55 protein-coding genes are annotated in these 56453 nt (G+C 68.1%); 27 read left to right on the forward strand and 28 right to left on the reverse strand.

The window, feature by feature from the left end:
* On the reverse strand, positions 1 to 828 hold an 828-nt coding region (gene tssI / locus U5809_RS17270; protein WP_322087420.1), incomplete at its 3' end, for a type VI secretion system tip protein TssI/VgrG.
* Between the two features lie 569 nt (positions 829 to 1397).
* Here tssI and U5809_RS17275 point away from each other — a divergent pair.
* The gene (locus U5809_RS17275; RefSeq protein WP_322087421.1) at positions 1398 to 1898 is read left to right on the forward strand and encodes a hypothetical protein; all 501 of its coding nucleotides are present in this window, start codon (positions 1398 to 1400) and stop codon (positions 1896 to 1898) included.
* Between the two features lie 143 nt (positions 1899 to 2041).
* Here U5809_RS17275 and U5809_RS17280 read toward each other — a convergent pair whose 3' ends face one another.
* Together U5809_RS17280 and U5809_RS17285 are read right to left on the reverse strand one after the other, a co-directional pair.
* Positions 2042 to 2236: a hypothetical protein gene (locus U5809_RS17280; protein WP_322087422.1), complete on the reverse strand. Its 195-nt coding sequence runs from the start codon at positions 2234 to 2236 to the stop codon at positions 2042 to 2044.
* 262 nt (positions 2237 to 2498) lie between these two features.
* Complete coding sequence (locus U5809_RS17285) at positions 2499 to 3134, reverse strand: response regulator transcription factor (RefSeq protein ID WP_322087423.1); 636 nt, start codon at positions 3132 to 3134, stop codon at positions 2499 to 2501.
* Positions 3135 to 3486: 352 nt separating this feature from the next.
* On the opposite strand from U5809_RS17285, the gene hpaC reads away from it, so the two are divergent.
* On the forward strand, positions 3487 to 4032 hold the full coding sequence (hpaC, locus tag U5809_RS17290) for a 4-hydroxyphenylacetate 3-monooxygenase, reductase component (protein WP_282507661.1): 546 nt from the start codon (positions 3487 to 3489) through the stop codon (positions 4030 to 4032).
* Positions 4033 to 4043: 11 nt separating this feature from the next.
* On the opposite strand, the gene U5809_RS17295 is transcribed toward hpaC, so the two are convergent.
* Both U5809_RS17295 and U5809_RS17300 read right to left on the reverse strand, forming a co-directional pair.
* Positions 4044 to 5294: a YbfB/YjiJ family MFS transporter gene (locus tag U5809_RS17295; protein ID WP_322087424.1), complete on the reverse strand. Its 1251-nt coding sequence runs from the start codon at positions 5292 to 5294 to the stop codon at positions 4044 to 4046.
* Positions 5295 to 5470: 176 nt separating this feature from the next.
* Entirely contained in the window at positions 5471 to 6016 is a 546-nt protein-coding gene (locus U5809_RS17300) for an RBBP9/YdeN family alpha/beta hydrolase (RefSeq protein ID WP_322087425.1), read from the reverse strand.
* 115 nt (positions 6017 to 6131) lie between these two features.
* Between U5809_RS17300 and U5809_RS17305 the strand changes: the two genes are divergently transcribed.
* From U5809_RS17305 to U5809_RS17315, 3 genes are all read left to right on the forward strand, one after another.
* On the forward strand, positions 6132 to 6587 hold the full coding sequence (locus U5809_RS17305) for an Lrp/AsnC family transcriptional regulator (RefSeq protein ID WP_282507664.1): 456 nt from the start codon (positions 6132 to 6134) through the stop codon (positions 6585 to 6587).
* A 361-nt stretch (positions 6588 to 6948) separates the two neighbouring features.
* Entirely contained in the window at positions 6949 to 7071 is a 123-nt protein-coding gene (locus U5809_RS17310) for a hypothetical protein (RefSeq protein ID WP_006766865.1), read from the forward strand.
* Positions 7072 to 7129: 58 nt separating this feature from the next.
* On the forward strand, positions 7130 to 8083 hold the full coding sequence (locus tag U5809_RS17315; protein ID WP_322087426.1) for a leucyl aminopeptidase: 954 nt from the start codon (positions 7130 to 7132) through the stop codon (positions 8081 to 8083).
* A 20-nt stretch (positions 8084 to 8103) separates the two neighbouring features.
* Here the strand turns inward: U5809_RS17315 and U5809_RS17320 are convergent, their stop codons facing one another.
* Both U5809_RS17320 and U5809_RS17325 read right to left on the reverse strand, forming a co-directional pair.
* A complete protein-coding gene (locus tag U5809_RS17320) occupies positions 8104 to 8613 on the reverse strand; it encodes an N-acetyltransferase (RefSeq protein ID WP_322087427.1) in 510 nt (169 codons plus the stop codon).
* Positions 8614 to 8668: 55 nt separating this feature from the next.
* On the reverse strand, positions 8669 to 9700 hold the full coding sequence (locus U5809_RS17325; protein WP_322087428.1) for an AraC family transcriptional regulator: 1032 nt from the start codon (positions 9698 to 9700) through the stop codon (positions 8669 to 8671).
* 273 nt (positions 9701 to 9973) lie between these two features.
* On the opposite strand from U5809_RS17325, the gene U5809_RS17330 reads away from it, so the two are divergent.
* The 4 genes from U5809_RS17330 to U5809_RS17345 all read left to right on the forward strand — a co-directional run bounded on the left by U5809_RS17330 (position 9974) and on the right by U5809_RS17345 (position 15342).
* The gene (locus U5809_RS17330) at positions 9974 to 11689 is read left to right on the forward strand and encodes a choline dehydrogenase (protein WP_322087429.1); all 1716 of its coding nucleotides are present in this window, start codon (positions 9974 to 9976) and stop codon (positions 11687 to 11689) included.
* Positions 11676 to 14126 (forward strand): flavin-containing monooxygenase, encoded by a 2451-nt coding sequence (locus tag U5809_RS17335; RefSeq protein ID WP_322087430.1) that lies wholly within the window; start codon positions 11676 to 11678, stop codon positions 14124 to 14126. The genes U5809_RS17330 and U5809_RS17335 overlap by 14 nt, the downstream gene beginning before the upstream one ends.
* A gap of 183 nt (positions 14127 to 14309) precedes the next feature.
* On the forward strand, positions 14310 to 14864 hold the full coding sequence (locus U5809_RS17340) for a protein tyrosine phosphatase (RefSeq protein WP_322087431.1): 555 nt from the start codon (positions 14310 to 14312) through the stop codon (positions 14862 to 14864).
* A 148-nt stretch (positions 14865 to 15012) separates the two neighbouring features.
* On the forward strand, positions 15013 to 15342 hold the full coding sequence (locus U5809_RS17345) for a DNA-binding protein (RefSeq protein WP_011356110.1): 330 nt from the start codon (positions 15013 to 15015) through the stop codon (positions 15340 to 15342).
* Between the two features lie 15 nt (positions 15343 to 15357).
* Here U5809_RS17345 and U5809_RS17350 read toward each other — a convergent pair whose 3' ends face one another.
* Together U5809_RS17350 and U5809_RS17355 are read right to left on the reverse strand one after the other, a co-directional pair.
* The gene (locus tag U5809_RS17350) at positions 15358 to 17376 is read right to left on the reverse strand and encodes an LssY C-terminal domain-containing protein (RefSeq protein WP_322087432.1); all 2019 of its coding nucleotides are present in this window, start codon (positions 17374 to 17376) and stop codon (positions 15358 to 15360) included.
* 102 nt (positions 17377 to 17478) lie between these two features.
* Entirely contained in the window at positions 17479 to 17931 is a 453-nt protein-coding gene (locus tag U5809_RS17355; protein WP_322087433.1) for a hypothetical protein, read from the reverse strand.
* 322 nt (positions 17932 to 18253) lie between these two features.
* Between U5809_RS17355 and U5809_RS17360 the strand changes: the two genes are divergently transcribed.
* Entirely contained in the window at positions 18254 to 18901 is a 648-nt protein-coding gene (locus U5809_RS17360; protein WP_322087434.1) for a response regulator transcription factor, read from the forward strand.
* Positions 18898 to 20685 (forward strand): sensor histidine kinase, encoded by a 1788-nt coding sequence (locus tag U5809_RS17365; RefSeq protein WP_322087435.1) that lies wholly within the window; start codon positions 18898 to 18900, stop codon positions 20683 to 20685. Before U5809_RS17360 ends, U5809_RS17365 begins: the two co-directional genes overlap by 4 nt.
* A 26-nt stretch (positions 20686 to 20711) precedes the next feature.
* Here U5809_RS17365 and U5809_RS17370 read toward each other — a convergent pair whose 3' ends face one another.
* Entirely contained in the window at positions 20712 to 20897 is a 186-nt protein-coding gene (locus U5809_RS17370) for a hypothetical protein (protein ID WP_322087436.1), read from the reverse strand.
* 222 nt (positions 20898 to 21119) lie between these two features.
* On the opposite strand from U5809_RS17370, the gene U5809_RS17375 reads away from it, so the two are divergent.
* Positions 21120 to 21797, forward strand: a complete 678-nt coding sequence (locus U5809_RS17375) for a hypothetical protein (RefSeq protein ID WP_322087437.1) — start codon at positions 21120 to 21122, stop codon at positions 21795 to 21797.
* 12 nt (positions 21798 to 21809) lie between these two features.
* Here the strand turns inward: U5809_RS17375 and U5809_RS17380 are convergent, their stop codons facing one another.
* The gene (locus U5809_RS17380) at positions 21810 to 23120 is read right to left on the reverse strand and encodes an MFS transporter (protein WP_322087438.1); all 1311 of its coding nucleotides are present in this window, start codon (positions 23118 to 23120) and stop codon (positions 21810 to 21812) included.
* A 112-nt stretch (positions 23121 to 23232) separates the two neighbouring features.
* Positions 23233 to 24249, reverse strand: a complete 1017-nt coding sequence (locus U5809_RS17385) for an ABC transporter substrate-binding protein (RefSeq protein ID WP_322087439.1) — start codon at positions 24247 to 24249, stop codon at positions 23233 to 23235.
* Between the two features lie 238 nt (positions 24250 to 24487).
* Here U5809_RS17385 and U5809_RS17390 point away from each other — a divergent pair, with 238 nt between their 5' ends.
* The gene (locus tag U5809_RS17390) at positions 24488 to 25153 is read left to right on the forward strand and encodes a response regulator transcription factor (RefSeq protein WP_322087440.1); all 666 of its coding nucleotides are present in this window, start codon (positions 24488 to 24490) and stop codon (positions 25151 to 25153) included.
* On the forward strand, positions 25140 to 26561 hold the full coding sequence (locus U5809_RS17395) for a sensor histidine kinase (RefSeq protein ID WP_322087441.1): 1422 nt from the start codon (positions 25140 to 25142) through the stop codon (positions 26559 to 26561). The genes U5809_RS17390 and U5809_RS17395 overlap by 14 nt, the downstream gene beginning before the upstream one ends.
* 34 nt (positions 26562 to 26595) lie before the next feature.
* Here U5809_RS17395 and U5809_RS17400 read toward each other — a convergent pair whose 3' ends face one another.
* The 6 genes from U5809_RS17400 to U5809_RS17425 form a co-directional block, all read right to left on the reverse strand.
* Positions 26596 to 27042: a hypothetical protein gene (locus tag U5809_RS17400; protein ID WP_322087442.1), complete on the reverse strand. Its 447-nt coding sequence runs from the start codon at positions 27040 to 27042 to the stop codon at positions 26596 to 26598.
* A gap of 115 nt (positions 27043 to 27157) precedes the next feature.
* Positions 27158 to 27922 (reverse strand): ABC transporter ATP-binding protein, encoded by a 765-nt coding sequence (locus tag U5809_RS17405; protein ID WP_322087443.1) that lies wholly within the window; start codon positions 27920 to 27922, stop codon positions 27158 to 27160.
* Entirely contained in the window at positions 27919 to 28776 is an 858-nt protein-coding gene (locus U5809_RS17410; protein ID WP_322087444.1) for an ABC transporter ATP-binding protein, read from the reverse strand. The genes U5809_RS17405 and U5809_RS17410 overlap by 4 nt, the downstream gene beginning before the upstream one ends.
* A 13-nt stretch (positions 28777 to 28789) precedes the next feature.
* On the reverse strand, positions 28790 to 30601 hold the full coding sequence (locus U5809_RS17415; protein WP_322087445.1) for an ABC transporter permease: 1812 nt from the start codon (positions 30599 to 30601) through the stop codon (positions 28790 to 28792).
* A 38-nt stretch (positions 30602 to 30639) separates the two neighbouring features.
* Positions 30640 to 31833 carry an ABC transporter substrate-binding protein gene (locus tag U5809_RS17420; protein WP_322087446.1) on the reverse strand — a complete coding sequence of 398 codons (1194 nt, stop codon included), beginning with the start codon at positions 31831 to 31833 and terminating at the stop codon, positions 30640 to 30642.
* 13 nt (positions 31834 to 31846) lie between these two features.
* Positions 31847 to 32128 (reverse strand): hypothetical protein, encoded by a 282-nt coding sequence (locus tag U5809_RS17425; protein WP_322087447.1) that lies wholly within the window; start codon positions 32126 to 32128, stop codon positions 31847 to 31849.
* 60 nt (positions 32129 to 32188) lie between these two features.
* Here U5809_RS17425 and U5809_RS17430 point away from each other — a divergent pair, with 60 nt between their 5' ends.
* The 4 genes from U5809_RS17430 to U5809_RS17445 are packed head-to-tail and all read left to right on the forward strand — an operon-like array spanning position 32189 to position 35789.
* Positions 32189 to 33202, forward strand: a complete 1014-nt coding sequence (locus U5809_RS17430) for a LysR family transcriptional regulator (protein WP_322087448.1) — start codon at positions 32189 to 32191, stop codon at positions 33200 to 33202.
* Positions 33199 to 34623, forward strand: a complete 1425-nt coding sequence (locus U5809_RS17435; protein ID WP_322087449.1) for an NAD(P)/FAD-dependent oxidoreductase — start codon at positions 33199 to 33201, stop codon at positions 34621 to 34623. Before U5809_RS17430 ends, U5809_RS17435 begins: the two co-directional genes overlap by 4 nt.
* 45 nt (positions 34624 to 34668) lie before the next feature.
* Complete coding sequence (locus U5809_RS17440) at positions 34669 to 35199, forward strand: hypothetical protein (RefSeq protein WP_322087450.1); 531 nt, start codon at positions 34669 to 34671, stop codon at positions 35197 to 35199.
* Positions 35196 to 35789, forward strand: a complete 594-nt coding sequence (locus U5809_RS17445) for a peroxidase-related enzyme (protein WP_322087451.1) — start codon at positions 35196 to 35198, stop codon at positions 35787 to 35789. The genes U5809_RS17440 and U5809_RS17445 overlap by 4 nt, the downstream gene beginning before the upstream one ends.
* Before the next feature lie 37 nt (positions 35790 to 35826).
* Here the strand turns inward: U5809_RS17445 and U5809_RS17450 are convergent, their stop codons facing one another.
* The gene (locus U5809_RS17450; RefSeq protein WP_059237585.1) at positions 35827 to 36258 is read right to left on the reverse strand and encodes an Lrp/AsnC family transcriptional regulator; all 432 of its coding nucleotides are present in this window, start codon (positions 36256 to 36258) and stop codon (positions 35827 to 35829) included.
* A 295-nt stretch (positions 36259 to 36553) separates the two neighbouring features.
* On the opposite strand from U5809_RS17450, the gene U5809_RS17455 reads away from it, so the two are divergent.
* Together U5809_RS17455 and ctlX are read left to right on the forward strand one after the other, a co-directional pair.
* On the forward strand, positions 36554 to 37633 hold the full coding sequence (locus tag U5809_RS17455; RefSeq protein ID WP_322087452.1) for an ornithine cyclodeaminase: 1080 nt from the start codon (positions 36554 to 36556) through the stop codon (positions 37631 to 37633).
* Between the two features lie 59 nt (positions 37634 to 37692).
* On the forward strand, positions 37693 to 38694 hold the full coding sequence (ctlX, locus tag U5809_RS17460; protein ID WP_322087453.1) for a citrulline utilization hydrolase CtlX: 1002 nt from the start codon (positions 37693 to 37695) through the stop codon (positions 38692 to 38694).
* 137 nt (positions 38695 to 38831) lie between these two features.
* Here the strand turns inward: ctlX and U5809_RS17465 are convergent, their stop codons facing one another.
* From U5809_RS17465 to U5809_RS17480, 4 genes are all read right to left on the reverse strand, one after another.
* Entirely contained in the window at positions 38832 to 41633 is a 2802-nt protein-coding gene (locus U5809_RS17465; protein ID WP_322087454.1) for an Hsp70 family protein, read from the reverse strand.
* Between the two features lie 5 nt (positions 41634 to 41638).
* Entirely contained in the window at positions 41639 to 43480 is a 1842-nt protein-coding gene (locus U5809_RS17470; RefSeq protein WP_322087455.1) for an Hsp70 family protein, read from the reverse strand.
* Positions 43477 to 44067: a DUF2760 domain-containing protein gene (locus tag U5809_RS17475; protein WP_322087456.1), complete on the reverse strand. Its 591-nt coding sequence runs from the start codon at positions 44065 to 44067 to the stop codon at positions 43477 to 43479. Before U5809_RS17475 ends, U5809_RS17470 begins: the two co-directional genes overlap by 4 nt.
* A gap of 260 nt (positions 44068 to 44327) precedes the next feature.
* Positions 44328 to 44768, reverse strand: coding sequence for an Rrf2 family transcriptional regulator (locus U5809_RS17480; RefSeq protein ID WP_176046300.1), 441 nt, complete (start codon positions 44766 to 44768; stop codon positions 44328 to 44330).
* Between the two features lie 140 nt (positions 44769 to 44908).
* Here U5809_RS17480 and U5809_RS17485 point away from each other — a divergent pair, with 140 nt between their 5' ends.
* Positions 44909 to 45823: an NAD(P)/FAD-dependent oxidoreductase gene (locus tag U5809_RS17485; RefSeq protein WP_322087457.1), complete on the forward strand. Its 915-nt coding sequence runs from the start codon at positions 44909 to 44911 to the stop codon at positions 45821 to 45823.
* A gap of 25 nt (positions 45824 to 45848) precedes the next feature.
* Here the strand turns inward: U5809_RS17485 and U5809_RS17490 are convergent, their stop codons facing one another.
* The 3 genes from U5809_RS17490 to U5809_RS17500 all read right to left on the reverse strand — a co-directional run bounded on the left by U5809_RS17490 (position 45849) and on the right by U5809_RS17500 (position 49565).
* On the reverse strand, positions 45849 to 47294 hold the full coding sequence (locus U5809_RS17490; protein WP_322087458.1) for an MFS transporter: 1446 nt from the start codon (positions 47292 to 47294) through the stop codon (positions 45849 to 45851).
* Between the two features lie 16 nt (positions 47295 to 47310).
* Positions 47311 to 48447: an iron-containing alcohol dehydrogenase PsrA gene (gene psrA, locus U5809_RS17495; protein ID WP_322087459.1), complete on the reverse strand. Its 1137-nt coding sequence runs from the start codon at positions 48445 to 48447 to the stop codon at positions 47311 to 47313.
* A 242-nt stretch (positions 48448 to 48689) separates the two neighbouring features.
* Positions 48690 to 49565 carry a LysR substrate-binding domain-containing protein gene (locus tag U5809_RS17500; protein ID WP_322087460.1) on the reverse strand — a complete coding sequence of 292 codons (876 nt, stop codon included), beginning with the start codon at positions 49563 to 49565 and terminating at the stop codon, positions 48690 to 48692.
* Between the two features lie 129 nt (positions 49566 to 49694).
* Here U5809_RS17500 and U5809_RS17505 point away from each other — a divergent pair, with 129 nt between their 5' ends.
* The 4 genes from U5809_RS17505 (at position 49695) to U5809_RS17520 (ending at position 53738) form a co-directional block, all read left to right on the forward strand.
* Positions 49695 to 50654, forward strand: coding sequence for a LysR substrate-binding domain-containing protein (locus tag U5809_RS17505; RefSeq protein ID WP_322087461.1), 960 nt, complete (start codon positions 49695 to 49697; stop codon positions 50652 to 50654).
* A 128-nt stretch (positions 50655 to 50782) separates the two neighbouring features.
* The gene (locus U5809_RS17510; RefSeq protein ID WP_322087462.1) at positions 50783 to 51913 is read left to right on the forward strand and encodes a DSD1 family PLP-dependent enzyme; all 1131 of its coding nucleotides are present in this window, start codon (positions 50783 to 50785) and stop codon (positions 51911 to 51913) included.
* Positions 51914 to 52020: 107 nt separating this feature from the next.
* Positions 52021 to 52992: an ornithine cyclodeaminase family protein gene (locus U5809_RS17515; RefSeq protein ID WP_322087463.1), complete on the forward strand. Its 972-nt coding sequence runs from the start codon at positions 52021 to 52023 to the stop codon at positions 52990 to 52992.
* Positions 52993 to 53015: 23 nt separating this feature from the next.
* On the forward strand, positions 53016 to 53738 hold the full coding sequence (locus U5809_RS17520; protein WP_322087464.1) for an HAD-IA family hydrolase: 723 nt from the start codon (positions 53016 to 53018) through the stop codon (positions 53736 to 53738).
* 133 nt (positions 53739 to 53871) lie between these two features.
* Here U5809_RS17520 and U5809_RS17525 read toward each other — a convergent pair whose 3' ends face one another.
* Entirely contained in the window at positions 53872 to 54489 is a 618-nt protein-coding gene (locus tag U5809_RS17525; protein WP_282507704.1) for a glutathione S-transferase family protein, read from the reverse strand.
* Between the two features lie 82 nt (positions 54490 to 54571).
* Complete coding sequence (locus U5809_RS17530) at positions 54572 to 54940, reverse strand: hypothetical protein (RefSeq protein ID WP_282507705.1); 369 nt, start codon at positions 54938 to 54940, stop codon at positions 54572 to 54574.
* Between the two features lie 81 nt (positions 54941 to 55021).
* Between U5809_RS17530 and U5809_RS17535 the strand changes: the two genes are divergently transcribed.
* Entirely contained in the window at positions 55022 to 55489 is a 468-nt protein-coding gene (locus tag U5809_RS17535) for a MarR family winged helix-turn-helix transcriptional regulator (protein ID WP_176046311.1), read from the forward strand.
* A 134-nt stretch (positions 55490 to 55623) separates the two neighbouring features.
* Complete coding sequence (locus U5809_RS17540; RefSeq protein ID WP_322087465.1) at positions 55624 to 56385, forward strand: isocitrate lyase/phosphoenolpyruvate mutase family protein; 762 nt, start codon at positions 55624 to 55626, stop codon at positions 56383 to 56385.
* Positions 56386 to 56453 lie beyond the last annotated feature (68 nt).

The raw sequence follows: 56453 nt of genomic DNA on the forward strand, positions 1-56453 counted from the left end.
CCGGTCTTGCGTGAAAGCCTTGCCGCTGGCTTCGTGCTTGTAACGCCCCGGATAGTCGTAGCGTGCGTAGCCGCGGCCCTGGTGATCCAGGTCCGCGCCCTCGCGCGGGTATTCGTGCGGATAGCGTGGGCTCTTGAACGTGTAGTCGCGCTGCACCTGGCGAGCGGTGCGCACGTTCTCGGTATAGGCGAACGTGCTTAGGCTCGGCTGCGGCTGGTCGCCGCCGGGCGTCGAGTTGTACAGCACCGGCTCGCCCTGCTGGCGGCCGAAGATAAACAGTCGATCGCAGTGGATCAGGCGGTGTCCATCGACCTTGTGCTGGAACGCGTAGAAAAAGCCCTCCTCGCGCAAAATGCGTTCGATGAAATCGTAGTCGGTGTCGCCGGCCTGCACGCAATACTCGCGCGCCAGATGCTCGTTGGTGACACGCTGCTCGTAGTCCAGCGTTTGATGGTGTGCCTTGAGCACGGCCGTGGCGATCTCGGGCACGCTCAGGGTCTGAAAGATGCGCCAGTCGGACGACAGCTTCAGGCGCGCCAGACGCGGCTCGACCACCGCTGAATAACGGGTACGTCGAAAGCCCGTGTCGCCTTGCACGAAACTTGACACCGCGCCGTGCACGTAACGCACGGGCACGCCGCCCTGCCAGATCGCGAGTAAACCGCTGTGGTCAAGCACCTGGCCGAAGTCGATAGCGGGATTCGCGCTGGCCAATTCCACCTGCAACAAGAAGGTCTCGGACAGCCCCTCGTGCAGGGTGAATTCGACGACCTCAAACGATTCGTCTCCAGCAGTAAAAGTAAAGCGCAGGTCGGATTGCGTGGGCATAGTTGAGCTCCCTGCCAAGACAAGCCTATCTCGTCATGCGTCGACGGATAGGCGGTGACGAGTGAACGTCCACCGCACAAACCAGCTCGGCACCGCCGCCAACCCGGCTCATCGCAGGGAGCACCGATGGATTTCCTACCTTTCCCAGCGGAACAACTGTTCGTATTCGCGACATAGGAACACTCTTCTTTTTCCGTGCGATTTGTGCTCATCGTCTTGCGGGTCATTCGGCACGCGGTTCCATCTGGACACGTTCAGTAGAGCTGATCCTCCAGTCCGTCTCGCTTCAGTGAGCAACGCGATCGCTATCCTTCGAGAGTTGTCGATGGCGCCTGGCAGCGCGTGATGGACGTCAACTAACGATGGTCAGCCACTGCGACACTCGCGTCTATGGGACGAATCTGAAAGTTGATAGCCATACGAAACGAGCCCGGTCCAACGGAACATGATCCTGAAGGGTCGATTTCCGATGCGTTTGCACGCGCTGATGAGCCTGGGCTGAAGCGGGCCGGGCCAGCGATTGACTGCCGATGGGCGGCAGGCTTGTCGGGATAGTTGATGATCTATGGATGATCACCGATTTGAATAAAACAAGAATTCGCACCATCGAACAGGTGCGCGGCATACTCGACGGAACCGAGACGCTGGAATTTGTGCCCGCAACCGATGCCCGCGCGCGCTGGTCGTGGATCGCCTCGGTGCTGGGCCGGCTGCTCTATCGCCGGCTCAAGCGTGCCAATCGCGGGCTGGTGTTGCACTACCTGCGCCGCTTAAGCGGTTTCAGTCGCGCGCACGTGAACTGGCTGGTGCGGCACTGGCTGAGCCGCGAGCAGTTGGTTCGGCCGCAAGGCGCGCCGTCGAACGCCTTTGCACCGCGTTATACCGACGCTGATCTGGATGCGCTGGCCGAAGTCGAGCGCGAGTACGGCAGGCTTTCGGGGCCGGCCATTGCGGCCATGCTGCGGCGCATGTATCAGGTCTATGGCGACGAGCGCTGTGCGGCTGCAGCACTTGTCCTCGTCGCATCGGTACAACCTGCGCCGCGCGCCTGCCTACCTGGCTCGCGTTAGGGTTCACATCAAGATGCGCAGTGAGCGCAAGGCCGCAGCGATCGCCGTGCAGCGGGCGCCCACACCGGAGAACCGCCCGCGCTTCATCCGCATCGACAGCGCGCATCAAGGCAACCTGCATGGCCGGCGCGGCGTCTACCACATCAACGCCGTGGGAGATCTCCGTCGAACTTCACTTCGCCATCGACCTTCTCTCCATTGACGCGGAACGCCTCCGTAGTTTCCGGGCGAGAGAGACGAGACAACTCGGCGAGGATGCGTTCCAGCGCGTAACCACACTGTTGTTGTGGAGTTTTATTGGCGAGCAGGCCGAGATACTCGCCACGTAGTTGTTCCAATGAAACGGTAGGCTGCTGACGGACTGCCTCCTGGGCGGTCCGTCGTTCGCGATCGGCTTTGATCTTGGCGTCACGAATCTCCCGCAGCTACCGCAGGTGTTCGAGATTTCGCATCGCCGCTGAGCGATCCAACTTATGGAGGTTATCGAAGTAGTAGGGGTCGAAATGCGACCAGGTCAAAAGCGATTGCAGCATCGCGCGAAACGGGCCGAGACCGTTGTCTGGTCGTACTGCCAGCTAGCGGTCCGCGTGCATGCCGTCCTTAACGCGACGACTGCCCGTCGTCGCCCCACACGACCATCACATCGCGCACGAGCGCGGCGATCGACGTCGCGCCGAGCTTCTCCTTGATGCTCGCGCGATGCACGTCGACGGTCTTCACGCTGATCGACAGATCCGACGCGATCTGCTTGCTGCCCTTGCCGTCCACCACGCCGCGCAGCACTTCCTTCTCGCGCGCGGTCAGCGCATCGAGCCGCTGGCGCAGCTCACGGTGGCGCTGGCTCACCGCATGCCGCTGCTGCGCGAGCCGCAGCGCGCGCTGCACGCGTTCGAGCATCTGCTGCGAGTTGTACGGTTTCTCGACGAAATCGATCGCGCCGTTCTGCAGCGCACGCACCGACATCGGAATGTCGCCGTGCCCGCTGACGAAAATCACCGGCAGCGTCGCGTCGCGCGCATTCAGTTCGGCCTGCACGTCGAAACCGCTTTTCTCCGGCATCCGCACGTCGAGCACCAGGCACGCGGGCAGGTTCACGTCGAAGCGCGCGAGAAAGTCGGCGGCGTTCGCGAACCCTTCGGACGCGATGCCGACCGATTCGAGCAACCACGCGAGCGACGTCCGCATGCCGCTGTCGTCGTCGACGATGTATACGATCGGTGCGGGTGACGTCGTCATCGCGGGTGTCTCGCTGAATATCGGTATGGGTATCGCACGCGCCGCGCGGGAGGCCGGTGGCCGGCGTGCCGCGCGCGTCGTTCGCTGGGGTGTGCGGCACATCATAACGAGCCGAAAACCCGCTGAAAACCCCTTCACGTGCCGCACGAACGCGTAATCGCGGTTTTTTTCGGGCGATGCGGCGCGCGTCTAGGTAGAACCTTTAGACACGTTGGCGAGAACGCCATCATCATCGTCAATCGTGCGAATGGTCGGCCGCATTTTCGCGACGTACGCTTGGGTCACCGTCGGCGATCCGGCGCTGCACCGGCAGCGCTGCGCGACCGCCGCTTTCGTCCAACCAGGAGCGCCCATGTCTTCCACGACCGATATCCAGCGACCGGCGCGCGTCGAACCGACCGACGCGCAGAAGGCCTTCCGCCAGGCGATGGCCCACCTCGGCGCGGCCGTCAACGTCATCACCACGGCCGGGCCGCACGGCCGCTGCGGGATCACCGCGAGCGCCGTGTGCTCCGTCACCGATACGCCGCCGACGCTGCTCGTGTGCATGAACCGGTCTAGCGCGATGCACGCGACCTTCGAGCGCAACCGTCACGTCTGCATCAACGTGCTGCCCGCCGAGCACGAATTGCTCGCACGGCATTTCGCAGGGCTCACCGACTTGCCGATGGAGCGGCGTTTCGACCTGCCCGTGTGGGAGCGGGGCGAACAGGACGTACCCGTGCTGCGCGACGCGCTCGCGAGCCTGCAGGGCACGATCGCCGAGATGAAGGAAGTCGGCTCGCATTCGGTGATGTTCATCGAGGCGACGTCGATTCGCGTACGCGACGACGGCGACAGCCTCATCTACTTCAGCCGCGCGTTTCATCGCGTGTCGCGCACCGCGTGCGTGCGGTGACGTTCGCGTGACTACGCGGGCGTCCGCAACGCGCGCTGCCCGACCGCAAGCGCCGCGCCGACAAACAGCGTCAGCGCCGAATACACGAGCCCGCGCGCGAGCCCCGCGCTGTCCGACACCCAGCCGATCGCGACCGGCCCCGCGATCTGGCCGAACGCAAAGACCGTCGTGAACGCGCTGATCCCCTTCGCCCAGCCGTCGGGCGGCAGGTTGTGTCGCACGAAGGCCGTCGTCGACGCGACGGCCGACAGGAACGTCGCGCCGAACAGCACGCCCGACACGAACGCAGCGGCCGGATGCACGAACATCGCGGGCATCAGCGTCGCGATGCCGAGCAGCGCGTTGAGCACCGCGAGCGCCTGGCCGCCGCGCATCCGGTCGAGCAGCCCCGACCACAACCGCGCCGACACGACGGTCGCGACGCCGAGCATCACGTAGAACGCGGAGACCACCGTGCCGCTCATGCCCGCGCCGCGCAGCAGCGCGACGATGAACGTCATGTAGCCGATATAGCCGACACCGAACAGGCCGTAGCCGGCCAGCGCGAGTGCGAAGCGCGCCGGGCTCGCGGTCTCGGCCGGCGGCGTGCCGTCGCGCGGCCTGGCCGGTGCCGCATGCACATGCTCGATGCGGCGCGCGGCCGACACGGCCACCGCCGAGAACAGCACGCATGCAACCGCGAGCGCGAACCATGCCGGCTGCCAGCCGTGCACACCATGCGTGAGCGTGGTCGGCACGAGCAGCGACGACGCGACGATGCCCCACCCCGTGCCGCCGTAGTAGAGCCCCAGCAACAACCCCGCGTCACGCGGCGACGCCGACGCGAGCCGCGCGGCCAGCACACCGCCGCTGATGAAGATCAGCGCGCTGCCGACACCCGTTGCCAGCCGCTGCACGAGCAGCGCGTGCATGCCGGACGTGAGCCCGCATGTCGCCATGAGCACCGCGGTCAGTGCGCAGCCGGCCGCCAGCAGCGTGCCCGCGCGCCAGCGCCGCGACAGCAACGGAAACGCGAGCGCGCCGATCAGGTAGCCGGCCGCGTTCGCGGTGTTCAGCGCGCCGGCCTGCGCGAACGTCCAGCCGAGATCGGCTTTCATCGGCGGCAGCAGCAGCGCATACGAAAAGCGCGCGAGGCCGAGCGCGATCGCGCTGCCGAGCGACAGGCAGATCGCGAGCCGCCACGCGGCCATGCGATCGGGATCGGTTGCGCCGGCGTCCGGCCGCGAGGGGCCGGCACGCTCCGGTTGCGGCGCTGCGCGCATCGGGTCGTCTCCATCGTTGTTCGGATTCGAGGCTTCCGCCATCGTCGGACGATCATACTTGAGCTGCCGCATCACCGGCGTGCCTCGGCGGCAGAAACCCGACGGCAGCCGCGCCCGGATCCGGTTGCACCACGCAACGGCCGAAGGGCCCGGTGAAACGACAAACGCTCGCAGCGCTATCGCCCCAGTCCGGCGGCAAACGCCTCGAGCAGCGCCCGCCCCTCGCGCCATTCCGCCAGCCCGGAAGCCACGTTCAGGTGACCGCGCGCGCCGATCGGAAGCGGCGTCGCGCCGCGTTGCGTTGCCCACTCGAGTGCGCGCCCCGACGGATCGTACGGATCGTCCGAACTCGCGACCGCAAGCACCGGCAAGCCGTTGAAGCGACCGTTCGGCAGTCGCGCGAACGCGAGGGCGGCCACCGGGAAACGCGGCCCCTGCGGATCAGGCACGGCCACGAGAAACGCGCCGCACACCGCACGCGCCGACACGGCATGCCAATGCGCGAACAGCAGACAACCCAGCGAATGACAAATGACCAGCGGCGGAGTCCGGGCGTTTGCAACGGCCGCATCCAGCGCCGCCATCCAGTCGGTCAGGTCGGGCGCATCCCATGAAGCCGGCGCGATGCGCACGGCGTCGGGCAGCGCCGCTTCCCAGTCACTCTGCCAATGCTCCGGTTCCGAGTTGCCGATACCCGGCACGATCACGATTGATCGATCCATCATCACCTCCGTGAAAGGAAGCCCGCAGTGTGACCCCGCGCTCGTCCGCCCGGAATGGCAAGTCATCGGTTATTGAGACAAAATGCCGATGAATCAATGGTACTGGAGGACGGCCATGCCGGACGAAGCACTGGATCGCCTGGATCTTGCGATCCTGGAAGCCCTGCAGGAAAACGCGCGGACGCCGCTGTCGGAAGTAGGCCGGCGTATCGGGCTGTCGCAGCCGGCAACCTCGGAACGCGTCAAGCGGCTGGAAGAGCGCGGCATCATCGCCGGCTACGGCGCGCGGATCGATCCGGCTGCGTTGGGCCTGGGAATGATGGCCATCATCCGGCTGAAAACGACGCACGAACACATCAAGCCCGCGCTGCGCGCGTTTGCGGAGATGCCGCATGTCATCGAAGTCCACCGCATGACCGGAGACGATTGTTTTCTGCTGAAGGTGCTGGTGCCGACACCGGGCCAGCTGGAGACCCTCGTCGACGCGATTGCCCGTTTCGGCGCGGTCACGACTTCGCTGGTGTTGCGATCCGAACCGGCCAAGACGATCGGAAAGGCGCTGCTCGGATGACGTACGCATACGGACCGGCCGCGTGGCGCCGATCCGGGTATTGCATCGATCACAATAATCCGGGCAATTGAATTGGCGATTAAAAATTGCTGAATGCGTTGCATCGATCCAGATTCAATCCGCCTGAAATGGCGTCGAATCCGTGATGTGTTTTATTCGTTCTTTTTCGACGCATGATTCACAAACATCCGGTGTTTAGCACGCGCCGGCTAAAATCCTTGCAACGCATTGCATTCATAAATTCGTCAGACTAATATCGACGCCACTTGTCCGGCATTCACAAAATACCGAACGAGGAGCGGGAATATTTTTTACCGCGCTTTCATGTTGAATCACTCATGTTCACCACAGGAGAATTGACATGCAGGACACCCAGCAGATCGAATTGCTTGACTGGATGCAGGAAGACACGCACCCCGAGGCCGTCGACATGATGGTCGAGGACGCCGTGGTGCCGTTCGGCACCGCGCTCTGGCCGGTCTGAGCGGGCCACCCGTTCTCGCGGAAGGGCCGCGACCCTTCCGCCGCTTCCGGAGATACGCATGCTGAACCTGCACCGCGCGCTCGGGTTTCACCCCGCGCTACGCGACAAGCTGGCGCGCGGCGAGTCGGGAAAACTGCTGGTCGGCCATGACACCCGCAACCGCGACATCGCGTTGCGCGCGTTTTCCGCCCTGCCCGAATCGCTCGACGCCACGACCCTCTGCCTCGAAAGCACCGCCCCCGCCGACATCGCCGCCGCGCTCCACGACGCCGACCTGTTCGTGCTGCTGTACGACTCGTCGTGCCTGCCGACACCGTCGCCGAGCGGCCCGCCGTTCCTCGCCGCGATCCGCCCGGCGATCGTCGAGCACTGGAGCAAATCGGTTTTGTTCAAGGATTACGGCCCGCACCTCGACGAGGCGTTCGCCGAATCGCTCGACGACATCGCCGCGCGCAACGGCCGGCTGATCGACGCGGCCGCACATGCATCGCAGATCCGCTTCATCGACGAAGCCGGCAACACGCTGACGGGCTCGCTCGCGCCGGACCAGAAATGGACGAGCGTGGACGGCATGGGCAATCTCGACGTCGTGCCGGGCGAGATCGCGACGCACGTGACCGACCTGAACGGCTCGGTCGTGTTCAGCGGCACCTTTCTCGGCACCGTGCCGTTCGCGATCAAGTACAAGGTGGCCGAGCAACTCGCGACGCTGCAGGTCGAGAACAGCACGATCGTCGATTTCGATACCGACGATGCGGGCTTCCGGCGCGATTTCTCGACCTATCTCGACCACCACGCGAATCACCGGCGCATCGAGGAATTCGGCATCGGCACGAACCTCGGCATACGCGGGCTCTACGGCCGCAACGCGGGGTTCGAGGAACGCCATCCGGGCCTGCATCTCGGGCTCGGCGGCGGCGAAAGCGGCAGCCACCATCTCGACCTGATCTTCGCGCGCGGCACGCTCGCGCTCGACGATCGGATCGTGTTCGACGGCGCGTTCGCCGTCTGACGAGGCAGGTGCTTGCGTGCTCAGGCTTCGGCGGCAGGCGTGTCGCCGAGCCACTTGAACATCACGAGGCAGTCGACGAAGCCGAGCTGCGCATGACGGTATGCGCGCGGCAGCCGGCCGACGATCTCGAACCCCAGCTTCTGCCACAGCGCAACCGCGACCTCGTTCGTCGCGACCACCGAGTTGAACTGCATCGCGAGGAAACCGCGCTCGCGTGCAACCTGCTGCGAGTGCTCGCACATCAGGCGCGCGACGCCGCGACCGCGCGCGGCCTCGCTCACCATGTAGCCGCAATTGCTCACGTGCTTGCCGGGCCCCGCCGCGTTCGCCTTCAGGTAGTACGAGCCGAGCACCACGCCATCCTCTTCGGCAATCCACGTGCAGAGCGGTGCGGCGAGCCACAGTGCGCGCGCCGCTTCCGGTGTCGGCGCCGGATCGAAAGCGTAGGTTTCCTGAGCAGCGACGATGGCGCGATAGGTCGGCCAGAAGTGCGGGAAATCGTCTTCGGTCATCGGGCGAATCGTGATCATGCGGGTTCTCTCGTGATGGGGATGTCGACAGGCAAGCGATCGATCGTACCGCGATTCATTGACGGTCGCTTTCCCGTTGCGCCGCGCTGCGATACGCGCCCGGCGGCACGCCGTACCAGCGCTTGAATGCCTGCGAAAAACTCGACAGGTCGCTGAAGCCGAGCCGCTCGGCTACTTCCGCGAGCGACAGCCGCGCATCGCCGAGCAGCGTCTCGGCCATCGCGCCGCGTGCCTGCGCGAGCAACGCGCGAAACGTCGTGCCCTCCTCCTGCAGGCGGCGCTTGAGCGTGCGCGGGCTCGTGTTCATCAGCCGCGCCATGTCCTCGAGCGAGAACGGCGCGCTGCCGGGCGTCGAGCCCAGGTACTGGCGCACCATCTCCGACGTGCCCACGCGTGCGCGCCGCGCTTCGACGAGCTGGCCGCACATCTGCTCGCACATCGACACCGTCAGCGGATTCGCGTGTGGCAGCGGCCGGTCGAGAAACGCGCGGTCGAATGCGAGGCTGTTCGCGCGCGCCGAGAACGCCGGCTCGACGCCGGCGATGCGCGGCGCGGCGAGCGACGGCGAGCGCGCGGCCTGCAGCGTGAAACTCGACAACGTGAAATCGCCGCTGGCGATTTCCTGCAGCAGCACGGCCGCGGCCGTCATGTCGCGCTCGACGAGGAACCGGCTCAGGTCGCCTTCGAGCTCCGGCGCGCCGAAGTTGAGTACGCCCGTATCGGGCGCCTCGCGGTACGTGATGACGGTATACGCATACGTGAGCGGCAGGAAGCGCATCGCCAGCGCGAGCGCGTCGCGCCCGGTCGCGCTCGCGATGAGCCCGTAGCCCCACACGCCGTACGCGGAGAAGTGATAGCGCAGGCCGACCTCGAACCCGAGGCCCTGCGCACGGCCGAGCGCGCGCAACAGGTTGCCGGTCAGCCGCAATTCCTGCGCGGCCGTCACCTCGACTTTCGGATCGTCGAGTTGCGCGTCCGCGAGCCCCGTGCCGGCCAGCAGCGCCTTGTGCGACACGCCGCGTTCGTCGCCGAAATCGACCAGCAGCCGGGCGCTGGCCGGACTCCGGGTGAAGTCCCAGAAGCTCATGCGGAGAAACCCTCGAAGCGCCGATTTGGCCCAAATACTAAAACAATTGTCCCCAAGCAGCATTGGTGTTTTCCCATGCGGCCCGCACCATCGGCGTCATCCAGTCGTCGTCCGAACGACGCCATCGCCCCAGGAGGAGACACCATGCGACCGAGTCGCCCGACCGATCCCGCCGCCCGCCTTGCACGCATCGCACGCCGACGCGCCGTCGGCGCCCGCCTAGCGGCGCGCGCCGCCTGATCCATCGATTACCGAAGAAAAGGAGACGATTCCATGAGCAAGACTTTCGACTACATCGTCGTCGGCGGCGGGTCGGGCGGCTGCGTCGTCGCGGGGCGCCTGACCGAGGACCCGGCCGTGACCGTCTGCGTGCTCGAGGCCGGCGGCCGCGGCGACAGCGCGATCGTCAACGTGCCGACCGGCGCGGTCGCGATGATGCCCACGCGCCTGAACAACTGGGCGTTCGACACGGTGCCGCAGCCGGGGCTCGGCGGGCGCATCGGCTACCAGCCACGCGGCAAGGCGCTCGGTGGATCGTCGGCGATCAACGCGATGGTCTATATCCGCGGCCATCGCGTCGACTACGACGGCTGGGCCGCGCTCGGCAACGAAGGCTGGGCGTACGACGACGTGCTGCCGTACTTCCGCCTGAGCGAGCACAACGAGCGCTTCGACGATGCGTGGCACGGCCGCGACGGTCCGCTGTGGGTCAGCGACCTGCGCACCGGCAACCCGCTCCATGCGCGTTACCTGGAAGCCGCGCAACAGGCCGGCCTGCCGCTCACCGACGATTTCAACGGTGTGCGACAGGAAGGCATCGGGATCTACCAGGTCACGCAGAAGCACGGCGAACGCTGGAGCGCGGCGCGCGCGTACCTGCTGCCGCATCTCGGCCGCCGCGACAACCTGACGGTCGAGACGCACGCGCAGGTACTGCGCATCCTGTTCGACGGCACGCGCGCGATCGGTGTCGAGGTGCGGCAGCACGGCGAAGTCCGCACGCTGCGCGCGCGGCGCGAAGTCGTGCTCGCGGCCGGCGCGCTGCAGACGCCGCAGTTGCTGATGCTGTCGGGCGTCGGCCCGGGCCGCGAACTCCAGCAGCTCGGCATCGCGGTGCAGGCCGACCTGCCCGGCGTCGGCCGCAACCTGCAGGATCATCCGGATTTCATCTTCGGCTATCGCACACGCAGCGTCGACACGATGGGCGTGTCCGCGCGCGGCGGCCTGCGGATGCTGCGCGAGTTCGCGCGCTTTCGCCACGAACGGCGCGGGATGCTGACGTCGAATTTCGCGGAAGGCGGCGGCTTCCTGAAAACGCGTGCCGATCTCGCCGCGCCGGACATCCAGCTGCATTTCGTCGTCGCGCTCGTCGACGATCATGCGCGCAAGCTGCACGCCGGCCATGGGCTGTCGTGCCACGTGTGCCTGCTGCGGCCGCGCAGCCGCGGCTCGGTCACGCTGAACAGCGCCGATCCGCTCGCGGCGCCGCGCATCGATCCCGCGTTCTTCGACGATCCGCGCGATGTCGACGACATGGTCGCCGGCTTCCGGATCACGCGCCGGCTGATGGAAGCACCGGCGCTCGCGAGCTGGATCACGCGCGACCTGTTCACCGCGAACGTGACGACCGACGACGAGATCCGCGACGTGCTGCGGCGACGCACCGACACCGTGTATCACCCGGTCGGCACCTGCCGGATGGGTCACGATGAAATGGCCGTCGTCGATCCGCAACTGCGCGTGCGCGGCGTGCAGGGGCTGCGTATCGTCGATGCGTCGGTGATGCCGACGCTGATCGGCGGCAACACCAACGCGCCGACGATCATGATCGCCGAGAAGGCCGTCGACCTGATGCGCGGCGTGCGCCGCGTGCCCGCGCGGCCGCATGCCGAAACCGGCGATCCGTCGACGGCGCGCGACGCCGTTCTTGCCCCGTGCGCCACGCACGATGTCGTCCAGCCCGAGGAAACCCGCCATGCTGTCGCCTGACCCTTCCCGTTCCACCGGCTCCGCCGCGCCGCTTGCCGCGATCATCATCGGCGCCGGCTTCGCCGGCATCGGCATGGCCGTCGCGCTGCAACGCGCCGGCATCCACGATTTCCTGATCGTCGAACGCTCGCACGACGTCGGCGGCGTATGGCGCGACAACAGCTACCCGGGCGCCGCGTGCGACGTGCCTTCGCACCTGTACTCGTTCTCGTTCGAACCGAATCCGGCCTGGTCGCGCGTGTTCGCACCGCAACCGGAAATCCATGCGTACCTGCAGCATTGCGCGCGCAAGTACGGCCTCGCGCGCCACCTGCGCTTCGGCGCCGAAGTCGAGCACGCGCGCTACGACGAAGCCCGCGCGCTGTGGCAAGTCTCGCTCGCCGACGGCACGACGCTCAGCGCCGCCGTGCTCGTCAGCGGCACCGGCCAGTTGAGCCGTCCGGCGATGCCCGACCTGCCCGGCATCGACACGTTCCGCGGCCGGGCATTCCACTCCGCGCACTGGGATCACGACTATTCGCTCGCCGGCAAGCGCGTGGCCGTGGTCGGCACCGGCGCGTCGGCGATCCAGTTCGTGCCCGCGATCGCCGGCAGCGTTCGGCACCTGGCCGTGTTCCAGCGTTCGCCGGCCTACGTGATACCGCGCCCCGACCGCGCGTATCGCCCATGGGAGAAGGCGCTGTTTCGCCGGATGCCGTGGGCGATGAAGCTGCATCGCGCATCGATCTACCTGCGTTACGAATCGCGTGCGATCGCGTTCACGCGCCTGCACGGGCTGATGAAAGTCGCGGTCGGCAGGCCGTTCCGCAAGCTGCTTGCGCGCGACGTGCCGGACCCCGCGCTGCGCGCACGGCTCACGCCCGACTACCCGATCGGCTGCAAGCGACTCCTGCTGTCGAGCGAGTACCTCGCGACGATGAGCCGCGAGAACGTCGAACTCGTCACGCAACGGATCCGGCGCGTGACCGAGGACGGGATCGAAACCGTCGACGGCGCCCATCATCCGGTCGATGCGATCGTCTACGGCACGGGGTTCGCGGCGACCGAGTTCCTGTCGCCGATGCGCATCGCGGGCCGCGACGGGCTCGACCTGAACGACGCGTGGCGACGCGGTGCGCAGGCCTATCTCGGGCTCACCGTGCCCGGCTTCCCGAATTTCTTCATGCTGTACGGCCCGAACACCAACCTCGGTCACAACTCGATCGTCTACATGCTCGAAAGCCAGATCGCGCACGTGATGCGCTGCGTGCGGGCGATGCGGCGCGACGGCGCGCGCGAGATCGACATCGACGCGCGCCGCTACCGGCGCTTCAACGCGCACGTGCAGCAGCGGCTCGCCGGTTCGGTGTGGAGCGGCTGCAAGAGCTGGTACGTCGATGCATCGGGGCACAACAGCACGAACTGGCCGGGCTTCACGCTGACCTACCGGTGGATCACGCGGTTCACCGGCATGGGTGCGTACCGCTTCACGTGTCCGTTGCCCGAGCCGGCCGCGCCGACGCGCGGCGCGGTGGTCGCACCACCTGCCGGCGGGCTGGAGGCGCTCGCCGCCGCTTTGCTGCGCGGCTTCCTGCGCGTCGCGTTCCGGCCGCTGATCGGGCCGCCGTTCGGGGCGCGCATGCAGCGCCGTGTCGTCGCGCTGCTGTCGCCGCTGATGCCCGGCGTGAGCGGCACGCTGCGCTACCGCCTGTCCGCGAACGGCGTGCCGGTCGAAGTCGTCGCGCCGAAGCGCGGCGATACGGGTGGCGCGATCCTGTATCTGCACGGCGGTGCGTTCTGCCTTGGCGGGCCGCATACGCATCGCGGCGTGACGACGCGTCTCGCGAACGATGCGGGCCTGCCGGTGTGGGTGCCCGATTACCGGCTCGCGCCCGAACACCCGAGCCCGGCCGCGCTCGACGATGCGCTGGCCGTGTACGACGCGATGCGCGCGCAGGGTCATGCGCCGCACCGGATCGTGATCGCCGGCGACTCGGCCGGCGGTGCGCTGGCACTCGCGCTCGCGATCGCGCTACGCGAGCGCGGCGACCCGGCCGCCGCCGCGCTGCTGCTGATCTCGCCCGTGACCGACCCCGCGCTCGGCGGTGCGACACTCGCCTCGCGCCGCCACGACGATCCGATGATCCGGCGCGGCTGGCTTGAACAGGGGCTGCGCTGGTACCACGGCGCCGGCTCGGCCGCCGCGCGCGGCCCGCTCGACACCGACCTGCGCGGCCTGCCCCCGATGCTGGTCCAGGCCGGCGACCAGGAGGTGCTGCTGTCGGACGCGCAGCGGCTGGCCGATCACGCGAGCGCGTGCGGCGTGCCATGCCGGCTGGAGATTCATGCGGCGCGCTGGCACGTGTTTCATTTGCAGGCGTTTTACCTGCGCTCGGCGCGCGACGCGTTGCGGACGCTGGCGGCGTTTGCATCGGCACGCGTGGCTGCGACGGCATGATGATCTGGCGGCGATACGCGGCGATCGGCGCATGCGCGTATCGCCGCGCCCCGCTTGCAACGAAGCGACACCGTCTTGCGAAAACCGGCCGTTTATTTTTTTCCGTCGCGCGCGGCCGTCATGATCTCCGCAAGCCCCGGCGTGCCGCCGGGGCGGCAACCACCCCACTCAGGCGGACACATCATGAAAAGAAGGCACACCCTCAACGCAGTTGCGCTGCTCTGTTGCGTCGGCATCCAGTGCGCGACGTCGGCGTTCGCCGACGAGCCGAAGAAAGTCGCGTTCGTCGACACGGGCAACACCGGGCGCAGCGTGATGGCCGAAGCGATCGCGGGCCAGTTGATCGCGCAGCGCCATGCGCACATCGCGGTGATCTCGCGCGCGGTCGACGAGGATCCGTACGACGAAAAACCGGAAGAGAACGGCGTGATCCTGATGAAGCGGCGCGGCATCGACACGTCCGCGCACCGCTCGGTGCAGTTGAACGCGAACGACGTCAAGCATTCCGACGTGATCCTGACGATGACCGACAAGCACAAGGAGAAGGTGCTCGCGCTCTATCCGTCGGCCGCCGGCAAGGTGTTCACGCTCGCCGAGTATGCGTCCGGGAAGCACCTCGACGTGCCCGATGCCTGGGGCAAGCCGATGGATTTCTATGAGGCGGTGACCGCGCAGCTCGACACGTACATCCCGGCCGCGCTCGACAAGGTCGCGACGGCCGCGCCGGCGAAGCCGTAACGCACGAAGGCCTGTCGGGTCGCTGGAAGCACGGCGTGCCGGCAGGTCTGCTGTTCGCGAACGTCCTCCTCGCTCTGGTTCGCCCATCCTTTTATGTAGCTTATAAGCTACAATCGCGTTCAAGATCGAACTGGAAACGGAGGCAATCATGACCAAACTCAAAGGCGCGGTATCGCACCACGACGCGGAAGTTGCCGAACTCGGCGCCGACCGCGAACTCGCAGTGGCCTATCTGCGCGTCGCGATGGAATCGCTCGACGATCCCGACAATCGTGCGGCCGGCCTGCTCGCGCTGCGCACGGTCGCGGAAGCCTATGGCGGGCTCGGCGCGGTCGCGGCCGAAGCCGGCATCAGCCGCGAATCGCTGTATCGCACGCTGTCCCCGAACGGCAACCCCACGCTGAAAACCCTGCTCGCGGTGCTCAAGACCGTCGGCCTGCGCCTGTCCGTCGTCCCCGCGCAGCCCGCGCACGCATGAGCGCCCCCTTCCCGCTCACGGCCTGATCATCCACACGAGCAGCATCTCGGCAGGCGCGGCCGTCATCCCCGCCGGCGGACGCTCGATCGTCGGCTCGACCGCCAGCGCCTGCGCGATCGCCGCCGCGTCGTCGATCGTCGTCGTGCGCACGATCGTCATCAGGCGCGCCGGCCGGTGCAGCGCCTCGCGATACAGCGCGCCGTACCACAGCGGCCGCATGCCGAGCGCGTCCTGCAGCACGTACGGATAGCGCCACAGCCGCAGTACGAGGCGACTGTCCGGGTGGGCCGGATCGACGCGCACGAACACGCGGCGGGTGCTTTCGCCGTGCGTGTAGCGCGGCAGCACGGGCAGCGTATCGGCCGGCGCCTGCGGCAACAGCCAGCGCAGCGCGGTGGCCGGCGACCACGGCGTCGCGCGCTGCCAGCCGGCCTGCGCGAGATGCCGGTCGAGCGTGTCCGATGTCGCACTCCATTGCAGCGGCAGATATTCCTCGCGGTCGCCGCCGATCTCGGTGCGCCGCGTCGGCACGCGCTGCCACCCGCCGCGCAACCACTGGTCGACGGTCATCGCGACCACGTCGCCGACATGCGGGCGCGCCGCGCGATCGAGCTGCCATTGTGCAGGGATCGTCCATACGCCGGCCGTCGCGAGCACCACGAGCACCGCGACGAGCGCACCGCGCGGCTGCACATGCTCGCGCACGCGCCAGTACGCATACGCGCCGGCGAGCAGCGCAAACCAGGCCAGCCCGAGGCTCCATCCGCCGAGCAGCCCCGACATCCAGGTATCGCCGACGTACAGCCGCGCGAAACCGCCGAGCACGATCCACAACACGACCGCCGTCACGACCGGAATACGCCACAGCGCGGGCCGGTCGCGCGTGATCGCCCAGCCGAGGCCGCTGCTCGCGAGGATCGCAAACGCGGCATCCGCATCGGGCAGCGGTACGTGCGGCGCGCCGGGTGGCAGGCTCGCGGGCGTCGCGCCCGGCACGAGCGCGCCGAACGCCGGTACGAGCACGACGGCGACACCGACCGTCGCGAGCCACCACGCGGCAGTCAGCCAGCAGCGATGGATCATCAGCCAGACCAGAAACGCGGCCGCGACGATCAGCCCCGTATCGTGCCCGTGCAGCACGGCAAGCGCACTCATCGCGGCGTCGACGGGCGGTGTGCGCAGGTTCTGCAGGAACGCATACAGCGCGATGTCCGCGTGCATCAGCGGATCGTTCGCGACGACGTCCTGCACGATCCCCGCGAACAGCCACACGCAGCCGACGAACAGCAGCGCGAGCACGGGCACCGCACCCGGCAGGCCGCGCACATACGCGATCGCGTCGTGCAGCCGCGCGCCGAAGCGCGGCCAGCGGCGCGCGCATCCGTGCACGGCTTCGACGAGCGCGCGGCGCAGCAACGGCCAGCCGCGCCGCAGCGCGACGCGTACGCCGAACCACACGAGCGCGACCAGGGCGGCCACGACCAGCAGGATCGCGGCGACCCGCACGCTGATCGCCGCGGCCAGTGCGGCCGACGCGCCGAACAGGATGCCCGGCGCGACATGTACGGGCGCCCACACGAGCGCCGACACGACGTTGACCGGATAGAACGACCGGCGTGGCAGCGTCGCGCAGCCGACGACGACCGGCACGACCGCACGCACCGGTGCGAGGAAGCGGGCGAGCACGATGCTCTTCATCCCGTGACGCAGCACGAACTCCTCGCCGCGCGCGTACGCGTTCGCATAGCCAAAGCGCGCCCACACGTTGCGAATCATCCCGCGATAGTGCCGCCCGAGCTCGTAGCTGATCCCGTCGCCGACCACCGCGCCGACGGCCGCGACGCCGATCGTCGTCCACCCGTCGAGCGCGCCGGCGCCGATCAGCGCACCGGCCGCGAACATCACCGCGCCGGCCGGCACCACCGTGCCGATCAGCGCGATCGCCTCGGCGCACGCCGTCACGAACACGATCGCCAGCACGAGCAGCGGATGCGCGCCGATCGCGCCGATCCACGCGTGGATGGTGTCGCTCATCGCATGCCCCGTGGCGAAACGATCCGGCGGGCGAACACCGGATCGGCGATGGCAGGGGGAACGGTCATGGCGGAGTGCGCGCTGTCGCGCCGGCGTAAGCGGTCAATCGAACTCGTGCTGCCGCGCATCGACCTCGAGCGGCGCATCGTGGTAGCCGACCGTCGCGATCTCCTGCAGATAGCGCGCCAGAAATGCGCCGATCGACCCGGCGGCCTCGTACTGATGCACGTGACGGAATTCGTGGGTCAGCAGGCGGCGCGTGTCCTGCCCGCGCAGCACGTACACCGCATGGCCCAGCGTCAGGCCGATCGTCCCCGGCGCCAGCAGCCCCGTGTCGCGGGCGATCGCGGCAAGCGTTGGCGTCTCGGGGAACGGCATGCGATCGACGATCACCACGCGGATCCGTTCCGGCCGGGCAACGCCCACCGTGCGCGCATCGTCGGCCTGTGCCGGCGTCAGCGGCGTGCCCTGCGCGATCCCGCGCGCCGCCTCCGCTTCAGCCCACGCGACGGCGGCGGGCAACGCGGACGGCAGGATATCGGCAAGGTCAATCATCGCGGTGCTCCCCGGTGGGTGTAGTGGCATCGGGCACCAGTTTAGTCCCGATTCGTAGCGGTTCGAGGCGCGGTTCGCGTCGCACCGCGCCGGTCCAGCCCAGGCATGGCGACGATCAGGGAATACCCTTATCTTCGCGCACTACCCGCCATGCCCTTTCCCGTCGATTATTTCGTTTCAGTACACATTCCACGACCAACTATCTCGAAAATTTCCCGGATGAGTACCGTTTTCGGATTCGACGGAATATATTGGTCAGAAGAACAGCCGCGGCGATAACCGGACAAGCAGTTCGCGGCGTGATCCCGAAGAGGACCGCTAGATGATCAGGGTAATTCTGGCTGACGATCACGCAGTCATGCGGGACGGACTGCGTTACATCCTGGAGATGGCCGGCGGTTTCGAGATCGTCGGCGAGGCGAGCGACGGCTCGGCCACGCTCGCGCTCGCCGAACGCGCCGCCGCCGACGTGCTGCTGCTCGACCTGTCGATGCCCGCGCCGACCGGCATCGAGCTGATCCGGCTGGTCAAGAGCCACGCGCCGTCGCTGCGCACGCTCGTGCTCACGATGCACGCCGAGGCACAGTACGCCGCGCGCGCGTTCAAGGCCGGCGCCACCGGCTACCTGACGAAGGACAGCGCGACCGCCGAGCTCGTCGAAGCGGTCGGCAAGGTCGCGGCGGGCGGCATCTACGTGAGCCCGTCGGCAGCCGAAAGCCTCGCGCGCACGCTGCGCGCGCCGGCGCTGACATTGCCGCACGAGCGGCTGTCCAACCGCGAACTCGACGTGATGCGCCGCATCGTCGCCGGCCAGACCGTCACGCAGATCGCGTCCGAACTCGCGCTGAGCGCGAAGACGGTCAGCACATACAAGACACGGATCCTCGAGAAGATGGAATTGCCCCACGAAGCCGCACTGGTCCGCTACGCGGTGCGCCACGACCTCGACCCCGGCGCCGACGACGCATGACGGCCGCCTTCCGCTTCCCGCCCGCGCCGCCCGACGACGACGATCCGGACGCGTCGCGCCTGTTCATGTCGTCGCTGCCGCCGGGCCGGCGCGAACGGCGCTTCGCGCTCGCGACCGTGCTCGTGTCGGCCGTGATCTTCGCCGCGCTCGCGCCGTTCGCGGGCATGCCGCTCGCGCCGGGCTGGGCGTTCATTCCCGTGTACCAGTCGGCGATCGTCGTCAACGACATGGTGACGGCCGGCCTGCTGCTCGGCCAGTACGCGATCCTGCGCCAGAAGCCGCTGCTCGTGCTCGCGGGCGGCTACCTGTTCACGGGCTTCATGGCCGGCACGCACATGCTGACCTTTCCCGGGCTGTTCGCGCCGCACGGCCTGCTCGGCGCCGGCGACCAGACCACCGCGTGGCTGTACCTGTTCTGGCATGGCGGCTTTCCGCTGGCGGTTTCCGCCTATGCGCTGCTGCGCGCGACCTTGCGCGCCCGCCCGATCCCGACCCCGCAGCGCCGTGCGGCGATTCCCGTGGTGTTCTGCATCGCGTCGGCGGTCGCCGCGACGGTCGCGCTCGCGCTGCTCGCGACGGCCGGCCACGACCTGTTGCCGCGCATCATGAACGGCAACCGGATGGCCGCGACGATGACGAACGCGATCACGGTCGTCTGGGGGCTGAACCTGGTCGCGCTGATGCTGATGTGGTGGCAGCGGCGCCGCCATTCCGTGCTCGACTTGTGGGTGATGACGGTGCTCGTCGCGTGGCTGTTCGACATCGCGCTGTCGTCGATGCTGAATCACGGGCGCTACGATCTCGGCTTCTATGCGGGGCGCGCGTACGGCCTCGTCGCGTCCGGCGTCGTGTTGTTCGCGATGCTGTTCGAGAACGGCCGACTGCATGCGCAAACCGTGCGCGCACTGGCCGGCGCGCGCTATCAGCATCTGCTCGTCGTGCAGAAAAGCGCGCAGCTGAACGACGCGAACGAACGGCTAGAACAGCGCGTCGCCGCGCGCACCGCGCAACTGAGCGCGTCGAACCGCGACCTGCGGCGCGAAGTCGAGGAGCGCGTGCGCGCGGAGCGGGCGCTGCAGGCGTCACGCGAAGAACTGCGCGAGATTGCCGCGATCAGCGCCAGCGCGCGCGAAGCCGAGCAGCGCCGCATCGCGCGCGAACTGCACGACGAACTCGCGCAGTCGCTCGCGACGCTGAAGAACGATCTCGAATGGCTGATCGACCGCGTGCCGCAGGACGACGCGCAACTCGCGCGCAAGATCGCGGCGATGCATACGCTCGCGCGCGGTGCGGTGGCCGCGACGCGGCGCATCGCGTCCGACCTGCGCCCGCTGATGCTGGATGACCTCGGGTTCGCCGCGGCGATGCAATGGCTCGTCGAGGATTTCCGGCACCGACACGGGATTGCGTGCTCGCTGCACGTCGAGCCGCCCGAGCTGCAGCTCGACGAGCCGTATGCGACGGCCGTGTTCCGCATCGCGCAGGAAGCGCTCGCGAACGTCGCGCGGCATGCGGCCGCGTCGCATGCGGACGTCGAACTCGTGCACGGCGGCGATACGATCGCGCTGACGATTCGCGACGACGGCGCGGGATTCGATCCCGGCGTGCCGCGCAAGTCAGGGTCGTTCGGGCTGGTGGGATTGCGCGAGCGCGCGTATCTGGTGGGCGGCACACTGCGGATCGCGACGACGCTCGGCGAAGGCACGACGGTCGAGGTCGAGATTCCGCTGACGCATGCGCCGGTTGCGGTCGCGCACGGCGGGGATGGGGTTTTGCGGAGGTAAACCGGGTGAATGCCGAAGGCAATGGCTTAGTCGCCCGCCTTCGTCGCGCGTGCCACGTTCAACATGCGCTCGAGCTCCGCCTGAACGCTTGCAGCCTCGATGTATTCACCGGTCCGTCGCGCCTCGTCACGCGACGCCAGGCCGCGTGCCATAAACTCGCGCTGCACGCGTCGGCGCGCAACGCCATCGCGAAACTTACTCATCATCGTCATTTTCTCGCTCCATACGTCGCATTTGCAACGCATGGTAGCGCATCGACCTGATGCGCAACGGCCCACCGACCGCGATTCATTTCCTGCTCGGCACTTCGCGCTTGCCATCATCCCGTGGTGCCATTGTTCGTACCGGCCCTGGCACGACGCTACAATTCGTCGCGCCCCTCCACATCAGCCGTTCCATTGCACCGGCCGACCGGACTTCCCCCCTTCGCCACGATGAAAACCCTTCGCAGCTATGTCCTTTCCTTCTGCATCGTCGTAGTCGGCTGGCTTGCCGTCTCGCTGCTTTGCTGGCCCGTCCTGCTCGCGCTGCAGGCGCTGACGACGGCCGTGTTCATTCCGCATCCGGCCGGCAGCTACATCGGGCTCGGCTTCGTGTCGACCGCGCGGCTCACTGATTTTCCGACCAACTTCGTCGGCGCCTTTTCGGTGCCTTTCATGAACGTGCCGATCGGGTTCATTGCGATCGCCTGGTGGTTCGGCGTAGGCCTGATCGTACCGTCCGCTTACCAGCGCTACCGCACCAAGCCGCGCGGCCGCGTATCGCGGGCCGTCGTGTGGCGCGCGGCCCGCTCGCTGGCGATCCTGACCGCCGTGATGTTCGTCATCGCGACACCGTTCCTGCGTCGTTACGAAATCGTGACGCCGGATCACCTGTACGTGCGGCACCTGTTCGACTGGTACGAACGCACGTATCCGCTCGCCTCGCTGAGGGAAATCCACGTGGACGATCCCGGCGGCAGCCGCAGCATCATCACGTGGGATTTCATCTTCGACGGCGACAACCGCTTCACGACGACCGCACCCGACATCAAGGCGCTCAAGTACCTGATGTCGAATACGCACGCGTCGGCCAATTTCACGTTCGTCGGGAACCGGTTGACGATGCGATAGCGACGCGCCGCCTCACACCCGCGCCGCCACCATCCCCCGCTCCGAGCGCGTCCACGCGACCAGCGCGCCGATCCCGAGCAGTGCGAGGCACACGATCGGCACGATCATCGGCCCGAACGCGGTGCCCGTCACCTTGCCCGCGAACGGCATCAGGTTCTGGCTGAAGAAGCCACCAAGGTTGCCGATCGAGTTGATCGCCGCGACACTCGCCGCCGCCCGCGCACCGGTGAAATAACGCGGCGGCATCGACCAGAAGCACGGATACAGCAACGGAATGCACGCGCCGCCCAGCACGAGCGCGATAAAGCGCAACGGCGTCGACGGCATCACGAGGCTCAGCAGGAAACCGAGCGCGCCAAGCGCCGCGACGATCGCGATCGTGCGCAGGATGCTCTTCGCGCGGCGCAGTTTCCCCGGCAGCCACACCAGCAGCAGCACGGCAAGCGCCCACGGCAGCATGCTCAGGAAGCCGTTCGTCGTGCTCGACACGCCGAACGATTTCACGAGCGTCGGCAGCCAGTACGTAACACCGTACAGCGACGTCGACATCAGCATGTAGGTTGCCGCGAACAGCATCACGCGCGGATCGAGCAGCGCCTTCCACGGCTGGCCGTGCTCGGCCTGCGCAGGCTTCTCGCGCTCCAGCGCGGCCTCGACGATCTGTTTCTCGCGGTCGTCCAGGAAACGGGCGTCGCGCACCGATGCGGGCAGCACGCGGAACACGACGATCGCGACGATCACGGCCGGGATGCCCGTTGCAATGAACACCCACTGCCAGCCCGCCAGCCCCCACACGCCGTTCAGGCTCAGCAGCACGCCGCCGACCAGCGAGCCGAGCATGTTCGCGAGCGCGCTGCCGAGCGTGAAGATGCCGAGCACCTTCGCGCGGTAGCTCTGCGGGAACCACAGCGTGAGGTAGTAGATCACGCCCGGATAGAAGCCGGCCTCGGCGATGCCGAGCACGAAGCGCAGCGCGCAGAACGCGGGCATCGACGTCGTGAAGCCCATCAGCACCGTGATGAGGCCCCACGTCAGCATGATCCGCGCGAGCCACACGCGGGCACCGTAGCGATGCAGCGCGAGCGTGCTCGGCACCTCGAACAGCAGGTAGCCGATGAAGAACAGCGACGACGCAAGCCCGAACGCGGCCTCCGTCATCCCGAGGCTGTGCACCATCTGCAGTTTCGCGAAACCGACGTTCTGCCGGTCGATGAACGCGATCAGGAACATCACGACGAGGATGGGCAGCAGGCGCCGCGCCATCTTCGACATGATGCGCTGTTCTTCGGCGGACGCGGGGTCCAGGGTGTCGGTAGCGTTCACTTCAGGCTCCTTGCGTGAATCGGTTGCATGTCGGTTGCGTATCGGTTGAATCTGCGCCGCGCACGGCACACGCGCGGGCGCAGGATGTCTCGCTGGATGGAGGCGGCGACGTTCAGCCCGACCGGTAGGCGTCGAGCATCGGCGCGAACATCTCGTGCCACGCGCGCGGCTTGGCCTTGATCGTGCCGGCGAGGTACAGGAATTCGACGTAGTCCATCAGCTGGTTCGGCAGCACCGAGAAGCGCGTGTCGGGCGCGGCGAGCATTTGCATCACATCGTCGTGCGACACACCGACACCCGACGACGCCGCATACAGCGCGGCCGCCGCGCGCGGATCCTGCGCGATCAGGCGGTTCGCTTCGTCAAGCGCGGCGATGAACGCCACCGCCAGCGCGGGCTCCGTATCGACGAGCCGCTTCGGCGCGAACACGACGTCGAGCGTCAGCGGGCCGAGCACGTCGACCGAATTCACGACGCGATGAACGCCAGGCTGCCGCAACTCGAGCGTCGAGAACGGTGGCGACGTGAAGTGCGCCGTGACGCCGTTCTCGCGGCGGATCAGCGCCTGCATCGCCTGCGGATGCGGCAGGTTCACGGTGATCGAATCGAGCTGCGCGAAATGCTTCGGGCCGAGCTGCCGGCTCGCAACCATCTGCAGCACGACGGCCGACAGCGACGTGCGGATGCCCGGCACCGCGATCCGGTCGGACGGCGTGAAGTCGCGCAGCGACGTCAGGCCCGGACGGTTCGCGTTCAGCGACAGCGACGTCGTCGACAGCCCGCTGATGCCGATCACCTCGACGTTCGGAATGCCGCGCGCCCGCGCCCACAGCTCGATGAAGCCCGGCGCGCCGGCGCCCGCGAAATCGAGCGTGCCGGCCATCATCGCGTCGTTGACGGAATTGCCGCCGTCGAGCAGCATCCAGTCGACCGCGACATCGCGCACGCCGTGGCGCGCTGCGTGCCGCTCGAACAGCCGCTGCTTCTCCATCACGAGCAGCGGCAGGTACAGCACGCCATAGCCTTTGGAAATCCGCACCGTGCGCGGCTTCGCCCGCACGAGCGCCGGTGCGGCGAGCACGCCGAGACCGGCGGCGATCAGTGCGCGACGGCGCGGCGACGTCGTCATGCGCACGCCGCCGTGCGACGGACGGCAAACGGCCACGCGAAGGCCGCCGTCGCGCTACGTCGCGCGTTCGTCGCTCCCGTGACATGCTGCATGTTGCCGTCTCCTTGAATAATTCTGGTATTAATGCCGTCCTTGCCTGCTGCTTCCGGCTCGACACAGGTTATCGACCGAGTCTGAGAAAATGCTGACATCCCGCCCTCGGGAAAACCCCTAATCCACCTACCTGCAAAACGGCACCATGCGCATTCTCGTCGTGGAGGACGATGCCGAAATCGGCGCGGCGATCCGCAGCCGCCTGACGCGACTCGGCCACGCGGTCGATCTCGAAACCGACGGCGCGACCGCGCACGGGCTGCTGCGCGTCGAGCGCTTCGACCTCGTCGTGCTCGACGCGAACCTGCCCGGCATGGACGGCTTCACGGTATTGCGCCACCTGCGCGCGTCGGGCAGCACGACGCCCGTGCTGCTCGTCACCGCGCGCTCGGCGATCGACGATCGCGTGAGCGGCCTCGGTCTCGGCGCCGACGACTATCTCGTGAAGCCGTTCGACTATCGCGAACTCGACGCGCGCGTGCAGGCGCTCCTGCGCCGCAACAGCGGCCACGCGAACGACGTGCTGACGCTCGGCGGCCTCGCGATCGACCGCAGCAGCCGCCTCGCAGAACTCGACGGCCAGCCGCTGTCGCTGTCGCGCCAGGAGTTCGCGCTGCTCGAAATCCTCGCGAGCCGGCCGCAGCGCATCTTCTCGAAGGACGAACTGCTGAACCAGCTGTTCAGCTTCGGCAACGAGCCGACCACGAACGCGGTCGAGCAGTACGTGACGCGCGTGCGCAAGAAGCTGCAGGGCAGCTCGGTCGAGATCCGCACCGCGCGCGGGATGGGGTATCAGATTGTCGCGCATTGACTGGTTCCCGAAGACGCTGTTCGGGCGCACGCTGCTCTTCATCGCGCTCGTCGTCGCGACCGGCGCGCTCGCGCTCGCGGCGATCGCGCGATATTACGCGGGCGTCGCGGCCGAACGCGCGTACGACCAGTTGCTTGCGGGCGCATCGATCCAGGTCGCGGAGAATCTCTACGTCCAGGGCGGCGTGCTCGCGCTGAATCCGCCGGTGGCCGCGCTGTCGACGCTGTCGCGCTACGACCTCGTCTATTACAAGGTCGTCGATTCGCGCGGCGTCGTCGTGGCCGGCTACAACGATCTCGCGAGCCCCGCGACGCTCGCCGCCGCGAAACAGGGCCCCGCGTTCGCGAATGCCGTCTACCAGGGGCACCGGATCCGCACCGCGACGATCGCGCGCTACATGCCCGAGGAAAGCACGCCGGGCTGGGCGCTCGTGACGGTCGCGCAAACCACCCACGCACGCCAGCAGCTCACGAACGACATGAGCATCAAGGTGTGGACGCTGATCCTGTTGATGAGCGTGCTCGCGATCGGCGCAAGCGGCCTCGCGATCCGGCGCGGCCTGCGCCCGCTCGCGCAGATCGGCACGATCATCGCCGCGCGCGACCCGGCCGACCTGCGGCCAGTGGCCGTCGATACGCCGAGCGAGATCGATGCCATCATCGGGTCGATCAACGGGCTGATGCACCGCCTGGCCGAACGCATCAACGCGATGCAGCGCTTCATCGCCGATGCAGCGCATCAGATGCGCACGCCGCTTGCGCGGCTCGACGCGCAGATCGAGCTGCTCGACGGCGAATCCGATCCCGCGCGTCACGCGGCGCGGCTCGATGCGCTGCGCGCGACCTCCTCGGACGTCGGCCGGCTCACCGGCCAGTTGCTCAATCACGCGATGGTGATTCATCGCACCGAGGCCGTGCCGCTGCAACCCGTCGAACTCGTCGCGCTCGCGAAAGAGGTACTCGGCCGCACGATTCCGCTCGCGGGCGAACGCGATGTCGCCGTTGCGTTCGCGAGCGATGCGCCGCTGGCATGGATCGACGGCGACGCGATCAGCCTGCAGGAAGCGCTGTCGAACGTGCTGCACAACGCGCTGCTGCACGGGCACGCGGACGACATCGTCGTGTCGGTCGCAACCACGGGCAATGCCGACGGCGCGGTCACGCTGACCGTCACCGACAACGGCCGCGGGATTCCGCGCGAGCACTGGGACGCGGCACTGCAGCCGTTCGTGCGGATCGCGCCGGACGGCAGCGAGCGGCGCACGGGGTCGGGCCTCGGGCTCGCGATCGTGCAGGAGGTGATGAAGGCGCACGGCGGGCGCATCGGGTTCGCGTTTCCCGATGCGGGCGGGTTTGCGGTCGTGCTGACGTTTCCGCGCGCGGCGGGAAGCGGCACGGAAAAGGCATAGGCCGGCTCCGAGCCGGCCCGTTTGCGACAGGCGCTTAATCGTCGTTGTCGTCGTCGAGCCGGTTGCGCTCCGCATGCCGCGCCACCAGCCGATCCAGCTCGTCATACTGACGATCGCAGAACAACCGGCACAGCGTGTCGACATCCGCGCGCGTGTCGACGTCGATCGTGTCGACGTGCTGTTCCGGCTTTTCCTTGCCGAGACCGAACAGCCCCTTCTTCATCCGCGTGGAAACGGCATTCAACTGGAAGCCGTCTGCATGCGCGTCGCTCAGCGCGGTCACCCATAACTCCCGCTGATCGTCGGCATGCTGCAGTACAAGGGCCGGCAACGGGCCTTCCTGCGTATCGTCCCATTCGGCATGCTGCGCCGCCCACGGGAACGAGTCGAATGCACGCGTGAACGACGCGTAGTCGGTCGCGCCCTGAGGGTCGAGTTGATTGTAGTCGTAGCCGGTTTTCTGAATCGCGTAGGTCAACATGGCGCGGCGCTCCCGATGGCGGTAATGGCGACTGTGCGTAATCTACCTGACAATTCGGTGTACCTCGCAGTTTTTCGCGAGACCCGAATTCGCGTACCGCCATCGCCCCCGCCAATTACGCCGCCACGGCCTCCCCGCCCAGATACGCATCGCGCACGCGCTCGTCGTCGAGCAACGCTTTCGCGGGCCCTTCGAGCACGACGCGCCCCGTCTGCAGCACGTACCCGTAATGCGCGATCTCCAGCGCGAGGCTCGCGTTCTGCTCGACCATGAACACCGTCACGCCCTGCCTGTTGATCGCGTCGATCAGTTCGAGCACCTTGTCGACGTAAAGCGGCGACAGCCCCATCGTCGGCTCGTCCATGCAGATCAGCTTCGGCCGCGCCATCAGCGCACGCGCCATCGCGAGCATCTGCTGCTCGCCGCCCGACAGCGTGCCGGCACGCTGCGTCAATCGCTCGCGCACACGCGGAAACAGGTCGAGCACACGCTCATAATCGTCGGCCACGGCCGCGCGATCGCCACGCGTGTACGCACCCATCAGCAGGTTCTCGCGCACGCTCATGTCGCCGAACAGCCGCCGCGCCTCGGGCACGGCCGCAATGCCACGCCGCACGCGCTGCGGCGTCGCGAGCGCCGTCACGTCGTCGCCGTCGAAGCGCACGACGCCGCGCTTCGGCCGCATCAAACCGAGAATCAGCTTCATCGTCGTCGACTTGCCGCTCGCGTTGCCGCCGAGCAGGCTGACGATCTGCCCACGGTCGACTTCGAAGTTCACGTCGAAATGCACCTGCACGGGCCCATAGAAAGTGTCGAGGTGTTCGAGTTTCAGCAATGCGTCGGTCATGTTCGTTCGCAATCCGGAAGAAGCGGCGCTCATGCGGCCGCCTGGGTCGTGCGATCGGCCGGCGCGCCGCCCGCATGGCGGCGGCCGAGGTACGCCTCGATCACGCGCGGATCATGCCGCACGTCGCGCGGCGCGCCTTCGGCGATCTTCACGCCGTTGTCGAGCACCATCACGCGGTCGGACACGCGCATCACGAGTTCGAGCTTGTGCTCGATCAGCAGGATCGTCAGGCCGCGCGCCTTCAGCGACTGGATCAGTTGCAGCATCTCGGCCGTCTCCGTCTCGTTCATCCCGGCCGTCGGTTCGTCGAGCAGCAGCAGGCGCGGATGCAGCGCGAGTGCGCGGCCGATCTCCACGCGCCGCCGGTTCGCATACGACAGGCTGTGCGCCGGATGATCGATGCGTGGCGTGAGCCGTTCGCCGAACCCGGCGACGATCGCGCGCGCCTCTTCGCGCAAAGCGGCTTCCTCACGCCGCACCGACGCCGGCCGCACGAGCGCGCGCAGCACTTCGGCGGCCGCGCCGAGCGCGGGCCAGCCGGGCCGCGCCGCGCGCAGCCGCGCATGCGCACCGATCAGCACGTTGTCGAGCACGCTCAGGTTGCCGAACACGCGACCGTGCTGGAACGTGCGCGCAATCCCGAGCGCCGCGAGCCGTTCGGGCGCCGTGCCCGTGATGTCGCGGCCGTCGAACGTCACGCGGCCGGCATCGGCCCGGTCGGCCCCCGCGATCAGGTTGAACAGCGTCGACTTGCCGGCCCCGTTCGGGCCGATCACGCTCAGCAGTTCGCCGTTGGCGAGCGTGAGGCTCGCGCCGTCGAGTGCGGTCACGCCGTCGAAGCGGCGCGTCAAACCCTGCACTTCAAGCAAAGGGCCAGTGGTGGTCATCGCATTCCTCTCCTCACACCGTACCGAGCAAGCCCTGCGGCCGGAACCGGACGAGCAGCAACAGCACGAGGCCGTAGATCAGCATCCGGTAGTCGGCCGCCCAGCGGAACAGCTCGGGCAGCCCGATCAGCGCGATCGCGCCCGCGATGCCGCCGAGCACGTTGCCGAGCCCGCCGAGGATCACCATCGTCAGCGCGAGGATCGACACCTGCGAATCGAAAGTCTGGTGATTGATGTAGCTGTACAGGTGCGCGGCAATGCCGCCGCTCACACCGGCCGCGACACCGCCGACCGCGAATGCGATCGCCTTGTAGCGGTTCGGCGCGATGCCGTGCGCACGCGCGGCGACGTCGTCCTCGCGCACCGCGCGCAACGTGCGGCCGAGATGCGAACGCAGCAACCGCACCTGCACGAGCGCGAACACGACGAGCACCGCGAACGTGAACCAGTACGCGGCGCGCGCGGTGCTCGCCCACGGCAGCGGCGCGATGCCGGTGATGCCGAGCGGGCCGCGCGTGAGGCCATCCCAGTTCAGGATCACGAGGCTCACCACTTCGCCGATGCCGAGCGTCGCGATCGACACGTAGTGCCCGCGCAGCCGGAACGCCGGGTAGACGAGCAGCGTGCCGAGCACGGCCGTGATGACGCCCGCGCACGGGATCGTCACGGCCGGCGACCAGCCGAGATCCGACGACAGCAGCGCGGACGCATACGCGCCGATCACGAGCAGCGCCGCATGGCCGAGCGAAATCTGCCCGACCGCGCCCGCGACGAGCGTGAGGCTCAGCGCGAGCAGCCCGTACAGCCACGCGTTGGTCAGCGTCTGCAGCACGTAAGGCGACGCGCCGAGCCACGGCAGCACGGCCGCCAGTGCGATCAGCGCGACGAGCACCGGACGCGGTACGCGCACGGCCTTCGCGGCTGCGAGGAAGGTGCCCGTCATCGGCTCGGGCGGCAGCGCGCGTTTCGCGCTGAACAAACCGTTCGGCCGCCACACGAGGAACACGATCAGCAGCCCGAACGCGAACAGGTCGCGATAGCTCGTGCCGAACAGCGCGACGCCGTAGCTTTCGACGAGACCGAGCAGCAGGCTGCCGGCGATCGCACCGGGCACGTTGCCGAGCCCGCCGATCAGCAGCGCGACGACGCCCTTCAGCGTGGCCTGGAAGCCCATCGCCGGATCGATGCTGTTGTAGTACATGCCGACCAGCAGCCCGCTCACGCCGCCGAGCGCGCACGCGATCGCGAACACGGTCTGGTTCACGCGGTCGACGTCGACGCCCATCTGCAGCGCCGCATCGCGATCCTGCGCGGTCGCGCGCACGGCCCAACCGAGCCGCGTGAAGCGCAGGAAGCCGTACAGCAACGCGGCCGCCGCGATGCCGATTCCCGCGATCAGCAGGTCGAGCGAGCCGAGCGTCGCACCGGCGATCCGCACGTGCCAGTCGGGCAGCGGCGTCGGCACCGCGCGCGGGTCCGCACCGAAGGCGAGCTGCGCGAGCTGGTCGAGGATGAAACTGATGCCGATCGTCGCGAGCAGCGGTGCGATGCGCGCCGCATGGCGCAGCGGCCGCAACCCGATCCGCTCGATCGCGACGCCGAGCGCGCCGCAGCCGACGACGACGGCCGCCAGCGCGACCGGCAGCGGCAGCCCGAAGCGCGTCAGACACAGCCAGCCGATGAATGCGCCGACCATGTAGACCGAGCCATGCGCGAAGTTGATCAGGTGCGACACGCCGAAGATCAGCGCGAGCCCGACCGCGAGCAGCGCGTAGATGTTGCCGACGATGAGGCCGTTGAGCGTGTAGTCGAGCCAGGAAGCCATCACGATGCGTCCGTCACTTGCATGCGGTTCATGCGGAATCAGCGTGCGGCGAGCTGCGGTTTCGCGCCGTCCCACAGCGCCCACTGCCCCTGCTTCACGACGAGATACACGGTGCGCGCACCGGCGACACGACGCGTCTGCGGATCGAAGCGCACCTTGCCGAAGATCACGCTCGGTACGTCGCTGACCTTCGCGAAGCCGTCGTGCGCGGCCTGGCGCGTCGTGCCGTAGCGGCGCAGCACCTCGGCCGACAGGATCAACGCGTCATAGGCGCGCGCGACGAACGAATCGGGATCGGTATGGAATTTCGCGCGATAGCGCTGCACGAACGCCTGTACTTCGGGGCGCGGCTCTGCCGGGAAGAAGTTCGATTCCGTAAAGACGCCTTCGACGGCCGTGCCGCCCAGTTCGAGGAATTTCGGCGAATACACGGAGCCGACCGCCGCGATCGGCAGCGTGACGCCCGACGTGCGCGCCTGCCGCACGATCTGCGCGCCGTCCGCGTAGTACGAGATCAGCACGATCGAATCGGGCTTCGACGCGCCGATCCGCACGAGCGTCGAGCGGAAATCCTTCTCCGCCGGCTGATAGCCTTCGGCCGCGACGACCTGCGCGCCGAGCCCGGCCACCGCCTTCGCGAAGATGTCCTTGCTGGTGCGGCCCCAGTCGGTGTTCAGGTACAGCACCGCGATCCGCTTGAAGCCGAGTTCCTTCACCGCGTAGCGCGCGAGCAGCGGCTGCTCTTCGGCCTGGCTCAGCGCGGTGCTCCACAGATAGTCACCGCCCTTCGTGAAATCGGGATGCGAATTCGTGAAGCCGAATTGCACCAGTTGACCGCGCTGATAGATCGGCGACGCGGCCATCGACGTCGCGCTCGAGAAGTCGCCAAGCTCGATCGCGATGCGCGGATCGGCGACGAACTTCTGCGCGATCGCGACTGCCTGGCGCGGATCGCTGCGGCTGTCCTGGAAGTCGATCGCGAGCGGCCGGCCGTGTATGCCGCCGCTGCCGTTGATCTCATCGAGCGCGAGATCGAAGCCGCGCTTCCATTGCTCGCCGTATTGCGCGTCCTGGCCCGTGAGCGGTCCGCTCACGCCGACCACCACCGGCTCGCCCGACACGCCGGCCGCGAGCGCGCCGCCCGTCGACAAGCCCCATGCGGCAGCGAGCGCCGCCACCATGCCCAGCACGCGCCGCCATGCGCCGCGTACGTCGTTCCCCGAAACGTTCATGCCGCCCCCACCTTCAGTCAGTCGAAAAGAGTGAGGGCATGTAACCATCCGGTTCAGGGCGATCCAACGAAGTTTTGCGCATATCGATATCGCGTGCCGCGCGAAGCGGATCGCGCTCGCGAACGGTCATCCGTTCGACCCGCTTGGCACGCGCCATCGACACACATCGCATCGCGTTGATTCGATTGGTGTTTCCTTCGCGTCGCCGCGCGCAACCGGTGCGCAGGCTTGTGCAACCGCACGCCGCAGCAATCGCACGCTTCGCAGTTTTCGCGCTGTCGATAGCAAAAATCATTATATGAATCACGCATGCTCGCACTTCTACAATGCGCAAATCGCATCATCGGAACGCGTCATGGAGCTGCATCAACTCGAAGCCTTTTCCGCGGTCATGTCGGCCGGCAGCGTGACCGGCGCAGGCGAGCTGCTCGGCCGCTCGCAGCCTGCCGTCACGCGGCAGATCCAGGAGCTCGAAGCCGATCTCGGTTACGCGCTGTTCGACCGGCACGGCCCGCGCGTCACGCCGACGCGGCGCGCGTTCCTGCTGTACGAGGAAGTCGAACGCTCGCTGGTCGGCCTGCGCGCGATCGAGGCACGCGCACGCGCGCTCGGCGATGAAACGGCCGAACCCGTACGCATCGCGGCCACGCCGTCGCTCGCGGCCACGCTCGTACCCGCCGCGCTTGCCGCACTGCCCGACGACGCACATGCGCCGAACTATCAATTGCGTAGCGAATCGGCCGAGCATGTCGTGCACGAAGTGCTGGCCGGCACGGCCGACGTCGGCGTCGTCACGCTGCCGATGGCGCATGCCGGGCTCGACGTGCACTGGATCGCGCAGACGCCGTGCGTCGCCGTGCTGCCCGCCGGCGATCCGCTCGCGGCGAAGCCGCGCATCGCGCTGCGCGATCTCGCGCGCCGCCGCATCGTGACGGTCGCGAACCGGCACCGGCTGCGCCAGCGGATCGACGCGGCGTTCGCGGCCGCGCGCGTCGATGCACGCGTGTTCATCGAAACCAATGCGTCGCTGAATGCGGTGATGGCCGCGCGTGCGGGTATCGGGATCGGTATCGTCGATCCGGCGACGGGCGTCGCGCTGCCGGTGGACGGCGTCGTCGCGCGGCCGCTCGACGTCGACATCCCGTTCGCGTTCGGCGTCGCGACGCCGGCCGGCAAGCCGCGCACGGCAGCCGTCGATGCGCTGCTCGACGCGCTGCATCGCACGACACGCACGCTGCTCGACGACGTGATCTTTCACGACGCAGCCGCGCATGACGCGCTGCTGCGCGGCGACCGGCTACGCAGCGAGCGGGCGACACGCCCACCTCGCACGACACGTGCGCGCCGCACGCGCCCGGAGGCCGCATGACGACACAGCTCGACGCACTCGAAGCACGGCTCGCGCAGGATCTGCGCTGGCTCGACCTGCCCGCGCCGTCGTGGGTGCCGCCGCGCGAAGCGGACGGCGCGCGCGTGCTCGACGTCGCGATCGTCGGCGGCGGCATGGCGGGGCTCGCGGCGTCCGCCGAACTGCGCCTGCTCGGCATCGACAACCAGTGCGTGATCGACCGCGCGCCGGCCGGCTACGAAGGGCCGTGGGTCACGTTCGCGCGGATGGACACGCTGCGCTCGCCGAAGCAGCTCGCGGGCCCCGCGCTCGGCCTGCCCGCGCTGACGTTCCGCGCCTGGTTCGAAGCGCAGTACGGCCGCGACGCATGGGAGGCGCTCTACAAGATTCCGCGTACGCAATGGATGGACTATCTGCGCTGGTACCGGCGCGTGCTCGACCTGCAGGTGCGCAACGACACCACGCTCGTCGCGCTGCGCCCGCGCGACGACGGGCTGCTCGCACTCGACGTGCGCGGCAACGGCGAAGCGCAGACGCTGCTCGCGCGACACGTCGTGCTCGCGACCGGCCGTGACGGGCTCGGCGGCCCCTATGTGCCGCCCGTCGCGCACCGTGTGCCACGCGCGCGCTGGGCCCATTCGTCGGAGCCGATCGACTTCGCGGCGCTCGCGGGCAGGCGTGTGGGCGTAGTCGGCGCGGGCGCGTCCGCGTTCGACAACGCGGGCACCGCGCTCGAAGCCGGCGCCGCGCGCGTCGACCTGTTCTTCCGCCGCGCGGACATTCCGCGCATCAACAAGCTGACCGGCATCGGCAGCCCGGGGCTCGTGCACGGCTATGCCGATCTCGACGACGCGACCAAGTGGCGCTTCATGCACTACGCGTTGACGTCGCAGACGCCGCCGCCCCGCGACAGCGTGCTGCGCGTGTCGCGCTACGAGCATGCGCGCTTTCATGCGGGCAGCCCGATCGAGACGCTTGCCAACCACGCGGACGGCCTCGACGTCACGACGCCGCGCGGGCGCTACACCGTCGACTTCCTGATCTTCGCGACGGGCTTTCATTCGGACTGGACGACGCGCGAGGAATTTACGTCGTTCGGTTCGCAGGTGCGACGCTGGAAGGATCGCTATCGCCCGGAACCCGGCTTGTGGCTCGACGAACTCGCGGAGTCACCCGATCTCGGCCCCGCGTTCTCGTTCCAGGAGCGCGAGCGCGGTGCGTGCCCGGCCGTCACGCGAATCCATTGCTTCAACCATGCGGCGAGCCTGAGCCACGGCAAGCTGTCCGGCGACATCCCTGCCATCAGCGCGGGCGCGAAGCGGCTGGCGCGCGGTATCGCAAGCCGGCTGTTCGATGCCGACCGCGATCGCCACTACGACGCGCTTGTCACGTATGCGAATGCGGAGCTGCAAGGCGACGAATGGCACGACGCCGATGCGTGAGCCCGCGTCCATCGATCACACAGATGAAGAAAGGAAACCGAAACGATGACTGATTCCGTCACGCCGGCCGTTGAGCCGGATACGATCGACGCGGTGGCCGGCCTGCGCGACGGCGACGCCGTCGCCGCGCTGCGCGGCGCACGCCACAAGGTGCTGCTGCACACGCAGCTGAGCGAGGCCGCGCTGTTCGACCCTGCATTGCGCGATCTTTCGCTGGTCGAGCGGCTGCATGCGGCACGCTATGTCGCGCGGAAATCGAATGCGCACGCGCTGGCCGACATCTATCGCGCCCGCCTGCTCGACGCAGGCGGCACGATCGACGACATGGAACAGGCCGATGCCGACACGTTCGACGCGCTGCCTCACCGTCTCGGCGCAATCCTCGCGCATTCGAAGCGCCTGACGCTCGCCCCTGTCGACGCACGCGCCTCCGATCTCGACACACTGAAGTCGGCCGGCCTCACGACACCCGCGATCGTCGCGCTGTCGCAGCTCGTGGCGTTCGTCGCGTATCAGTTGCGCGTCGCCCTTGCCGCGCAGGCACTTCAGGCGCGTGCCGCCAAGGAGGCTGCATGACGACGACCGCTCATGGCTTCACGTCCGACACGCTCGGCTGGCGCGCGTGGCTCGACACGGTATCGCTCGATGCCGCGACGCCCGATCAGCTGGCGGTGCTCGAAGCAAGCCACCCGCAAGCGAAGACGTCCGACTATTACCTGCTGCTCGTCCACCTTCCCGAGATCCTGCGGCAACGCTCGGGCGTATTCAACGCAATCATGTACGGCTCCGGCGGGCTGTCGCGCGCGGAGCGCGAACTGGCCAGCACGGCCGTGTCGCGCGTGAACGGCTGCGTGTATTGCGCGTCGGTGCACGCGCAGCGCTTCGCGCAGCTCGCGAAACGCACCGATGCGATCGAGCAGGTATTCGACGATCCGGCGACAGCCGGTACGACGGCACGCGAACGCGCAATCATCCGCTATGCGATCGCGCTGACGGAGCGGCCCGACGCGATCGACGAAAGCGCCATTACCGCACTCGAAGCCGAAGGGCTGACACATGAAGAAATTCTCGACCTGTCGCACGCGGTCGCGATCTTCGCGTGGGCGAATCGGCTGATGCTGACGCTGGGCGAACCGGTGTTTCCGGAACCGGCGACCCGCGCCTGACCGCACGAAACGAAGCGTGACGCAGGCGCCGCCCGCGTCACGCCTTGTGCGTCGACAGCAAGATACTCGTCTCGGTATTCGCGATCCCGTCGATCAGCCGGATCGCACCGAGCACGCGATCGAAGTGCTCGAGCGAATCGGCATGCAGCTCGGCGACGAGATCCCAGCGGCCGTTGGTGCTGTGGATCGACGCGACGTTCGGATGCCCGCGCAGCACCTTCACCACTTCCGCGCCGCGATTGCCCTGCACGGCGATCGACATCAGCGCGCGGATCCGGTGGCGTTCCGCCGCCGGCTTGAGCCGCACCGTATAGCCAACGATCACGCCGTTTTTCTCCAGCCGCGTCAGCCGGTTCTGCACGGTCGCGCGCGCGACGCGCAATGCCTTCGCCAGCGCAACGACGGGCAGTCGCGCGTTGTCGCGCAGCAGTGCGATGAGTTGCCGGTCGACGTCGTCGAGCGTGATCATGAACGGGCCTTCCTGTTGAGCGTGAGCCGGCCGCCAGCGTGCCGGAGACTGCGCATTCCGACCAGCACAAACCGAACAAACTGCCGGAATCGGCTGGCGATTTGCCAAGTCTATCGATAAATCTGCCACTTTTGCCGTCTTTTTGTTGGCTCGACTCACGGAAATAATGACTCCATCGACCGGCAGAACACGCCGCGCCGCGCTTTTCAGGAAGCCCGAGGCCCGCGCCGAAGCACCGCCCGGTCGACCAGAACGCCAGGACACCCGTACCGGCACTGAATATGGAGACAGACCGATGACCCGCTTCCTCGACGTTCCCGCCACCGCCCGCCTGATCGCCAAAACCGGCGTCACGACGTTCCTGCGCGAACTCGTCGACACGCTGCGCGCCGATTACCTGCACTGGGCCGACTTCGACAAGTCGCCGCGCGTTGCGTGCCATTCGCGCGACGGCGTGATCGAGCTGATGCCCGTCGCGAACGCATCGCTGTTCGCGTTCAAGTACGTGAACGGCCACCCCGTCAACGCGGCGCGCGGCATGCACACGGTGATGGCGTTCGGCGCGCTCGCCGAAGTCGATACCGGCTACCCGCTGCTGCTCGCCGAACTCACGCTCACCACCGCACTGCGCACGGCCGCCACGTCGGTGCTCGCCGCGCAGCTGCTCGCACGGGCCGATTCGCGCAAGATGGCGCTGATCGGCAACGGCGCGCAGAGCGAATTCCAGGCGATCGCGTTCCACACGCTGCTCGGCATCGACGAGATCCGCGTGTTCGACGTCGATCCGCTCGCGACCGACAAGCTCGTGCAGAACCTCGCGGCCTATCCCGGGTTGCGCGTCGTGCGCGCCGCATCGACCGCCGACGCCGTGCGCGGCGCCGACATCGTGACGACCGTCACCGCCGACAAGGCGTACGCGACGATCGTCACGGCCGACATGATCGAACCCGGCATGCACCTGAACGCCGTCGGCGGCGATTGCCCCGGCAAGACCGAACTTGAAGCAGGCGTGCTGCATGCGGGCCGCGTGTTCGTCGAATTCGAGCCGCAGTCGCGCATCGAAGGCGAGATCCAGCAGATGCCGGCCGACTTCCCCGTCACCGAGCTGTGGCGCGTGCTGCAAGGCGAGACGACTGGCCGCGAACGCGCGGACGAAGTCACCGTGTTCGATTCGGTCGGCTTCGCGCTCGAGGACTACTCGGCGCTGCGCTACCTGTATGCGCTCGCGCAGCAGCACAACGCGGGCGTCGAGATCGCGCTGATTCCGCCGGCCGTCGATCCGAAGAACCTGTTCGCGCTGATCGACGACCCGGCTGCGATCGCGCAGGGTCACGCGACGTTCGTGACCGAAGCCGTCGCCGCGTTCGCACGCTGACCGTCATCCGCGGGCGGCCCGTGCGCCGCCCGCTTTCCTGCCCTTCGTTCCTGCCTTCCATGAATCTCGTATCGATCCAGGCGCCGGCCGCCGTCGTGATGATCCGGCCGCACCGCTTCCTGCCGAACCCGCAGACCGCGGCCGACAATGCGTTCCAGCGCACGGCCGGTGGCGGCTCGGGCGACACGCCCTCGGTATCCGAGGCCGCGCGCGACGAAGTCACGGCCGCCGCGCAGACGCTCGCCGATGCGGGCGTTCGCGTGCATGTATTCGACGATCACGGCGAGCGCGACACGCCCGACTCCGTGTTCCCGAACAACTGGTTCTCGACGCATCCGGGCGGCCATGTCGCGCTGTTTCCGATGTATAGCGCGAACCGCCGCCGCGAGCGGCGCGCGGACGTGATCGAGATGCTGAAGGCCGAATATCGCGTTCAGGACGTGATCGACTACTCGGGCCTCGAATATGACGACGTGTTCCTCGAAGGCACCGGCGCGATGGTGCTCGACCATGTTGCACGGATCGCTTACACCGCGCGTTCACGCCGCGCCGATCCGGTCGCACTCGAACGCTTCTGCACGAACTTCAATTTCGAGCCGATCTGCTTCGATACCGCCGATGCGAGCGGGCGGCCGATCTATCACACGAACGTGATGATGAGCGTCGCGACCGAGTTCGCGATGGTCGGCCTCGACCTGATCGCCGACAGCCGGCGCCGCGGCGAGATCGCTCAACGCCTGACCGAAACGGGGCGCGCGGTGATCGCGCTCGATCAATCGCAAATCGAAAATTTCGCAGGGAATACGCTGGAATTGTCGGGCAAGGACGGGCGTGTGCTTGCGCTGTCGCGACGTGCGTTCGATTGCCTCACACGGGACCAGCGCGCGGTGATCGAGCGCTCCGCGCGGCTGCTGCCGCTCGACGTGCCGACGATCGAACTGGCCGGCGGGTCGGTGCGCTGCATGCTCGCGGGGATTCATCTCGCGCGGCGAACCACTGCGCCGGACTCGGTCGCCGTGGAGTCGGCCGCACTGTTGCATGAAGCGATGCCGCAAGTCTGACCGCCGCACGATCGTGCAAACGAAAACGGCTGCCGATGCAACGGCAGCCGTTTTTTTTGAGGTCGTCGAACCCGTGAGCGTCGACAGCATCGCGGCATGCTCAGGTATCCGGACGATACCGTCACATCCCGCACCCCTCACCCCGCCAGCAGCTTCAACCCGGCCGGCAGCGTCTCGCCGAACACGCGCACCGTGTCGGCTTCGTCGAACGCGATCGCCTCGCGCACCATGTCGATCCAGGCCGACGATGCATTCGCGGCCGACAGGCGCTTGATTACGGCTTCGCGCGTATCGTCCGGCAAATCGCGTGAACGGTCGCCCGTCATCCGCGCAATCTGCGCAGCCGCGAACGCAGCCGGTTCGACCTGCTTCCAGTCGAGCGCGAACAACGCATCGAGCCAGCCATTGACGACTTCCGCCGGCACGACACTGTGCGCGCTGCCATAGAACGGCCGGCGCGCCCCGATACGCCCGAGTGCCCATGCGCACAGCGCGCGCTCGGCCGGCTTCTGCAATTGCACGATCAGGCGCTCGGCCAGTTCGACCTTGCGCTCGACGGGCAGCCGTTCGAGCGACGCGGACAGCCGCGTCATGTCGGCCGGGCCGACCTTGCCCGGATCGAACGGCAGCTTGCGCCGCTTGTCGTCGGACGGTTCGAGGAACGCGATCGCGTCACGCACCTGCGTCTGCGCATCGTCGTCGAGGCCGCCGGCCACGCGCCGCCACAGCGTCCACCACTCGGACCACACCTGGCCGTCGGTCACGTATTGAATGCCATCGTCGAACAACGGCCACAGCTGCTCGATGCGCCATGCATCGAGCGGATGACCGAAGCCCGGACGCAGGCAATAGCCCGCGAGATTCAGCCACGCGCGCTCGTGATCGGCCGAACGGCGACGACGACGTGCGCGTGCGAGCAGCGCATCGAACAGTTCGCGCGCGAGCGCGACGTCCCAATCCTCACGCGCGCCGAGCACCTGTTCAAGTTGCGCGCGCAACCGGCGCGTGTCTTTCGGCGTGACATCGGCGGCCTTGCTGCCGAACGAGCGCTCGATCAGCTCGATCGCCTGGTCGAGCCGCGGATGCCGCGCGGGCCCCGCATCGTCGCCGTGAACGGGGGCATCGCCGCGCAGCTGGAATTCGAGCCGCCAACGGCGCGCCGCGTCGTCGGTCGCGATGCAGTGCATTTCGAGCGTGCCGACTTCGGTCAACGACGCGGTGAGCTTCACCGGCGTTTCGCGCGTGTCGCTGCCCGCCTTCGCATCGACGACCGTCGCGATCGGCGGCAGCCGCACGAAATCGCCGCCGTCGAGATCGACGAGATCGCCCGGTTGATACTGGGTCTCGGCCACCGTCGACACGAGGTGGAAACGCACGGGCTGTCCGAGCTGCAGCGCGAACGTGCGATCGTCGAGCCGGATCTCGCGGCCCTCTTCCGCACCACGCGGCAGCAGGCAGACGCCGCGCGCGGCGGCATCGGCCGCGCCGTCGTCGAGCACGAGGAAATAACTGCGCGCCGACCCGCCACCAATGCGCGGCGCATGCCCGGCGCGCGCCAGCCCGTATGCGACCGCCCCGCGCGCGACGGCTACGTCCGGATGCGCGTTGTGCAGCACGTCGAGCGGCGCGCCGCGCCACGCGCCGAGCGTCTGCGCGAGACGGCCGGCAAGCGCTCCCGCACGGAACACGCCGCCGTTGAGCAGCAGCGTGTCGGGCAGCGGGCCTTCCGCATGACGATTCAGGAATGCGGCGACGTGGCGCGTGACGGCCGCGTCGCTCGCATACGGCAAGCCGAATTCGACGATCGCGGCACGCGCACGGCGCGGCAGCTCGCCCGCTTCGACCTGCGGAAAGAAACCGTCGACGACGATCCGTTCGACTTCCTCGCGCGTCAGCTCGGCCGAGCGCGCGCCGCCCACGAGCTTGCTGCCCGCGCCGAGCAGCGTGACGGTGACGGACGCGGGCGCATCGCCGCCGAGCAGCCGCTCCTTCGCCGCGCGGCAACGCTCGACGAGCTGCGACAGGCTCGCGGCCGACAGCCGCGTGCCGGGCTCGGTCAGCCGCGTCTCGACCAGGCGTGCGAGCGCGAGGTCCATGTTGTCGCCGCCGAGCATCAGGTGATTGCCGACGCCGACACGTGTGAAGGCCGGCTCGCCGTCGTCGCCCGGCGCGACATCGACGAGCGTGAGGTCGGTCGTGCCGCCGCCGACGTCGCAGATCAGCACGCGCCGCGTCGTGGCAAACGTATCGCGCAGCGTGTCGCGCTGGCCGTACAGCCAGTCGTAGAACGCAGCCTGCGGCTCTTCCAGCAGCCGCAGCGCGGGCAGCTTCGCGCGCCGTGCGGCCTCGACCGTCAATGCGCGCGCGCCGTCGTCGAACGACGCGGGCACCGTCAGGATCACGTCCTGCTTCGCGAGCGGCGCATCGGGAAAGCGCGCATCCCACGCGTCGCGCACATGCGCGAGATAGCTCGCGCTCGCGTCGACCGGCGACACCTTGTCGACGCCGTCGGCCGCGCCCCACGGCAGGATTGCCGCGAGCCGGTCGACCGCTGCATGCGACAGCCAGCTCTTGGCGCTCGACACGAGCCGGCCCGGCACCTGCGCGCCGAGCGTGCGCGCGTAGCGGCCGATCACGGCCGGCAGCGCGTCACCAGTGCCGCTGTCACGAACGATTGACCGGCCGTCACGGCCGCCGCCCGAACGGGCGGCCGCGTCGCGCGCGCCGGCCGCTTGCCACGGCAGCCGCAGCGCGTCCGGCGGCAGTTCGCCGGCCGCCGGGTGATAGCGCACCGACGGCAGCAACGGCTGCGCGGCCACCGCGCCGGGGCCGACCAGCTGCTCGACGTCGAATACGCGGATCGCGTCGGAACCGGCCTCGACGTACGCGACGACCGTATTGCTCGTGCCGAGGTCGATGCCGACCGTATAACGCTTCATCGCGCTCAGGCGGCGCCGCGCACGTCGAACTCGACCTTCCAGCGCTCGTTCGTGCCGCTCGGGATCGCCTCGAGTTCGAGCGTGCCGGCTTCGGTCACGCGCGCATGCAGCTTCACCGGCACGACTTCGCCGACGGTGCGCCCTTCGGCGGGCAGCGTCGCCTGGATTTCTTCAAGCTCCTGCAGCTCTTCCGCCGACCAGTAGTCGAGCAGCGTGCCGACCTGGTCCTGGCGGCGCACCGACGAACCGAAGAAGCGGAACTGCACCGGTTCGCCGACGACGAGGCCGAATTCCTGCGGCGGGAGCGCCGCGTCCGAGCCTTCCTCCATCCCGAACGGCGCGACGCACAGCGCCTGCACCGGCGGTTCGAGCCCCGGCACCGCGGGCATCGCCGATTCGATCGCGACGTAGTACGCACGCGCCGTGCCGCCGCGAATGCGCACGCCACGGCCGCGCTTCACGTAGCCGTAATACGCCGCGCCGCGCGCGACCGCGAGGTCGAGATCGGCGCCTTCGAGCAGGCGGGCGGGCGGCGCGCCTTCGGCCGCGAGCCAGCTGTTGAGCGTGTCGAGCACGCGCTGCGTGAGCAGCGTCGACTTGAACACGCCGCCGTTGAACAGCACGGCAGTCGGATGCAGGAACGTCGCACCCTGCGGCAGCGTGCGCTGCACGCCTTCGAGTGCGTCGAGCGCCGCGACCTGACGGCCGAGGAACGCCGCGAGATGGCGCGTGATGCCCGCGTCCTGCGCATACGGCAGGCCGAGCTGCGTCAGGCCGACCCGTGCGCGGCTCACCGGGCGCGCAGCCGCATCGACCTGCGGGAAGAAGCCTTCGAGGATCGTCTGCGTGAGTTCGGCGCGCGTGAGTTCCGTGCGGATCGAGCCGCCGATCAGCTTCGAGCCGCGGCTCGGCACGACGAGCGGCACCGCGTCGGTCGTCGGGTCGGACAGCAACGTTTCCTTCGCGGAGCGGCACGCGTAGGTCAGCGCGCGCAGTTGCCACGGATCGGCCTGCGTGCCCTGCTGCGCGAGCTTGCGCGCAACCACGTGCGCGAGCGCGAGGTCCATGTTGTCGCCGCCGAGCAGGATGTGCTCGCCGACCGCCACGCGATGCAGTTCGAGATTGCCTTCGCGCTCCACCACCGCGATCAGCGACAGGTCGGTCGTGCCGCCGCCGACGTCGACGCACAGGATCAGGTCGCCGACCTGCACCTGCTTGCGCCAGCCGCCCTGGCTCTTCTGGATCCAGCTGTACAGCGCGGCCTGCGGCTCCTCGAGCAGCGTCATCCGCGAATAGCCGGCGGCACGGGCGGCCTCGGCCGTCAGTTCGCGCGCGGCCGGGTCGAACGACGCGGGAATCGTGACCGTCACGTCCTGATCGGCGAACGGCGCGTCGGGATGCGCATGGTCCCACGCTTCGCGCAGGTGCGTCAGGTAGCGGATCGAGCTTTCCAGCGGCGACACGCGCGACACTTCGGGCGGCGCATCGCTCGGCAGGATCGCCGCGCGGCGGTCGACGCCCGGGTGGCACAGCCAGCTCTTCGCGCTCGATACGAGGCGGATCGGCGTGCCGGCGCCGCGCGTGCGCGCCATCTCGCCGACCGCGAAGGCGCGCGAGGCCGTCCACGGCAGCGTCAGGTCGCCCTGCGTCAGTTCGCTTTCATGCGGCAGGTAGAGAAACGACGGCAGCAGGTCGCGCGATTCCAGCGCGCCAGGCGCGGTCAGCTGCGCGATCGGCAGCACCTGCTGCGTGATCTTTTCGCCGTCGCTTGCGCTGCTGTCGACATACGACAGCGCACAGTGGGTCGTACCGAGGTCGATACCGATCGAATAGCGCGGATCGCTCACAGTTCCACCTCCGCCGGTGCGACCACCGAGGCGTCGTGGCTGCCCGTCAGCTTCGGCAGGCGCACGTCGGCCACGCGCCAGCCGCGATGGCTGACCGTGCCCGTGAACGGCGCGGAGCCGACCACGTTGCCCGTCACGCGCACGGCCGTCGCGTCGAAGCCGGCCGGCAGCGTCACGCGGCTGCCTTCCGCCTCGTCGCGCACCGGCACGATCGTGAAATGTTCGCGCAGCGTGGCGCGGCAGCCGTCGTGCACGAGGCGTGCGGCGGCGCCGATCTCGGCGTCCGCGTAGCCGGCGATGTCTTCCTCGACGAAATCGATGAAGCGCGCATCGCGCTGCAGCAGGCCGAGCAGTTGCAGCGCGGCCTGCGGGCTCGCTTCGCGCAGCTCGGGCGCCGGCGCCTTCACGGGTGCGGGCGCCGGTGCAACGGGCGCGGCGGCCGGGGCCGCGGTCGGCACGACCGGGGCCGGGGCGCCATCGCGCACGCGCAGCACGCCGGCCGCGAACTCGCGGTTGCCGAGCACGGAGAAAAACGTGCCGACGGCCAGCGACAGCCGGCCGAAGAAGGACAGGTTGGATTCGGGCATGGGGTCTGGACTCCTGTGGGCTCGCGACATGGCGAGCGATCTTGCCTGGGCGCCCGGCGGCAGCGTGCGGATTGCGCACTGGCGCCGCCCGGCGCGTGATTCGGTCGCGCCCTCGCGGGTGCGGAAAACCCGTATTTTGCCCTGTGGCGGGCGAACCGGGCAGAAGTTGGGGGACAGAACATCGCGGCGCGACGGTTTTGGCCGCGCCGGATCGTGACGGATTGCGCGTCAGGCGCGACCGATTGCGATGCTGCGGCGCGTCAGCGCGTGTAGCCGCGCAGCACTGCTTTCGCTTCGAAATCGCGCGACAGCATACCGAGCGTGACTTCGCCGAAGCGCGCCAGCAGCGACGCTTCGGCATCCTTCAGGGTCGCCGACAGATGCGCGTTGACCGCCTGTTCGACCAGGCATTCGGGCTCGTCCTCGGGCACCAGGTCGGAGAACAGCGGCGGCTCGCCCACTGCGCGATAGACGTCGAGCAGCGTGATGTCGTCGAGTGCGACGCTCAGCACCCAGCCGCCGCCATGACCTTTCTCCGACTGCACGTAGCCGCAATCGCGCAAGCCGCCGAGCAGGCGCCGCACGACGACCGGATTCGTGGCCAGCATCGTCGCGATCGTCTCCGACGTCAGCGGGCCGTCGGCCTGGTCCATGTGGATCAGCGCATGCAGCATGCGCGACAAACGGCTGTCGGTTCTCACGGACGGGATTCCCCTTTCTCGAAACTTCTGAAGTTGCATGAATGATACCACCGCCCTATCATGCAACTTCTCGTGTTTCATGAGTTGGCCGCCAGCGGAGCACGTGTGTCATTCACGCAGGTTCGGAAAGGAGTTGATGCATGGATACCCATCATGAAGTGATCGTGGTCGGCGGCAGCTTTGCAGGACTGTCGGCCGCGATGCAGCTCGCACGCGCACGCCGACGCGTGCTCGTGATCGACGCGGGCCGGCCGCGCAACCGGTTTGCCGGGCACGCGCACGGCTTTTTCGGGCAGGACGGCAAGCCGCCCGCGCAGATCGTCGCGGAAGCTTCCGCGCAGCTCGCCGCGTATCCGACGGTGCGGCGGATCGAAGGCGAGGTACGCACGGCCGGGCGCGATGCCGACGGGCGCTTTCACGTGACGCTCGCCGACGGCAGCCGCGCGAGCGCCGACCGGCTGATTCTCGCAACCGGCATCCGCGACGAACTGCCCGCGCTGCCGGGGCTCGCCGAACGCTGGGGCATCAGCGTGCTGCATTGTCCGTATTGCCATGGATACGAGGTGAGCGGCCAGCGGCTCGGCGTGCTCGCCACGCATCCGCTTTCCGTGCATCAGGCGATCCTGATTCCCGACTGGGGCCCGACGACGTGGTTCACGCAGGGGGTGGTCGACGCGAACGAGGAGGAAGCCGCGTTGCTCGCCGCGCGCGGCGTGCGCATCGAGCGCTCGCCCGTCGTCGGGATCCTCGGCGATGCGCCGCGGATCGACGCGCTGCGGCTCGCCGACGGGCAGGTCGTGCCGATCGACGCCTTGTTCATCGGCGCGCGCACCGGCATGGCGAGCGACCTCGCGCAGCAGCTCGGCTGCGCGTTCGACGAAGGGCCGCTCGGCAATGCGATTCGCGTCGATACGTGGAAGCAGACGAGCGTCGCCGGCGTGTATGCGGCCGGCGACGCGTCGAGCCTGATGACCAACGCGACGTTCGCGTCGGCGTCGGGCGTTGCGGCCGGCGTCGGTGTGCACCGGTCGCTGATTTTCGGGCCGCACGCGTAAGCGCAAGGCGGCGTGCAGCCGGATGTCACGCGACGCGCGGCGCGGCGTCCACGGCCGGTTGCTCGCCGACTTCCGTGCTGCACTCTTCCAGCGACATCCGCCGCGTCTCGCGTCCGTTCAGCCACCACAGGCCGGCCGCGAGCGGCCCCGGCAACGCGAGCACCAGCAGCACGACCAGCGCGGCCGACGGAGAGCCGGACATCGCATAGACGTTGGTCAGCATCAGCGGCGCAATCACCGCGCCGAGCCGGCCGATCGCGACCGATACGCCGAGCCCCGTCGCGCGAATCCGCGTCGGCAGGATCTCCGACGACACGACATAGCCCGAGATGTACGCCCACGTGACGCCGAACTGGATCAGGCAGTAGCCGAGCACCATGCCGGGCAGCGCGTGCATCGCGTAGATGAACACGATCGCCGCGACGGTGAACGTGTAGCTGACGAACAGCGACGCGCGCCGCCCCCACGCCTCGACGAGCACCGCCGCGACGATGCCGCCCGCGAGCGCCGCGGCGTTGCCGATCATGTAGTAGAGCGGCATATCGGTCGACGGCACCTTCATGTAAGGCAGGATCACGAGCGCCATCAGCGACAGCACGCCGTACACGACGGCCGCCTGCGAGAAGTTCAGCGCCCCGGCCAGCGCGCAGCGCGCGCGATACGCGCCGAACAGCTCGCCGACGTTGCGCCAGAACGCAGGCGCCTGATGCGCGAAACGGGTCGGCACGTAGCGTTTCGACAATTGCGCACGATCGGCCGGTGCGTGTGAATCGCGCGCCGCGCTCGCGACGATCTGCTCGACGATCGCATCGGCCTCCGCCACGCGCCCCTGCTGGATCAGCCAGCGCGGCGATTCCGGAATCACGCGGCGAATCCAGAAGAACACCAGCGCCATCGTCGTGCCGAGGCCGAAGCCCACACGCCACGCCCACTCGGCCGGCAGCTGGTTCAGCACCAGATACGACACCGCCGCCGACAGCAGCGCGCCGACCGGAAAGCCCGACAGGATCAGCGCGTCGGTGCGGCCGCGATGGCGCTTCGGGATGAACTCGCCCATCGTCGCGGTCACCGCCGAATATTCGCCGCCGACGGCCAGCGCCGTCATCGCGCGGAAGAACAGGAACGACGCGTAGTTCCACGACAGCACGGTCGCGACGCTGAAGAACGCGTACCAGAGCAGCGTCGCGAGAAACAGGCGCTTGCGGCCATAGCGATCGGCCAGATAGCCGAACGCGATCGCGCCGACCAGCATCCCGAACACCCAGATGCTGACCGCGAGCGAGCCTTGCGCGGCGCTCAGGTGCCAGTGCGACTTGAGCACGCCGAACACGCTGCCGATGATGTTGGTTTCGAACGAATCGAGCGCCCAGCCGACGCCGAGCGCGACCAGCATCAGCGTGTGGAAGCGTGTCCACGGCAGGTTGTCCAGACGCGCGAGCGCGTCCGTTTCGATCGGGTGAGACGGTTTCATGATGGAAGGTTCCTCGTCAGTGAAGCGCCAGCCCGGGTTGTGCCGGGCTGAAGTCGAGATGCGGAAAACGCGCGCGCGTGCCGATGAAGTTGCGGCCGCGCGCGCCGTCGAATGCGTGGTCCACGATCCGCGCCCATTCGTGCGCGCCGATCCCGTAGGCGGCCGGGTGGCTCGCGACGCCGAGCGCGCCGAGCAGCGCGTCGAGCTGTGCCGGCGCCGACGCCGTGTCGCCGAAGATCTCGCGCAGCGCGGCGTCGCATGCGTCGTCGACACCGAGCGCCGCCTGCATCACGGCCGGCAGGCAGAACGAGCACGCGATCCCGTGCGCGACGCCGCGCGTCAGCGTGATCGCGTACGAGATGTTGTGCGCGAGCGCCGTATGCGTGTTCGAAAACGCCAGCCCCGCACGCAGCGCGCCGAGCGCCATGTCGCTGCGCGCGCCGAGATCGTCGGGACGTGCGCTCACGCGGCCGAGGCCGTCGATCAGTTCGCGCGCTGCCTGCACGGCCAGGCCGCGCGTCACGGGGTTCGCATGGACGTTCCAGATGCTTTCGAGCGCGTGCGACAACGCGTCGAGGCCGCTCGCGAGCGTCGGCTGCATCGGCAGGCCGACCATCAGGCGCGGATCGACGATCACCGTTTCCGGGTAGAGATCGGGCCGCGACAGCGACAGCTTGCGTGCGTTGTGCGGATCCCAGACGGTCGCCCAGTGCGTCACTTCGCTGCCGGTGCCGGCGGTGGTCGGAATCGCGACGATCGGCAGCGCGGGCCGCGCCGCCTGGCCGTCGCCTGCGTCGCCGGACAGGATGCGCAGCACGCGGTCGAAATCGCCGTGCTCGGCGGCGAGCACTTTCGCCGAATCGATCACCGAGCCGCCGCCGAGCGCGACCAGCACGCCGGGCTTGTCGCGCAGCGCGGCGAGCTGCCCACACGCGCGCCGCAGCATCGGCAGCGACGGGTTCGCCTCGACGCAGTCGATCCGCGCGAGCGCCGGCCCGAGCTGCGCTTCGACACGGTCGGCGAGCCGCGCGAACACCGCGTCGGGATACGTGACGATCGCGTAGCTGCGGCCGGCGAGTGCGTCGTTCAGATCGGCCAGCGCGTCGACGCCGAAGCGGATCCGGACAGGATTGTGGAAGCGCCAGTCGCTCATGCCGCCGCTCCCGCGCGACACGGCGCGCCATGCACGCGCACGGCCCGATAATCTGCATGACGAATCAAGTTGAAAGGCCAATCTGCTGCGGAATTCATGCTCGTCCCTGAGTGGAGTGGGGATGAGCAGCAGGTTAGGCATCCGCGATGACGCGTTCATGATCGAAAATCCCGGTCATTGACTATGAATCGATCGAATTTTTCGATCGATCGCCGCCGCGGGCCGGCACCGGAGGGCCGCCGTCACGCGTCGAGCGGCCGGCACCGCGCGACCGCATCGAAGAACGATGCGACCAGCCGGCTGTCGCGCCGCTCGCTCAGGCAGCACACGTGGATATGGGTTTCGACCGGATCGCCGTCGATGCGCAGCGGCCGCAGCCGCTCGTCGGGCACGTATTCGGCCTGCGACACGGTGCCGACGCCGAGCCCGCGCGCGACGGCTTCGCGCAGCGCCTCGCGGCTGCCGATGTCCATCGCAATGCGCGGCGTCAGGCCGGCCGCCTCCATCGCGTCTTCGAGCGCACGGCGCGTCGTCGAGCCCGGTTCGCGCATCAGCAGCGGCTCACCGGCCAGTTCGCGCAGCGTGATCGCATCGCGCGTCGCGAACGGATGCGTCGCGCGCACGAACGCGATCACCGGAAAGCTCGCATAGCGCTGCGTGAAGTAGCGCGCATCCTCGAACGCGCGCGCCACCACGCCGACGTCGCACACGTACTGGTCGAGATCGCGCAGCACGGTCTCCGAATTGCCGAGCGCGACCGACAGGTGCATGTGCGGATGAATCGCGTGATACGCCTCGATCATCTCGGTCACGTGGAACGGCCCGACCGAGCCGATCTTCAGCGAGCCGCGCTGCAATGCGCCGCTGTCGCGCAGCAGCGCGGCCGCATCGCTCTCGTCGCTGCAGATGCGGCGCGCGATCGGCAGGAATTCGAGCCCGACCGCCGACAGCTCGACGCGCCGGCCGCGCCGGTGGAACAGCTCGACGCCGTGTTCCTGTTCGAGCGTCTGAATTTGTGACGTGATCGTCGTCTGGCTGGTGGACAGCGCGCGGGCGGCCGCGGTGAAGCCGCCGTGCTGGACGACGGCGATGAAGCTGCGAAGCTGGGTGAGGGTCATGACGGACGGTCGATCGATCGGGAAATTCGTGCCGAATGCCGGACGGCATCGGGAAATTCAATGTATCGGCCGAATGTGACAAGCGCGTTCCTGCCACGTCGATGGCTTCACCGCATGAAGTGCGGTTTAATGCCCGATATCACCTGCATTAAGAGAGTTGAAATGCTCGATCTCGACGACCTGCGGCTCGTCCGCGCGATCGGCGCGTCGCGCTCGCTGGCCGCTGCCGCACGCCTGCTCGATCTCACGCCGCCCGCGGTCACGATTCGCCTGCAGCGGATGGAAGCGCGCCTGAACGCCCGGCTCGCGGTGCGGCAGCCGAAAGGGATTGCGCTGACGGACGAAGGGCAGCGGCTGTACCAGGAAGCCGTCGAGATTCTGGAGCGCGTGGAGGCGCTGCCGGTCAGCATCGCGGGCGACCACGGCGACGTGCAGGGCACGCTGCGCGTCGTCGCCCCGCTCGGCTTCGGGCGCAAGTACGTCGCGCCGATCGTGCGCGACGTGCAGCGTGCGCATCCGAAGCTCGAAATCTCGCTGCATCTGTCGGACAGCCCGTTGACCAGCGCACCGGGGGCCGACGTGGTCGTCCACGTCGGCAGCCTCAAGTCGTCGTCGTGGGTCGGCTATCCGCTCGCGCCCAACGAGCGCTTCCTGTGTGCGAGCCCGGCTTACGCGCGCCGCACCAAGGACCTGAACCATCCGTCCGATCTCGCGCGATACGACTGCCTGTGCCTGCGCGAGAACGACGAGGACATCCCGCGCTGGCGGTTCTCGCCCGATGGCGACGTCAAGGGCGAGTCGCGGCGGCCTGCCGTCATTCGCGTCACCGGCGCGCTGTCGTCGAACGACGGCACCGTCATCACCGAATGGGCGTTGGCCGGGCTCGGCATCGTCGAACGCTCCGAGTGGGACGTCGCCCCGCTGCTGGCGAGCGGCAAGCTCGTCCGGTTGTTGCCGGGCTGGCGCCTGCCGCCCGCGCCGGTGACGGCACTGTTGCCGTCTCGAACCGGCCGTTCCGCGCGGCAACGGGTGTTTCTCGACGCCGCACGGCAGTTTCTCGATCCGCCGCCGTGGCGCTCCAACGCATGAGTCGCGCCGTGGCCCGATCGATTCAACAGATTAAATGACGCTTAATGGCAAATTAGTCCCGCGTTAAACACGGTGCTTGCCAACCGCCCTACTGTGTCCACGTCGACAATCTCCCCATCGAACGCATCGTGGACATTCAATCCCTCAACACCCCGGCCGCCTTGATCGATGTCGGCCGCATGCGCGCCAACATCGACCGCATGCAGACGCATCTGGACGCGCTCGGCGTCACGTTCCGCCCGCACGTCAAGACCACCAAATGCCGGCATGTCGTCGACGCGCAGATCGCGGCCGGCGCGCAGGGCATCACGGTGTCGACGCTCAAGGAGGCCGAGCAATTCTTCGCGGGCGGCGTCCGCGACATCGTCTATGCGGTCGGCATGGTGCCCGCCAAGCTTGGCCACGCGCTTGCGTTGCGCCGGCAAGGCTGCGACCTGAAGATCGTCGCCGACAGTTTGCCGGCCGCCCATGCCATCGCCCGGTTCGGGCGCGAACATGGCGAGCGTTTCGACGTGTGGATCGAAGTCGACGTCGACGGCCACCGCTCCGGCATCCCGCCCGACGCCGGCCTGCTGATCGACGTCGGCCGCGCACTGGTCGACGGCGGGATGACGCTTGGCGGCGTGCTGGCCCATGCGGGCTCCAGCTACGAGTACGACACGCACGAAGCACTGGTCGCGATCGCCGAACAGGAGCGCAGCCGCACGGTGCGGGCCGCGGAGCGCCTGAGAGCCGCCGGGCTGCCCTGCCCGGTCGTGAGTATCGGCTCGACGCCCAGCGCGCTGTCGGCGCAACGCCTCGACGGCGTGACCGAGGTGCGCGCCGGCGTTTACGTGATGTTCGACCTCGTGATGCACAACATCGGCGTATGCGGACTGTCCGATATCGCGCTGTCGGTGCTGACGACCGTGATCGGACACCAGGAAGAGAAAGGCTGGGCGATCGTCGATGCGGGCTGGATGGCAATGAGCCGCGACCGCGGCACGCAGCGTCAGGCGCGCGATTTCGGCTACGGGCAGGTCTGTACCGAAGGCGGCGATGTGCTCGGCGACTACGTGATGAGCGCGGCCAATCAGGAGCACGGGATCGTGTCGCGCACGGGCACGCCGGACACGGGCATCGCGCAGCGGTTTCCGATCGGCACGCGCCTGCGCATCCTGCCGAATCACGCGTGCGCCACCGGCGCGCAGCACCCGGAATATCAAGCCCTCGACGAAGACGGCATCGCGCAGGCCTGGCCGCGCTTCTACGGATGGTAGGCAACACGCGTCATCGACACGTCTTGCACATACGTTGACTATTTGTCTAAATCTGGACACACTTTAAACCTTGCCGTTTCACCGTGCGCCGGAAAGGCGTATCCGACATGCCGACAGACGCCCGACTCCTCCTTCTCGACCGCGATGCCGTCGAACCCGCCCTTCAGGCCGAGCAGGTGATGGCGGCGGTCCGCGAAGCCTTCGTGCTGCACAGTCAGCGGGCCGGACGCGTGTTCCCGGTGGTGCGCGAGAAGCTGCACACCGGCGGCGTGTTCGGCATCAAGTCGGGGGACGTCGCGGGCCAGGACCTGCTTGGTTTCAAGGCGGCCGGGTTCTGGCCCGGCAACCGGCGCCTCGGCGGCGAGCCGCATCAGGCCACCGTCGCGCTGTTCGATCCGGCCACGGGCCGCCCGCTGTGCATCATGGACGGCAATGCGATCACCACGGCCCGGACCGGCGCCGCCGGCGGCCTCGGGCTGCAACAGCTGGCCCGCCGCGACAGCACGCGGATCTGCGTGTTCGGCACGGGCGTGCAGGCGCGCGTCCAGCTCGACTACGCGCTCCGGCTGCTGCCGCAACGGTGCACCGTGCAGTACGTGAACGTCAGCGGCGAGCCCGACCCGGTGTTCGAATCGGCCTTCCTGTCGCGATGCACGATCGGCGTGGCACGCGACCGGAACGACGCGGTAACTCACAGCGACGTGGTGATCACGGCAACGCCCGGTGGCGGCGCGCTGTTCGACGCGGATGCCGTGCAGCCGGGCACGCATCTGACCTGCGTGGGCGCCGATACGGCAGGCAAGCGCGAACTCCCGGCCGGCCTGCTGGAACGCGCGCGCATTTTCGTCGACGATCACGATCAGGCGCGCAGCATCGGCGAGTGCCAGTGGGCGCCGGATTTGCCGCGCACCGAAATCGGTGACATCCTCGCCGGTGCGGCATCGGTCGACCGTGCCGCGCACGAGATCACCGTCTTCGACATGACGGGGCTCGCGCTTCAGGACCTGACCGTCGCGCGCTTCCTGTATCGGCACGCCCTCGACAACGGCACCGGAACCGCCGTTCCGTGGCCGTGGTAAGCAACCCTCCTCGTTCAACCGCCATGCGTCTGACCAAAGTTTCCGCCCTCTCCTTCGATCTCGACGACACCCTGTGGCCGTTCGGGCCGTCGGTCATACGAGCCGAGGCGATGCTGCGCGCATGGTTGATCGAGCACGCTCCCAATACCGAGAGCGTGCTGCCCACGCAACAGGCGTTGAGCGAACTTCGTGAGGAATACGAACGGTTGCGCCCGGACCTCGCCGGCGATTTTCGTGCGATGAGAATCGGGTCGATCCGCATCGCACTGGAGCGCGCGAACGAAGATGTCTCGCTGACCGACCGGGCATACGACGTGTTCTACGCGGCACGGAACCGCGTCGAATTCTACGAAGACGCGTTGCCTGCGCTGGCGTGGTTGAGCGCCCGCTTTCCGTTGATTGCCGTGACCAACGGCAACGCGGATCTCCGGCTGACCGGCGGCGGCGAATTCTTCCGCACGACGCTCAGCGCGCGCGCATTCGGCTTCGCGAAGCCGGAACCCGAAATCTTCCATGCGGCGGCGGACGCACTCGACGTGCGTCCGGCCGAACTGCTGCACGTCGGCGACGACTTCCACCTCGATATCGTCGGCGCGTTGAACGCGGGGCTTCAGGCTGCGTGGGTGGTTCGCGATACGCATCCGGAAACGGAGCGAGCGCAGCAGCAGGCCGCCACGCCGCACCTTACGCTCAGCGACCTGTCGATGCTGTGTCGCGCGCTCGGCGGGCCCGACGACGTAGCGTGAGCGCAAGGGCCCGCGTGCGCCGCGTTCGCGACGCATGCTCCACCGCCATGAAATGCGGCCTGCCGCCGTTCACCGACTGCACAAACGGAGGGGCCGTCCAGGCCGATGCGGCCCATGACCGATCGCCGCGCGTTCACGCTGCCTTGCGTGCGTCCGCGATCCGCTGCGGCGCCTTCGGCCGCGCGTAAAGCCGTTCGAGATACGCGCGCAGCTGCGGGAACGGTTCGATCAGGTGGCATTCGCTCGCCCAGTCGATCAGGTAGGCCGTCACGCAATCGGCCACCGTCAGCGAATCGCCGACGATGAATTCGCGCCCTTCGAGATGCTTGTCGAGGATCGCGGCCATCGTCGCGAAATCCTCGCGCGCCAGTTCGATGTCGGCCGGCGAGCGCTTCTCCGGCGGATAGATGAACGAATGCCGCGTGATCCGCCACAGCGGCTGCTCGAGCTCCGTCACCGCGAACATGACCCAACGGTAGGCCTGCGCGCGCAACGCCGGATCGACGGGCAGCAGCGCCTTCTCCGGATACTTGTCCGCGAGATACAGCACGATCGCGGCCGACTCGGGAATCACGAGGTCGCCGTCCACCAGCACGGGCACCTTGCCAGCCGGATTGAGGCGCAGGAATTCGGGCCGCTTGTGCTCGCCCTGGAGCAGGTTGACCGACACGAATTCGAAATCCGCATCCAGTTCCTTCAGCCCCCACAGCGCGCGCTGCGAACGCGTGCCGGCAAATCCGTAAAGCTTCATCGCCAATCTCCATCCAGAATGTCGTGAAAAGTCCGCACGCGGGCCACGGCGCATCGACGCGACGCGCGGCACCACGGGTCGCTCACGCGCCGGGAATCGCCAGCACCGGCATCACGTCGATCGCCACGCCCGGGAACAGCGTGAAATGCGGATGGCCTTCGAACAGCGCGGCCGCTGCATCGTGCGACGCCGCGCGCACGACGGTAAAGCCGCTCAACGCGTTGGCCGTGTCCTTGATGCCGCCTGCGTCGATGGTCTTGGTCTTGCCGAGCGGCCCGCCCATCTCGACGATCGCGTCGCGATGCCGGTCGACCCATGCATGCCACGCGGCAATGCCGTCGCGCTCGCGCGTGCGCCGCTCTTCCTCCGGAAGCGCCACCCACGCCTTCATGGCCGGGCTATCCTGGGTCCCGAGAAATACGGCGAGATACAACTGCTGTTGCGCACTCATGCCTTCTCCTCCGATGACGGGCGTGACGGGCTGCCGCGCCTCGACCTTGACAAGATAGGTTGATATCAACACAATTGCAACATGGCACGAAAAGAAAAGCTTCCTTTCGAAACGACGCTGATGGTGCGCGATTGCTGCCTGTGCCTGCACATGCAGCGCGCGGCGCGCAATCTTGCGCGCATCTTCGACGATGCGCTGCGTCCGCTCGACCTCACCAACGGCCAGTTTTCGCTGCTGATGTCGCTGAACCGGCCGCAACCGGCCCCGATGAAATCGGTCGCGTCGCTGCTCGCGATGGACCGCACCACGCTCACCGCCGCGCTCAAGCCCCTCGAGCGGCGCGGCCTCGTGACGATCGTGCAGGACCCGGATGACCGGCGCAGCCGCCTGCTCGAACTGACGCCGGCCGGCCACGACCTGCTCGCCGAGGCGTTCCCGCTGTGGCAACAGACGCATGCTGACATCGAGCGCCCGTTCGCGCCGGGCGAAGTCGATCAGTTGCGTGGCCAGCTGCGTGCGCTGTCGGTCGATCCGGCTGCGCGCGACTGAGCCGGCGCGCGGCGGTCGCTCGCTTCCTGCCATTCCTTGTCAGTTGTCATTGCGCGAATGCTTCGCGGCGCCCGATTCGGTGGCAATATCGCTCGGCACGACAACCGATCCGGTATTCACAAGGAGGGACGAGCATGGGCAGCAACGAGAAAGGCGCGTATTTCCGGTCGCTTCACCGCGCGGGCCAGCCGCTGGCGCTGTTCAACGTGTGGGACGCCGGCAGTGCGCGCACGGTGGCCGACGCGGGCGCCGTCGCGCTGGCGACCGGCAGCTGGTCGGTCGCGGTGGCGAACGGCTTCGTCGACGGCGAACAGATGCCGCGCGCGTTGATGATGGAGGTGCTCGAGCGGATCACGCGCGCGACGGACCTGCCCGTCACCGTCGATCTGGAAAGCGGGTACGGCGAGCGGCCGGACGATGTCGGCGACACGATCACGCTGAGCATCCAGGCCGGCGCGATCGGCTGCAATCTCGAAGACAGCGTTCCGGCGACGGGTGAATTGCGCGACGCGGCCGAAGCGGCGGCCCGTATCGCGGCGGCCCGGCAGGCAGCCGATCGCGCGGGCGCCGACTACTTCATCAACGCGCGTACCGACGTGTTCTTCAAGGCAGCCGCCGATACGCACGACGAACGCTTGCTCGATGCGACGCTCGCTCGCGCTCGCGCCTATGCGGCGGCCGGCGCCGACGGTCTGTTCGTGCCGGGCCTTCGCTCGCCGGCGCTGATTCGCGCGCTGACGGCCGCATCGCCGCTGCCCGTGAACGTGATGCGCGTGTCGGAAACGCCGACGCTCGCGGATTTTGCCGACTACGGCGTGGCACGCATCAGCCACGGGCCGTATCCGTACCTGCAGGCGATGAAGACGCTGGCTTCGATGGTCAAGCAAGGCGGTTAGCAGATGCGCGGGACGGCGGGCGCCCTGTCGCTCGTCAAACGATTACATCCCATGTAATTGGCGCGCGA

Source organism: Burkholderia sp. BCC1999, assembly GCF_905339975.1.
In the GTDB taxonomy this organism is placed as follows: Bacteria; Pseudomonadota; Gammaproteobacteria; order Burkholderiales; family Burkholderiaceae; genus Burkholderia.

Bases quoted from the DNA above. Each gene is read 5' to 3' on its own strand.
- hpaC (WP_282507661.1), top strand. From the start codon at position 3,487: ATGTCTTCCACGACCGATATCCAGCGACCGGCGCGCGTCGAACCGACC.
- U5809_RS17450 (WP_059237585.1), bottom strand. From the start codon at position 36,258: ATGATCACGCTCGACGACGTCGACCGGCAACTCATCGCACTGCTGCGC.
- U5809_RS17385 (WP_322087439.1), bottom strand. From the start codon at position 24,249: ATGACGACGTCGCCGCGCCGTCGCGCACTGATCGCCGCCGGTCTCGGC.
- U5809_RS17340 (WP_322087431.1), top strand. From the start codon at position 14,310: ATGAAAAGAAGGCACACCCTCAACGCAGTTGCGCTGCTCTGTTGCGTC.
- U5809_RS17355 (WP_322087433.1), bottom strand. From the start codon at position 17,931: ATGATTGACCTTGCCGATATCCTGCCGTCCGCGTTGCCCGCCGCCGTC.
- U5809_RS17465 (WP_322087454.1), bottom strand. From the start codon at position 41,633: ATGAAGCGTTATACGGTCGGCATCGACCTCGGCACGAGCAATACGGTC.
- U5809_RS17350 (WP_322087432.1), bottom strand. From the start codon at position 17,376: ATGAGCGACACCATCCACGCGTGGATCGGCGCGATCGGCGCGCATCCG.
- U5809_RS17490 (WP_322087458.1), bottom strand. From the start codon at position 47,294: ATGAAACCGTCTCACCCGATCGAAACGGACGCGCTCGCGCGTCTGGAC.
- ctlX (WP_322087453.1), top strand. From the start codon at position 37,693: ATGAATCTCGTATCGATCCAGGCGCCGGCCGCCGTCGTGATGATCCGG.
- U5809_RS17525 (WP_282507704.1), bottom strand. From the start codon at position 54,489: ATGAAGCTTTACGGATTTGCCGGCACGCGTTCGCAGCGCGCGCTGTGG.
- U5809_RS17475 (WP_322087456.1), bottom strand. From the start codon at position 44,067: ATGCCCGAATCCAACCTGTCCTTCTTCGGCCGGCTGTCGCTGGCCGTC.
- U5809_RS17325 (WP_322087428.1), bottom strand. From the start codon at position 9,700: ATGAGCTTCTGGGACTTCACCCGGAGTCCGGCCAGCGCCCGGCTGCTG.
- U5809_RS17315 (WP_322087426.1), top strand. From the start codon at position 7,130: ATGCTGAACCTGCACCGCGCGCTCGGGTTTCACCCCGCGCTACGCGAC.
- U5809_RS17535 (WP_176046311.1), top strand. From the start codon at position 55,022: ATGGCACGAAAAGAAAAGCTTCCTTTCGAAACGACGCTGATGGTGCGC.
- U5809_RS17500 (WP_322087460.1), bottom strand. From the start codon at position 49,565: ATGACCCTCACCCAGCTTCGCAGCTTCATCGCCGTCGTCCAGCACGGC.
- U5809_RS17275 (WP_322087421.1), top strand. From the start codon at position 1,398: ATGATCACCGATTTGAATAAAACAAGAATTCGCACCATCGAACAGGTG.
- U5809_RS17320 (WP_322087427.1), bottom strand. From the start codon at position 8,613: ATGATCACGATTCGCCCGATGACCGAAGACGATTTCCCGCACTTCTGG.
- U5809_RS17405 (WP_322087443.1), bottom strand. From the start codon at position 27,922: ATGAGCGCCGCTTCTTCCGGATTGCGAACGAACATGACCGACGCATTG.
- psrA (WP_322087459.1), bottom strand. From the start codon at position 48,447: ATGAGCGACTGGCGCTTCCACAATCCTGTCCGGATCCGCTTCGGCGTC.
- U5809_RS17365 (WP_322087435.1), top strand. From the start codon at position 18,898: ATGACGGCCGCCTTCCGCTTCCCGCCCGCGCCGCCCGACGACGACGAT.
- U5809_RS17485 (WP_322087457.1), top strand. From the start codon at position 44,909: ATGGATACCCATCATGAAGTGATCGTGGTCGGCGGCAGCTTTGCAGGA.
- U5809_RS17330 (WP_322087429.1), top strand. From the start codon at position 9,974: ATGAGCAAGACTTTCGACTACATCGTCGTCGGCGGCGGGTCGGGCGGC.
- U5809_RS17515 (WP_322087463.1), top strand. From the start codon at position 52,021: ATGCCGACAGACGCCCGACTCCTCCTTCTCGACCGCGATGCCGTCGAA.
- U5809_RS17430 (WP_322087448.1), top strand. From the start codon at position 32,189: ATGGAGCTGCATCAACTCGAAGCCTTTTCCGCGGTCATGTCGGCCGGC.
- U5809_RS17400 (WP_322087442.1), bottom strand. From the start codon at position 27,042: ATGTTGACCTACGCGATTCAGAAAACCGGCTACGACTACAATCAACTC.
- U5809_RS17415 (WP_322087445.1), bottom strand. From the start codon at position 30,601: ATGGCTTCCTGGCTCGACTACACGCTCAACGGCCTCATCGTCGGCAAC.
- U5809_RS17305 (WP_282507664.1), top strand. From the start codon at position 6,132: ATGCCGGACGAAGCACTGGATCGCCTGGATCTTGCGATCCTGGAAGCC.
- U5809_RS17310 (WP_006766865.1), top strand. From the start codon at position 6,949: ATGCAGGACACCCAGCAGATCGAATTGCTTGACTGGATGCAGGAAGAC.
- U5809_RS17360 (WP_322087434.1), top strand. From the start codon at position 18,254: ATGATCAGGGTAATTCTGGCTGACGATCACGCAGTCATGCGGGACGGA.
- U5809_RS17335 (WP_322087430.1), top strand. From the start codon at position 11,676: ATGCTGTCGCCTGACCCTTCCCGTTCCACCGGCTCCGCCGCGCCGCTT.
- U5809_RS17505 (WP_322087461.1), top strand. From the start codon at position 49,695: ATGCCCGATATCACCTGCATTAAGAGAGTTGAAATGCTCGATCTCGAC.
- U5809_RS17370 (WP_322087436.1), bottom strand. From the start codon at position 20,897: ATGACGATGATGAGTAAGTTTCGCGATGGCGTTGCGCGCCGACGCGTG.
- U5809_RS17445 (WP_322087451.1), top strand. From the start codon at position 35,196: ATGACGACGACCGCTCATGGCTTCACGTCCGACACGCTCGGCTGGCGC.
- U5809_RS17390 (WP_322087440.1), top strand. From the start codon at position 24,488: ATGCGCATTCTCGTCGTGGAGGACGATGCCGAAATCGGCGCGGCGATC.
- U5809_RS17410 (WP_322087444.1), bottom strand. From the start codon at position 28,776: ATGACCACCACTGGCCCTTTGCTTGAAGTGCAGGGTTTGACGCGCCGC.
- U5809_RS17300 (WP_322087425.1), bottom strand. From the start codon at position 6,016: ATGGATCGATCAATCGTGATCGTGCCGGGTATCGGCAACTCGGAACCG.
- U5809_RS17455 (WP_322087452.1), top strand. From the start codon at position 36,554: ATGACCCGCTTCCTCGACGTTCCCGCCACCGCCCGCCTGATCGCCAAA.
- U5809_RS17540 (WP_322087465.1), top strand. From the start codon at position 55,624: ATGGGCAGCAACGAGAAAGGCGCGTATTTCCGGTCGCTTCACCGCGCG.
- U5809_RS17345 (WP_011356110.1), top strand. From the start codon at position 15,013: ATGACCAAACTCAAAGGCGCGGTATCGCACCACGACGCGGAAGTTGCC.
- U5809_RS17440 (WP_322087450.1), top strand. From the start codon at position 34,669: ATGACTGATTCCGTCACGCCGGCCGTTGAGCCGGATACGATCGACGCG.
- U5809_RS17295 (WP_322087424.1), bottom strand. From the start codon at position 5,294: ATGCGCGCAGCGCCGCAACCGGAGCGTGCCGGCCCCTCGCGGCCGGAC.
- U5809_RS17420 (WP_322087446.1), bottom strand. From the start codon at position 31,833: ATGAACGTTTCGGGGAACGACGTACGCGGCGCATGGCGGCGCGTGCTG.
- U5809_RS17285 (WP_322087423.1), bottom strand. From the start codon at position 3,134: ATGACGACGTCACCCGCACCGATCGTATACATCGTCGACGACGACAGC.
- U5809_RS17520 (WP_322087464.1), top strand. From the start codon at position 53,016: ATGCGTCTGACCAAAGTTTCCGCCCTCTCCTTCGATCTCGACGACACC.
- U5809_RS17425 (WP_322087447.1), bottom strand. From the start codon at position 32,128: ATGATTTTTGCTATCGACAGCGCGAAAACTGCGAAGCGTGCGATTGCT.
- U5809_RS17435 (WP_322087449.1), top strand. From the start codon at position 33,199: ATGACGACACAGCTCGACGCACTCGAAGCACGGCTCGCGCAGGATCTG.
- U5809_RS17375 (WP_322087437.1), top strand. From the start codon at position 21,120: ATGAAAACCCTTCGCAGCTATGTCCTTTCCTTCTGCATCGTCGTAGTC.
- U5809_RS17530 (WP_282507705.1), bottom strand. From the start codon at position 54,940: ATGAGTGCGCAACAGCAGTTGTATCTCGCCGTATTTCTCGGGACCCAG.